The organism is Kitasatospora sp. NPDC089913 (genome assembly GCF_044748625.1).
GTDB lineage: Bacteria > Actinomycetota > Actinomycetes > Streptomycetales > Streptomycetaceae > Kitasatospora.
The window spans coordinates 466,585-507,059 of sequence record NZ_JBIVGI010000002.1; the positions used below are offsets into that span (position 1 = coordinate 466,585).

The 40,475-nt window shown below is 73.5% G+C and carries 34 protein-coding genes (1 of these 34 running past the window's edge); 26 read left to right on the forward strand and 8 right to left on the reverse strand.

The annotated features are described in order from the left end of the window. Together ACIPYS_RS06040 and ACIPYS_RS06045 are read right to left on the reverse strand one after the other, a co-directional pair. On the reverse strand, positions 1 to 316 hold the 5' portion of the coding sequence (locus ACIPYS_RS06040) for a discoidin domain-containing protein (RefSeq protein ID WP_400743685.1). It extends 2,153 nt beyond the left edge of the window; the window shows 316 of its 2,469 coding nt (coding positions 1-316); it begins with the start codon at positions 314 to 316; its stop codon lies off the left edge, out of view. Positions 317 to 694: 378 nt separating this feature from the next. Continuing rightward, a complete protein-coding gene (locus tag ACIPYS_RS06045) occupies positions 695 to 1,771 on the reverse strand; it encodes a LacI family DNA-binding transcriptional regulator (RefSeq protein WP_093863237.1) in 1,077 nt (358 codons plus the stop codon). Positions 1,772 to 1,942: 171 nt separating this feature from the next. Here ACIPYS_RS06045 and ACIPYS_RS06050 point away from each other — a divergent pair, with 171 nt between their 5' ends. The 7 genes from ACIPYS_RS06050 to manA all read left to right on the forward strand — a co-directional run bounded on the left by ACIPYS_RS06050 (position 1,943) and on the right by manA (position 11,913). Further along, positions 1,943 to 3,235, forward strand: coding sequence for an extracellular solute-binding protein (locus tag ACIPYS_RS06050; RefSeq protein ID WP_093863236.1), 1,293 nt, complete (start codon positions 1,943 to 1,945; stop codon positions 3,233 to 3,235). Positions 3,236 to 3,345: 110 nt separating this feature from the next. Continuing rightward, positions 3,346 to 4,218, forward strand: coding sequence for a carbohydrate ABC transporter permease (locus ACIPYS_RS06055; RefSeq protein WP_093863235.1), 873 nt, complete (start codon positions 3,346 to 3,348; stop codon positions 4,216 to 4,218). Between the two features lie 3 nt (positions 4,219 to 4,221). Then, the gene (locus tag ACIPYS_RS06060; RefSeq protein WP_400743690.1) at positions 4,222 to 5,070 is read left to right on the forward strand and encodes a carbohydrate ABC transporter permease; all 849 of its coding nucleotides are present in this window, start codon (positions 4,222 to 4,224) and stop codon (positions 5,068 to 5,070) included. Between the two features lie 115 nt (positions 5,071 to 5,185). Further along, complete coding sequence (locus ACIPYS_RS06065; protein WP_400743693.1) at positions 5,186 to 6,493, forward strand: glycosyl hydrolase; 1,308 nt, start codon at positions 5,186 to 5,188, stop codon at positions 6,491 to 6,493. Between the two features lies 1 nt (position 6,494). Beyond that, positions 6,495 to 9,539, forward strand: coding sequence for an alpha-mannosidase (locus tag ACIPYS_RS06070; protein WP_400743696.1), 3,045 nt, complete (start codon positions 6,495 to 6,497; stop codon positions 9,537 to 9,539). A gap of 113 nt (positions 9,540 to 9,652) precedes the next feature. Beyond that, positions 9,653 to 10,624: an ROK family protein gene (locus ACIPYS_RS06075; RefSeq protein ID WP_400743699.1), complete on the forward strand. Its 972-nt coding sequence runs from the start codon at positions 9,653 to 9,655 to the stop codon at positions 10,622 to 10,624. Positions 10,625 to 10,680: 56 nt separating this feature from the next. Further along, entirely contained in the window at positions 10,681 to 11,913 is a 1,233-nt protein-coding gene (gene manA, locus ACIPYS_RS06080; RefSeq protein WP_400743702.1) for a mannose-6-phosphate isomerase, class I, read from the forward strand. Positions 11,914 to 12,090: 177 nt separating this feature from the next. Here manA and ACIPYS_RS06085 read toward each other — a convergent pair whose 3' ends face one another. From ACIPYS_RS06085 to ACIPYS_RS06095, 3 genes are all read right to left on the reverse strand, one after another. Continuing rightward, the gene (locus ACIPYS_RS06085; protein ID WP_159425085.1) at positions 12,091 to 12,687 is read right to left on the reverse strand and encodes a thioesterase family protein; all 597 of its coding nucleotides are present in this window, start codon (positions 12,685 to 12,687) and stop codon (positions 12,091 to 12,093) included. Next, positions 12,684 to 12,989: a hypothetical protein gene (locus tag ACIPYS_RS06090; protein ID WP_159425084.1), complete on the reverse strand. Its 306-nt coding sequence runs from the start codon at positions 12,987 to 12,989 to the stop codon at positions 12,684 to 12,686. The genes ACIPYS_RS06085 and ACIPYS_RS06090 overlap by 4 nt, the downstream gene beginning before the upstream one ends. A 232-nt stretch (positions 12,990 to 13,221) precedes the next feature. Then, the gene (locus tag ACIPYS_RS06095) at positions 13,222 to 14,244 is read right to left on the reverse strand and encodes a DUF6528 family protein (protein WP_400743707.1); all 1,023 of its coding nucleotides are present in this window, start codon (positions 14,242 to 14,244) and stop codon (positions 13,222 to 13,224) included. 181 nt (positions 14,245 to 14,425) lie between these two features. On the opposite strand from ACIPYS_RS06095, the gene ACIPYS_RS06100 reads away from it, so the two are divergent. Then, positions 14,426 to 16,816: an ATP-binding cassette domain-containing protein gene (locus ACIPYS_RS06100; protein ID WP_400743710.1), complete on the forward strand. Its 2,391-nt coding sequence runs from the start codon at positions 14,426 to 14,428 to the stop codon at positions 16,814 to 16,816. Positions 16,817 to 16,965: 149 nt separating this feature from the next. On the opposite strand, the gene ACIPYS_RS06105 is transcribed toward ACIPYS_RS06100, so the two are convergent. The 3 genes from ACIPYS_RS06105 to ACIPYS_RS06115 all read right to left on the reverse strand — a co-directional run bounded on the left by ACIPYS_RS06105 (position 16,966) and on the right by ACIPYS_RS06115 (position 19,702). Continuing rightward, positions 16,966 to 18,339, reverse strand: a complete 1,374-nt coding sequence (locus ACIPYS_RS06105) for an NAD(P)/FAD-dependent oxidoreductase (protein WP_400743713.1) — start codon at positions 18,337 to 18,339, stop codon at positions 16,966 to 16,968. 130 nt (positions 18,340 to 18,469) lie between these two features. Then, the gene (locus tag ACIPYS_RS06110) at positions 18,470 to 19,063 is read right to left on the reverse strand and encodes a hypothetical protein (RefSeq protein ID WP_400743715.1); all 594 of its coding nucleotides are present in this window, start codon (positions 19,061 to 19,063) and stop codon (positions 18,470 to 18,472) included. 156 nt (positions 19,064 to 19,219) lie between these two features. After that, positions 19,220 to 19,702: a cysteine/serine endopeptidase inhibitor gene (locus ACIPYS_RS06115; protein WP_093863226.1), complete on the reverse strand. Its 483-nt coding sequence runs from the start codon at positions 19,700 to 19,702 to the stop codon at positions 19,220 to 19,222. A 130-nt stretch (positions 19,703 to 19,832) separates the two neighbouring features. Here ACIPYS_RS06115 and ACIPYS_RS06120 point away from each other — a divergent pair, with 130 nt between their 5' ends. The 18 genes from ACIPYS_RS06120 (at position 19,833) to ACIPYS_RS06205 (ending at position 40,311) form a co-directional block, all read left to right on the forward strand. Continuing rightward, positions 19,833 to 20,090, forward strand: a complete 258-nt coding sequence (locus ACIPYS_RS06120; RefSeq protein WP_159425083.1) for a hypothetical protein — start codon at positions 19,833 to 19,835, stop codon at positions 20,088 to 20,090. A gap of 232 nt (positions 20,091 to 20,322) precedes the next feature. Further along, positions 20,323 to 20,559, forward strand: a complete 237-nt coding sequence (locus ACIPYS_RS06125; protein ID WP_093863224.1) for a hypothetical protein — start codon at positions 20,323 to 20,325, stop codon at positions 20,557 to 20,559. 750 nt (positions 20,560 to 21,309) lie between these two features. Continuing rightward, positions 21,310 to 22,353 carry a TauD/TfdA dioxygenase family protein gene (locus ACIPYS_RS06130; protein WP_400743719.1) on the forward strand — a complete coding sequence of 348 codons (1,044 nt, stop codon included), beginning with the start codon at positions 21,310 to 21,312 and terminating at the stop codon, positions 22,351 to 22,353. Between the two features lie 51 nt (positions 22,354 to 22,404). Continuing rightward, a complete protein-coding gene (locus ACIPYS_RS06135) occupies positions 22,405 to 23,706 on the forward strand; it encodes an ROK family protein (protein ID WP_400743722.1) in 1,302 nt (433 codons plus the stop codon). Continuing rightward, positions 23,703 to 25,286: an ABC transporter substrate-binding protein gene (locus ACIPYS_RS06140; RefSeq protein ID WP_400743725.1), complete on the forward strand. Its 1,584-nt coding sequence runs from the start codon at positions 23,703 to 23,705 to the stop codon at positions 25,284 to 25,286. The genes ACIPYS_RS06135 and ACIPYS_RS06140 overlap by 4 nt, the downstream gene beginning before the upstream one ends. Before the next feature lie 18 nt (positions 25,287 to 25,304). Beyond that, entirely contained in the window at positions 25,305 to 26,249 is a 945-nt protein-coding gene (locus tag ACIPYS_RS06145; protein WP_400743728.1) for an ABC transporter permease, read from the forward strand. A gap of 3 nt (positions 26,250 to 26,252) precedes the next feature. Further along, complete coding sequence (locus ACIPYS_RS06150; RefSeq protein WP_093863220.1) at positions 26,253 to 27,107, forward strand: ABC transporter permease; 855 nt, start codon at positions 26,253 to 26,255, stop codon at positions 27,105 to 27,107. Then, complete coding sequence (locus ACIPYS_RS06155) at positions 27,104 to 28,786, forward strand: ABC transporter ATP-binding protein (RefSeq protein ID WP_400743732.1); 1,683 nt, start codon at positions 27,104 to 27,106, stop codon at positions 28,784 to 28,786. Before ACIPYS_RS06150 ends, ACIPYS_RS06155 begins: the two co-directional genes overlap by 4 nt. Continuing rightward, the gene (locus tag ACIPYS_RS06160) at positions 28,783 to 31,131 is read left to right on the forward strand and encodes an arylsulfatase (protein ID WP_400743735.1); all 2,349 of its coding nucleotides are present in this window, start codon (positions 28,783 to 28,785) and stop codon (positions 31,129 to 31,131) included. Before ACIPYS_RS06155 ends, ACIPYS_RS06160 begins: the two co-directional genes overlap by 4 nt. A 45-nt stretch (positions 31,132 to 31,176) precedes the next feature. Continuing rightward, positions 31,177 to 31,812 carry a 4'-phosphopantetheinyl transferase gene (locus ACIPYS_RS06165; protein WP_400743738.1) on the forward strand — a complete coding sequence of 212 codons (636 nt, stop codon included), beginning with the start codon at positions 31,177 to 31,179 and terminating at the stop codon, positions 31,810 to 31,812. A gap of 162 nt (positions 31,813 to 31,974) precedes the next feature. After that, complete coding sequence (locus tag ACIPYS_RS06170; RefSeq protein WP_400743740.1) at positions 31,975 to 32,841, forward strand: SAM-dependent methyltransferase; 867 nt, start codon at positions 31,975 to 31,977, stop codon at positions 32,839 to 32,841. 523 nt (positions 32,842 to 33,364) lie between these two features. Then, positions 33,365 to 33,835: an NUDIX hydrolase gene (locus ACIPYS_RS06175; RefSeq protein ID WP_400743743.1), complete on the forward strand. Its 471-nt coding sequence runs from the start codon at positions 33,365 to 33,367 to the stop codon at positions 33,833 to 33,835. 145 nt (positions 33,836 to 33,980) lie between these two features. Further along, positions 33,981 to 34,949 carry a Gfo/Idh/MocA family protein gene (locus ACIPYS_RS06180; protein WP_400743745.1) on the forward strand — a complete coding sequence of 323 codons (969 nt, stop codon included), beginning with the start codon at positions 33,981 to 33,983 and terminating at the stop codon, positions 34,947 to 34,949. A gap of 29 nt (positions 34,950 to 34,978) precedes the next feature. Further along, entirely contained in the window at positions 34,979 to 36,268 is a 1,290-nt protein-coding gene (locus tag ACIPYS_RS06185) for a DegT/DnrJ/EryC1/StrS family aminotransferase (RefSeq protein ID WP_400743748.1), read from the forward strand. A 67-nt stretch (positions 36,269 to 36,335) separates the two neighbouring features. Beyond that, complete coding sequence (locus ACIPYS_RS06190; RefSeq protein ID WP_400743750.1) at positions 36,336 to 37,025, forward strand: methyltransferase; 690 nt, start codon at positions 36,336 to 36,338, stop codon at positions 37,023 to 37,025. 4 nt (positions 37,026 to 37,029) lie between these two features. Beyond that, the gene (gene hisN / locus ACIPYS_RS06195) at positions 37,030 to 37,857 is read left to right on the forward strand and encodes a histidinol-phosphatase (RefSeq protein WP_400743753.1); all 828 of its coding nucleotides are present in this window, start codon (positions 37,030 to 37,032) and stop codon (positions 37,855 to 37,857) included. 48 nt (positions 37,858 to 37,905) lie between these two features. Further along, positions 37,906 to 39,471, forward strand: coding sequence for a carbamoyltransferase C-terminal domain-containing protein (locus ACIPYS_RS06200; protein ID WP_400743755.1), 1,566 nt, complete (start codon positions 37,906 to 37,908; stop codon positions 39,469 to 39,471). A 255-nt stretch (positions 39,472 to 39,726) separates the two neighbouring features. Further along, entirely contained in the window at positions 39,727 to 40,311 is a 585-nt protein-coding gene (locus ACIPYS_RS06205; RefSeq protein ID WP_159425082.1) for a hypothetical protein, read from the forward strand. Positions 40,312 to 40,475: the final 164 nt, after the last annotated feature.

Below are 40,475 nucleotides of genomic sequence, written 5' to 3' on the forward strand. Positions count from 1 at the left end.
AGGCGATCTTCCCCTCTCCCGCACGGGCGTTGGGGTTCGCCCTGAGCGCCGGGTCGGCGGTGCGGGGCTGGAGCGGCACGCGGGCGCGGTTGAACCGGGCGTCCGGGTCGGTGGCCGGGGCCCAGCCGAGGATGGTGTTCGGGTACCAGTAGGAGGCGTAGGGCTGGGTGCCGGTGGCGGCACTCACCGCGGCGGGGGCGGCCGCCGGGCCGGACGCGGCGGGGCCGGGGGCGGCCCCGGCGATCGTGGGGGTCAGGCCCAGGACGGCTGCGCCGAGGGCGGCGCCGAGGAGGCGGGGGATCCTTCGTCGTGACATGCGCTGGCTCCGTTCGCGCGGAAGGCGGAGGAGGGTGGGGGCGGGCCTCGCCCGGGGCGGGCGCGGCCCGGGGGTGCATGTGCGGGTACGGCGGGTGCGGGTGCGGGTGCGGGTGCGATGTGTACGGGTACGGGTACGGGTACGGGTGCGACGTGCACGGGTGCGTGCGCGGCGGGTACGGGGTGCGGCGGGTGGCTGCGGGACGGGGCCGGGTGCGCGGTGCCGGTGGTGCGGGCTCCGGGCGGGGTGCGGCGCGCGGGCGCGGTGGAACCGGCGCGGGCCCGGGTGCGAACGGGCCGGCCGGGCGGCCGTGGGCGCCCTCGCCGCGCTCCGGCCCACGGTGCTGCGCCGAGCGGGGCCCGCTCGGCGCCAGCGAGGCTAAACCGGTTCAGAGGCGCTGTCAACGGTGCCGGTGGAGTTCACACCCACCGGTGAACCGCCGGCCGGCGGCGAGGTGGACTCCCGCACGGTCAGCCGCGGGGTCGGCATCTGCAGGTCACGGTCCGGGCCGGTGCCGTCGATCACCGCGAGCAGGCTGCGCGCCACCTGCTCGCCGAGCGCGAAGGTGTCCCGGCTCAGCGCGGTGAGCGGCGGGTGCACGATCCGGGCGAGCACCGAGTCGTCGAAGGAGACGATGGACAGCTCCCCGGGCACCGCGACGCCCATCTCCCCCGCCACACCGAGGCCGGCCACCGCCATCACGTCGCTGTCGTAGACGATCGCGGTGGGCCGCCGGGGCCGCGAGAGCAGGGTGCGGGTGGCCGCGGCGCCCTCGGCGTCGCTGAAGTCGGTCGGCACCGAGAGCGCCTCCTCCAGCCCGAGCCGGCGGGAGGCGTCGCGCAGCGCCCGGATCCGCCGCTGGGTGTGCTGGAAGTGCGGCAGCCCGGCCAGGTGGGCGATCCGCCGGTGCCCGACGGCGGCCAGGTAGTCGACGATGGAGAGCATCGCCTCGCGGTCGTCGGCCCAGATCCGCAGCGGCCCGGCGCCCTTGCCCGGCCCGCCGAGCACGACGGCGGGCAGGCCGAGGGCGTCCAGTACGGCGAGCCTGGGGTCGCGCAGCTGGAGGTCGACCACGATGAAGCCGTCGACCCGGTGCTCGGACGTCCAGCGGCGGTAGACCTCGATCTCGGCCGCGGTGTCCTCGACCACCATCAGGTGCAGGGCGACGGAGTGCGCGGACAGCACCGCCTGGAGGCCGGAGAGCAGCTGGCTGAAGAACGGCTCGACCCCGATGGTCCTGGCCGGGCGGGCGATCACCAGTCCGACCGCGTCCGCCCTGGCCCCGCCGAGGGCCCGGGCCGCGCTGTGCGGCCGCCAGTTCATCTCCTCGGCGACCTGGAGGATCCGGGCCCTGGTCGCCTCGCTCACCCCCGGGCGGCCGTTGAGCGCGAAGGACACCGCGCCCTTGGAGACGCCCGCCCGACGGGCGATGTCGGCGATGGTCGGTCTGCCCACGCGTTCCGACTCCTCTCTTGACAGCCAAGTTTAGGCCGGAGCATAGTCCCTGCAACAGCTAGACCGGTTTAGTAAGACAGGTTCCAGAACCGCACGCAATCCCACCCGCGCAGTCCCACCCGCGTCATCCCCGATGCATCCCCCTCCCCCACCCACCACGGGAGAACCCTCATGCGTAGAATCCGGGCGGCAGTCACGACGGCGGTACTCACCGCGACCCTGGCCACCGGCTGCGGACTCGGCTCCGACGGCAGCTCCGGCAGCGGCGACAGTGCGGCGAGCGCCGCCGCCACCGGCGAGGTCAAGGGCAAGGTCTCGCTCCAGACCTGGGCGCTGAAGCCCAAGTTCACCGCCTATGTGCAGGGCGTGATCGACGGCTTCAAGCAGAAGTACCCGGGCGTCGAGGTCGACTGGCTGGACCAGCCCGGCGAGGGCTACTCCGACAAGGTGCTCAGCCAGGCCGCCGCCGGCACCCTGCCCGACGTGGTCAACCTCCCACCGGACTTCGCCCTTCCGCTGGCGAAGCAGGGCCTGCTGCTGGACGTCGCCAAGGCCGACCCGAAGGCCGCCGAGGAGTACGTGACCGGCGGCCTCGACGCCTACCGCTTCGCGGGCCAGGACGGCACCTTCGGCTATCCGTGGTACCTCAACACCGACGTCAACTACTGGAACGCCGAGCTGCTGACCAAGTACGGCCTGGACCCGAAGAAGCTCCCCACCACCCTGGACGAACTCATCGCCCAGGCCAGGACCTTCAAGGAGAAGGCCGGCGGCTCCGCCTACCTGATGAGCCGAAAGCCCGGCCTCGGCGACCTGGTCGACGCGGGCGTCAAGGTGATGGCCGAGGACGGCAGGTCGTTCACCTTCAACACCCCCGAGGCCGCGGCCGTACTGGACAAGTACCGCGCCGCGTTCAAGGAGGGGCTGCTGCCGAACGACGTCCTCACCGACACCTACGCCGGCAACTCCAAGCTCTTCACCGCCGGCACCGCGGCCTGGACCACCGCCGGGGCCAACTTCATCACCGCCGTCGCCACCGACAACCCCACCCTCGCCCCGAAGATCGTCTCCTCCCCGTCGATGGGCACCCCTCCGCTCTACGTCCAGGGCGTGTCCGTGCCCAGGAACACCAAGAACCCGGCCGCCGCCGTGGCCCTGGCCCGCTGGGTCACCAGCCCGGAGAACCAGGCCGCCTTCTCCCGGCTGACCAGCATCTTCCCCTCCACCAAGGCCTCCGCGAACGACCCGCTGTTCAGCAAGTCGGACGGCAGCAACGCCGGCGACGCCAAGGTCGTCGCCTTCACCTCGCTGGCCAGGGCCAAGATGCTCCAGCCAGTCCAGGTGGACGACGCCATGAGCACCATCGTCAAGCAGCAGTTCACCCTCGCGATCAGCGGCGACACCAGCTCCAAGCAGGCCCTGGACACCGCCGTCGAGCGGTGCAACCAGCTCCTCAAGGGCTAGGGGTCGCCTGACGGTTCCCCAGCCCTCCCGCCGGCGGGCGGCGGCCCTGCCCCCCGGGAGCCACCGCCCGCCGGGTACCACCCGCGACCCCCGCCCCAGGAAGGCACGGCATGACCCACCGGCGCTGGTTCACCCCCTGGCTGCTCGCCGGGCCCGCACTGATCTGGCTGGCCGTCTTCAACCTCTGGCCCGCCGCCAACACGGTGATCCTGTCGTTCACCAACGCCAAGCCCCTCGGCGGCGGGCGGTTCACCGGCCTCGACAACTACCAACGCGCCTTCAGCGACGACCAGTTGGCCGACGCCCTGCTCAACTCCGTGATCTACCTGCTGATCTGCCTGCCGCTGCTGACCCTGCTGCCGCTGCTGCTGGCCCTGCTGGTCCAGCGCCGGCTGCCCGGCATCACCTTCTTCCGCACCGCGTTCTACACCCCCGTCGTCGCCTCCGCCGTCGTGGTCGCCCTGATCTGGGGCTGGGCGCTGAACGACCGCGGGCTGATCAACGGCGTGCTCCAGCAGACCGGCCTCGCCGACTCACCGGTCCCCTTCCTCACCGACCGCTGGCTGCTGCTGCTCAGCGCGATCGCCCTGACCACCTGGAAGGGCCTCGGCTACTACATGGTCATCTACCTGTCGGCGCTGGCCAACGTCGGCCGGGAGCTGCACGAGGCCGCCGCCGTCGACGGCGCGGGAGCGCTGCGCCGCTTCCTGCACGTCACCCTGCCGGGGGTACGGCCCACGATGGTGCTGGTCTCGGTGCTGATCTCGGTGTCCTCGCTGCGGGTGTTCTCCGAGCTGTACGTGCTCTCCAACGGCACCGGCGGCCCGGGCGGCCGGGACATGTCGGTGGTGATGCTGATCCAGATGTACAGCCGCGGTTTCACCGGTCACCTCGGCTACGCCTCGGCGCTCAGCCTGCTGCTCTTCTTCATCACCCTCGGCCCGATGCTGCTGCTGACGCGCCTCAACCGGAAGGCGGCCTGACCCGTGCGGCGCTCCCGAAGCTTCAACACCCCTTCCCCCGCCGAGACCGCGCTGCGCTACCTGCTGCTCCTGCTCGTCCTGCTGCTGGTCGTCGGGCCGTTCCTGTGGCAGCTCTCCACCTCCCTCAAGGGTCCGACCGAGGACGTCTGGTCCGCCACCCCGCGCTTCCTCCCGGACCACCCCACCTTCGACAACTACCTCAAGGTCGCCGACACCGTCCCGGTCTGGACCTACGCCGCCAACTCGCTGATCGTCGCCGCCATCGCGATCATCGGCAACGTGGTCGGCTGCACCCTGGCCGGCTACGCGCTCGCCAAGCTGCGCTTCCGCGGCGCCCGGCTGGTGTTCGGCCTGCTGCTGGCCACCCTGATCCTGCCCGGCGAGGCCACCGTCGTGTCCCAGTACGTCACCGTGCGCAGCCTCGGCCTGGCCGACACCCTGACCGGGGTCGCCCTGCCCGGCGCGCTGGCCATGCTGAACGTGCTGCTGATGCGCACCGCCTTCGCCACCGTCCCGCCCGAGCTGGAGCAGGCCGCACTGGTGGACGGCGCCAACGTCCGCCAGCGGCTGTGGCACATCGGGCTGCCGAACGTGCGCGGCATGCTCAGCGTGATCGTGATCTTCACCTTCATCGGTGCCTGGGACGACTTCCTCTGGCCGCTGATCGTGCTCAACGACCCGCAGAAGTACACCCTCACCGTCGGTCTCCAGTACCTCAACGGCACCTTCAGCGCCAACCCCCGGCTGATCGCGGCCGGCACCATGATCGCCTTCCTGCCGATCGTGGTGGTGTTCGCGGTGTGCCAGCGCTTCTTCTTCAAGGGAGTGGAGGAGGGTGCCGTGAAGGGCTGAACTCCGCACCGGACGACCGCACCGCACCGGACCGCACCGGACCGCACCGCACCGGACGGCCCCGCCGGACCGCACCGGACGCACCGCCGTTCCTCCTCCCAGGGAGCCACCGACCATGACCACCGCTCCGCGGACCACCGCCCCGCGCTTCGGCGTCAACTACACGCCCGCCGCCGGCTGGTTCCACCACTGGCTCGACTTCGACCTCGACGCCGTCCGCGCCGACCTCGACTCGATCGCCGCGCTCGGCCTCGACCACGTCCGGGTGTTCCCGCTCTGGCCGCTGTTCCAGCCCAACCGCACCCTGATCCGCCCGCGCGCCGTCGAACAGCTCGTGGCGCTGGTGGACGCGGCCGGGGAGCGCGGGCTCGACGTCGCCGTGGACGGCCTCCAGGGGCACCTGTCCAGCTTCGACTTCGAACCGGCCTGGATCCGCACCTGGCACCGCCGGAACATGTTCACCGACCCGGACGTGGTCGACGGCCAGGCCGCCTATCTGCGCACCCTCGCCGCGGCCCTCGCCGAACGGCCCAACTTCCTCGGCATGACGGTCGGCAACGAGGTCAACCAGTTCTCCGGCGAGCCGCACCCCGACCCGCACCGGGCCACCCCCGAGCAGGCCGGGGCCTGGCTGCGCCGGATGGTCGACGCCTGCGAGCGGGGCGCCCCCGGCCGGCTGCACCTGCACGCCTCCTACGACGCGGCCTGGTACCTCGACGGGCACCCGTTCACGCCCTGGCACTCGGCCCGGATCGGCGCGGCCACAGCCGTGCACTCCTGGGTGTTCAACGGCACGGCGCAGCGCTACGGCGCCCGCTCCACCGCGAGCGACCAGCACGCCGCCTACCTGGTGGAGCTCTCCAAGGCCTGGGCCGAGGACCCGCACCGCCCGGTCTGGCTGCAGGAGGTCGGCGCCCCGGCCCCGCACATCACCGCCGCGGACGCCGCCCGGTTCACCGGCGCGACCGTCGCCGCCGTGCTGGACTGCCCCGACCTGTGGGGCGTCACCTGGTGGTGCTCGCACGATGTGGACCGTTCGCTGGCGGACTTCCCGGTGCTGGAGTACAGCCTCGGCCTGCTGACCAACGACCGGCGGGTCAAGCCGGCCGGCGAGCGGCTGGCCGAAGCCGTCGCCGCCGCGCGCGCCGGCTGGCGGGCGCCCGCGCCGCGCCGCACCGCCGTGGTGGTCGCCGCCGGGGACGAGGTGACCGCGCCGGGCCGCTCGGTCTGCGGTCCCGGCGGCGCCGTGTTCGAGACCTTCATGCGGCTGGCCGCGGACGGCGCCCGGCCGACCGCGGTCCTGGCCGAGCGCGCCGGGGACGCCGCCCACCTCGCCGCCCGCGGCATCACCGAACTTGTCCACCCGGACGACCTCCGCCGATCCTCCCTCCCCCTCGCCCAGTCGCCCAACGGAGCCCGCTGACATGCACGATGACCGCACCCTCGTCGAAGCCCGCCTCAAGCGCGTCCTGGAGGAGCGCATCCGCCCCGCGGTGTACCCGGAGTCCGTCCCGCTGACCGCCTCGGTCTGGACCGCGCCCGGCGAGCCCGTCCCGGTCGCCGAGGGCCTGGCCGCGCCGCGCTCGCCGATCGCGGTCGGGGACGCCTGGGGCGCGCCCTGGAGCACCAGTTGGCTCACGGTGGCCGGGACGGTGCCCGAAGCCTGGGCCGGGCGGACCGTCGAGGCGCTGATCGACCTCGGCTTCGACGCCAATATGCCCGGTTTCCAGTGCGAGGGCCTGGTGTACCGCCCCGACGGCACCCCGGTGAAGGGCCTCAACCCGCAGAACCAGTGGGTGCGGATCGCCGCCCCGGCGGCCGGCGGCGAGCCGGTGCTGCTGCACGTCGAGGCCGCCGCCAATCCGGTCATCCTCGACTACCACCCCTTCCTGCCCACCGAGCTGGGGGACAAGGAGACCGCGGGGGACGAGCCGCAGTACCGGCTGGCGCGGATGGACCTCGCGGTGTTCGACGAGACGGTCTGGCAGCTGGTGCTGGACCTGGAGGTGCTCGGCGAGCTGATGGCCGAGCTGCCGGCCGACGGCGCCCGCCGCTGGGAACTGCTGCGCGCGGTCGAGCGGGCCCTCGACGCGATCGATCTCCAGGACGTCAACGGTACCGCGGCGGCGGCTCGTTCGTGCCTGGTCGAGGTGCTGGCCGCGCCCGCCGCGCCGTCCGCGCACCGGATCGGCGCGATCGGCCACGCCCACATCGACTCGGCCTGGCTGTGGCCGCTGCGGGAGACGGTCCGCAAGGTCGCCCGGACCGCCGCCAACATGACCGCGCTGCTGGAGGACGAGCCGGACTTCCTCTACACCATGTCCCAGGCGCAGCAGTTCGCCTGGATCAAGGAGCACCGCCCGGAGGTGTACGCCCGGGTGAAGAAGGCGGTGGCGGACGGCCGCTTCGTCCCGGCCGGCGGCATGTGGGTGGAGTCGGACACCAACATGCCCTCCTCGGAGGCGATGGCCCGTCAGTTCGTGCACGGCAAGCGGTTCTTCCTGGAGGAGTTCGGGACCGAGAACGAGGAGGCCTGGCTGCCGGACACCTTCGGTTTCACCGGCGGCCTGCCGCAGATCATCCGCAACGCGGGCTCCAAGTGGCTGCTGACCCAGAAGATCTCGTGGAGCCAGATCAACAAGTTCCCGCACCACACCTTCCTGTGGGAGGGCATCGACGGCACCCGGATCTTCACCCACTTCCCGCCCGTGGACACCTACAACTGCTCCATGAAGGGCTCCGAGATCGCCCACGCGGCACGGAACTTCAAGGACAAGGGGGTGGCCCGGCACTCGCTGGCGCCGACCGGCTGGGGCGACGGCGGGGGCGGCACCACCCGCGAGATGGTCGGCAAGGCCGCCCGGCTGCGCGACCTGGAGGGCTCGGCCGCGGTGCGCTGGCAGCGGCCGGCCGAGTTCTTCGCCGAGGCCGAGGCCGAGTACCCGAAGCCGCCGGTCTGGGTCGGCGAGCTGTACCTGGAGCTGCACCGGGCCACCCTGACCAGCCAGGCCAGGACCAAGCAGGGCAACCGGCGCAGCGAGAACCTGCTGCGGGAGGCCGAACTCTGGTGCGCCACGGCCGCGTTGCGCACCGGCCTGGCGTACCCGTACGAGCGGCTGGACCGGATCTGGAAGACCGTGCTGCTGCACCAGTTCCACGACATCCTGCCGGGCTCCTCGATCGCCTGGGTGCACCGGGAGGCGGAGGCGACGTACGCGGGTCTGGCGGCCGAACTGGAGGAGCTGATCGGCGCCGCCCAGCAGGCCCTGGCGGGCGATCCGGCGGGCGGGCGCGAGCTGGTGTTCAACGGCGCCCCGCACGGGCGCTCGGCGGTGCCGGCGGGCGGCGCGGCGGTGGCGGTGGCCGGTCCGGGCGACTGCTCGGTGACCGGGCGCGAGGGCGGCGGCTTCGTCCTCGACAACGGCCTGCTGCGGGTCGTGGTGGACGGTGACGGCCTGGTGGTGTCGGCGGTCGACGCGGCGAGCGGCCGGGAGACGGTCGCCCCGGGCACCCGGGCGAACCTGCTCCAGCTGCACCCCGACTTCCCGAACATGTGGGACGCCTGGGACGTCGACCAGTTCTACCGGAACACGGTCACCGACCTGGTCGGGGCCGACGAGGTCGCCGTGCACACCGAGGGCCCGGCGGAGGTCGCGGTGCGGGTCGCCCGCTCGTTCGGCTCCTCCACGGTGACCCAGACGCTGACCCTGCGCGCGGGCTCGGGCCGGCTCGACATCGACACCGAGGTGGACTGGCACGAGGCGGAGAAGTTCCTGAAGCTCGCCTTCCCGCTGGACGTGCACACCGAGCGGTACGCGGCCGAGACGCAGTTCGGCCACCAGTTCCGGCCCACCCACACCAACACCAGCTGGGACGCGGCCAAGTTCGAGGCCTGCAACCACCGCTTCGTGCACCTGGCCGAACCGGGCTGGGGCGTCGCGCTGGTCACCCCCTCGACCTACGGGCACGACGTGACCCGGGCGGTGCGCGCGGACGACGGCGGCACCACCACCACGGTCCGGTTCTCGCTGCTGCGCGCGCCGCGCTTCCCCGACCCGCGCACCGACCAGGGCCGGCACCGGTTCCGGCACGCGCTGGTGCCCGGCGCGGAGATCGGCGACGCGGTCCGCGAGGGCTACGCGGTGGGCCTGCCCGAGCGCCGGGTGACCGGTTCGGCCGAATCGGTGCGGCCGCTGGTCGGGCTGGACCAGGACGCGCTGGTGGTGAGCGCCGTCAAGCTGGCCGACGACGGCAGCGGGGACCTGGTGGTGCGGGTCTACGAGTCCGCCGGCGGCCGGGCCCGGGGGCGGCTGGCGACCTCCTTCGCGCTGGCCGCCGCAGTGCCCTGCGACCTGCTGGAGCGGCCGTGGGACGGCACCCGCGGCGAGGTCGTGGCGGACGGCGACGGGGTGCGGCTGACGCTGCGGCCGTTCGAACTGGTGACCCTGCGGCTGACGCCGGCGCGCTGATCCTGTTTGCTGTCCCTGTCGTGCCGCTCGTCCGGCCCGCCGTCCTGGTCCCCCCGGGGCGGCGGGCCGGACGCCCGTCCACCCGTTCGTCCACCGCACCGGAGCCCTCCGCCATGACCGCGCCCTCGCCGTCCACCGCCCCGCTCCCCGCCGGCCCGCCCCTCACCGGCCCGGTCTGGGCCGCCGTCGACATCGGCGGCACCAAGATCGCCGGGGCGCTCGTCGACTCCGCCGGGACGCTCGCCCACCGCGTCCAGCTGCCGACCCCGGCGAAGGAGTCCGGCGCCGAGGTCCTGGCCGTGGTGCACCGGGTGCTGGACCACCTCGCCGCCACACCCGACTGGGCGGCGGTCACCGCCGTCGGCATCGGCAGCGCCGGACCGGTGGACCTCGTCGGCGGCACGGTCAGCCCGGTCAACATCCCCGGCTGGCGGGAGTTCCCCCTCACCGCCGAGGTCGCCGCCCACCCCGCAGTGGCCGGCCGCCCGGTGGCGCTGGCCGGGGACGGGGTCGCGATGGCCGCCGCGGAGCACTGGCGCGGCGCCGCCCGGGGCGCCGGGAACGCGCTCTGTCTGGTGGTCTCCACCGGGGTCGGCGCGGGCCTGGTGCTGAACGGCGCGGTGCACCCCGGGCCCAGCGGCAACGCCGGCCACCTCGGCCACATCAGCGTGGACCTGGACGGCGAGCGGTGCCCGTGCGGCTCGTACGGCTGCCTGGAGAACATCGCCAGCGGCACCGCGATCGCCCGGCGGGCGCTCGCCGGTGGCTGGGAGCCCCGGGACGGGGACCGCTCGGCGCGCGCGGTGGCCGAGGACGCACTGGCCGGGCACCCGGTGGCACTGGCCGCCTTCGACCGGGCGGCGCAGGCGCTGGCGGCCGGGATCGCCGCCACCGCCACCCTGGTCGACCTGCGGCGGGTGGTGGTCGGCGGCGGGGTGGCGGCGGCCGGACCGGTGCTGTTCGAGCCGCTGGCCCGGCACCTGGACCGCTACGCGGCACTGCCGTACGTGCACGGACTGGACGTGCGGCGGGCCGAGCTGGGGAACGACGCCGGGCTGATCGGCGCCGCCGCGCTCTGCCGCTGAACAACAGGCCCCGCCCCTCGCCCCTGCCCGTTCCACCGTCTCCGGGAGACCTCCGCATGGCGCTGTTCGCCCCGCTCACCAACCCGGTGCGCCCGTACGCCTGGGGATCCGTCACCGCGATCCCCGAGCTGACCGGCACCGCGCCCACCGGCGGGCCGCAGGCCGAACTGTGGCTGGGCGCCCACCCGTCCGCGCCGTCCCTGCTCGACGACGGACACGGGCCGCGCCCGCTCGACCGGCTGATCGCCGAGTCCCCGGAGGAACTGCTCGGTCCGGCCACCGTCCGGCGGTTCGGCCCCCGGCTGCCGTTCCTGTTCAAGGTGCTGGCCGCCGACCGGGCGCTGTCCCTCCAGGTCCACCCGACCCGGGCCCAGGCCGAGGCCGGGTTCGCCGCCGAGGAGGCGCTCGGGGTGCCGCCGGACGCCCCGGAGCGGGTCTACAGGGACCGCCAGCACAAGCCGGAACTCCTCTGCGCGCTCGGCGACTTCGAGGCCCTGTGCGGATTCCGCCCGACCGCGGCCACGGCCGGACTGCTGGAGCGGCTGGCCGTCCCGGCGCTGGCGGGCTGGGCCTCCGAGCTGCGCGCGCGGCCCGCCGCGGAGGTGCTGCCCGCCCTGCTCCGGCAGGCCCTCGGCGGCGGCGCGGGCGGTCCGGGCGCTCCGGGCAGCGCCGCCGTGCTCACGGAGGTCACCGCCGCACTGCACCGGGTCGCGGCGTCCGGCGGTCCCCACGCCGCCGCCTGCGCGGCCTACGCCCGGACCGCCCGGGACCACCCCGGCGACCCGGGCCTGCTGGCCGCGCTGCTGCTGAACCACGTCCGGCTGCGGGCCGGCCAGGCGCTGCACCTGGACGCCGGCGTGCCGCACGCCTACCTCCGCGGCCTGGGGGTCGAACTGATGGCCAACTCGGACAACGTGCTGCGCTGCGGTCTGACCCCCAAACACATCGATGTCCCGGGCCTGCTCGCGGTGACCGTCCCCGAGGCCGCCGAACCGTCCGTGCTGACCGCCGCACCGGTGGCCGGCGGCGATCCCTCGGAAGCCTGCTTCCCCTCCCTCGCGGCCGAGTTCCGCCTCTCCCGGCTCCGCCTCGCCGACACCGGCATGCGGATCGACCGTGCGGACTCCCCGCAGATCCTGCTGTGCACCGCCGGCGAGGCCCGGCTGTCCGCCCCCGACGGCACGGCCCTGCGCCTCGCCCGGGGCGGCTCCGCCTATCTGCCGCCCACCACCGTCCCGGTCCGGCTCGACGGCCCGGGCGCGGAGCTCCACCGCGCGACCGTCGGCTGACGCGGTCGCCCGGCCCTTCCGGCACTCCCGCCTCCTCGCCCCTCCGGCCCTCGGTCACGCCCGCCCCTCCGTCGGCCCGTCCGCCTGTCGGCCCGTCCGCCCGCCCGTCCGCCCCCGCACAGGAAGAAGCCCCAGTCGACTTCCTGTGCCGGGCGTCGGCCGGCCCGGCCTGGAGGGTCAGCGCGCGCGGTGCCGGTTCGAGCCCACGGGGACACCCCGGGCCAGCGCGCTCAGGCCGGGCAGGCGCCGGCGGGGCTGGTGGCGTCCGGCGGAGGCGGCGACCAGGGCCCCGCGCGGGGCGTTCACGCCCGGCCGGGACGGCACCGCGACGCCCGCCTCGTCGGCGAGGAAACCGGAGAGGAACCGCCGCTCCGACGGGCTGAGCGTGCGGGAACGGCCGGAGGCCCGGTCCCGGGCGACCACCACGGTCCGCGCCCGCATAAACGTGTGCGGGTCACGGCACACATTCACCACGACATGCGCGGAACTGCGTCCGAGCCGTTCCACCGTCAGCCGCACCAGCAATGGCTCCGGCCGGTGGTGCAGCTGCTCCAGATAATCGATCTCGTGCCGGGCGATCAGGAATCCCGCCGGAAATAGCGATTCCCGCACCGCGGTCGAGTGGTGGCAGAACAGGTCGTGAATTCCCTCCTGCACGTAGGAGACCAGCCGGGCGTTGTTGATGTGCCCGTTCTCGTCGACGTCGCTCCACCGGGTGGGACAGGCCAGGACGTGGGCGTTGGCGTCCGCCGCGTGGTTCCGTGCCGCGCTCACCGGTTCTCGGCCGCGGCACCGGTGGGCAGCAGCGCCCGCTGCAACCGCGCGTAGTAGACGGCGTGTTCGGAGGCCATCCGGGCGGCCGTCCAGCCCTCCTCGGCGGCCTCGGCGGCGGCCCGGACGACCAGGCTGTCGAGCACGCCGTCGACCGCCCGGCACAGCTCGGCCACCGCGGCCAGACGCTCGGGGACGTCCGCCCCGCCGGGCGCCCCGCCGGCCGGGAAGGCCGCGAGCGAGTCGACCGCGAGCCGCAGTTCGTCGACGTTCTCGGACCTGGATTCGGAAACGAAATTGCGCACAGTTCTCTCCCTAAACGGTTACGGCATTTCTGGATGTGAACCCGTCGAGCGGGTCCGTGTTCCCCCCGGCGCCATGGACGCTATCCCAGCCCGAGGCGCTACGGGGAGGTATTCGGAACAGGAGCGGAAACTGACCACCATTGGAGTAGTTTGACGGTGCATAAAATCAGCCGCATCCACCGAATGCCACCCCGTTCGGCCCCTCCCGTCACCCCGGCCCCCGGTCGGCCGTTCACGCCCCGCTCCCCCAACTGGTCCACCAGCGCGCCTTGTAGAGCTGGGCACCGGGCAGGTACCGGACCCCGTCCGGGCGGTGCAGGGTGAGCGCCGAGGTGCACCAGGCGCACGGGCCCGCGTGGTCCGGGGCAGCCGTGAGCAGCCGCCCGCTGCCGGGCTCGTCGCCCACGCTCTTGATGTCCCGCTCGGCCCGTTCGTCCGCCAGCCGGACCCGGGTGAAGCGGTCCGCCGCCGGGTCGAACCGCCACAGGTGCGCCGCCGTGCTCACCCAGAACCGGCCGGGCGCGGCGAGCACCGGGGCGAGGTCGTGGCCGCCGGGCTCGGGCAGCGGCACCGACCGCTCCGCGGTCAGCGTCGGCGCGGCCGCCGTGCCGCCCACCCGCAGTGCCGTCAGGGTGTCGTCGCCCAGCGCCCAGAGCAGCCGGGTGCGCGCGTCCCACTGGACGCCGTGCGCGCCCGGCAGCCGGTACTCGGCGTACGCGGTGCTGCGCGGGCCCAGCGAGGCCGCGTACAGCCGGACCCAGCCGCCGCCCGAGGCGGCCACGGCGGCATTGCCGTCCGGGAGCAGTTCCGCGCTGTGCGGGTTGGTGCCCGGACCGGTGTCGACGGCCCAGACGGCGGCGCCGGTCACGGTGTCGACCACGGCGGCCAGACCGCCGGAGGCGGTGGTGAGGAGGTATCTGCGACCGTGCCGCACCCGGCTCTTGGCCTCGTCCGGCAGGTTCCAGGTCCGGCTCGGCTCCAGGTCGCCCAGGCCGGGATCGGTGTCCGCGGACCAGGACCACACGACCGGGCGGAGCTCCGGCGCCCGGAGCGCGGCCGGGCGCTCGGCGCCCAGGACCAGCACCCGGCGGGAGGCCTGGTCGACCACGGCCACCGTCCAGGTGGGCCGCAGCCCGGCGGCCGCAGCCGGGGCCGCGCCGATCCCCAGCACCAGGGCGGCCGCGCCCGCCACCGCCCGCCACACCCGCCGTGCCCGCCACACCCGCCGCGCCCGCTCCGCCCGCCTCGCCCGCACCTGGCCGCCTCCCGCTGTCCGGCTCGCGCTGTCCGACTCCCGCTGTCCGACTCCCGCCACCACCGTGCGACGTGCCCCCGCCCGCCGCCAGCGCACGGGCGCCGACCGGCCTAAACACCGTTTGTCGTACCCGGGTGGTTGGATCGGAACCGAGGGCATCGCCAGAGGAACCGGAGACACCATGAGCACGGCCAGGAGCACCGGCGCGCAGGCACCCGAGCCGCACGCCGCCGACAGCCACGATCTGATCCGCGTCCACGGGGCGCGGGAGAACAACCTCAAGGACGTCAGCATCGAGATCCCGAAGCGCCGGCTCACGGTGTTCACGGGCGTCTCCGGCTCGGGCAAGAGCTCCCTGGTGTTCGACACCGTCGCCGCCGAGTCGCAGCGGCTGATCAACGAGACGTACAGCGCCTTCGTCCAGGGCTTCATGCCCTCCGTGGCGCGGCCCGACGTGGACGTTCTCGACGGTCTGACCACCGCGATCATCGTCGACCAGCAGCGGATGGGCGCCGATCCGCGCTCCACCGTCGGCACCGCCACCGACACCAACGCGATGCTGCGGATCCTGTTCAGCCGGCTGGGGCAGCCGCACATCGGCTCGGCGAAGGCCTTCTCCTTCAACGTCGCCTCGATCAGCGGGGCCGGCGCGGTCACGGTCGAGCGCGCCGGGAAGACCGTCAAGGAGAAGCGCAGCTTCAGCGTCACCGGCGGCATGTGCCCGCGCTGCGAGGGCCGGGGCTCGGTGTCGGACATCGACCTCACCCAGCTCTTCGACGACTCCAAGTCGCTCTCGGAGGGCGCGATCACCGTCCCCGGCTACACCGGTGACGGCTGGATGACCAGGATCTTCGCCGGTTCCGGCTTCCTCGACCCGGACAAGCCGATCCGCGACTACACGGAGCAGGAGCTGCGGGACTTCCTGCACCGCGAGCCGACCAAGGTGAAGGTCAACGGCATCAACCTCACCTACGAGGGGCTGATCCCCAAGGTCCAGAAGTCCGTGCTGGCCAAGGACCGGGAGGCGATGCAGCCGCACATCCGGGCGTTCGTGGACCGCGCGGTCACCTTCACCGCCTGCCCCGACTGCGGGGGCACCCGGCTCACGGCGGCCGCCCGCTCGTCGAAGATCGGCGGCATCAGCATCGCCGACGCCTGCGCGATGCAGATCAGCGACCTCGCGGAGTGGGTGCGCGGTCTGGACGAGCCCTCGGTGGCGCCGCTGCTGGCCGCGCTCCGGCAGACCCTGGACTCCTTCGTGGAGATCGGCCTCGGCTACCTCTCGCTGGAGCGGCCGGCCGGCACCCTGTCGGGGGGCGAGGCGCAGCGGGTCAAGATGATCCGCCACCTCGGCTCCTCGCTGACCGACGTGACCTATGTCTTCGACGAGCCCAGCACCGGTCTGCACCCGCACGACATCCAGCGGATGAACGGCCTGCTGCTCCAGCTGCGGGACAAGGGCAACACGGTGCTGGTGGTGGAGCACAAGCCCGAGGTGATCGCGATCGCCGACCACGTGGTGGACCTCGGCCCGGGCGCGGGCTCGGCCGGCGGCACGGTCTGCTACGAGGGCCCGCTGTCGGGCCTGCGCGCGGCGGGCACGGTGACCGGCCGTCACCTGGACGACCGGGCCGCGGTGAAGCCGGCCGTCCGCACCCCGACCGGCAAGCTGCCGATCCGCGGCGCCGCCGCCCACAACCTGCGCGACGTCGACGTGGACGTGCCGCTCGGCGTCCTGGTCGTCGTCACCGGGGTGGCCGGCTCCGGCAAGAGCTCCCTGGTGCACGGCTCCGTCCCGCCCGGGGAGGACGTGGTGTCGGTCGACCAGAGCCCGATCCGCGGCTCCCGGCGCAGCAACCCGGCCACCTACACCGGTCTGCTGGAGCCGATCCGGAAGGCCTTCGCCAAGGCCAACGGGGTGAAGCCGGCCCTGTTCAGCCCGAACTCCGAGGGCGCCTGCCCGACCTGCAACGGCGCCGGCGTCGTCTACACCGACCTCGCGATGATGGCCGGCGTGGCCACCACCTGCGAGGACTGCGAGGGGCGGCGCTTCGACGCCTCGGTGCTGGAGTACCGCTTCGGCGGCAAGGACATCAGCGAGGTCCTGGCGATGCCGGTGGCGGAGGCCGTCTCCTTCTTCGCCGAGGGCGAGGCCCGCACCCCCGCCGCGCACCGCATCCTCACCCGCCTGGCCGACGTCGGCCTGGGTTACGTCAGTCTCGGGCAGCCGCTCACCACCCTCTCCGGCGGGGAGCGCCAGCGCCTCAAGCTGGCCACCCACATGGGCGACAAGGGCGGCGTCTACGTCCTCGACGAGCCGACCACCGGCCTGCACCTCGCCGACGTCGAGCAGCTGCTCGGCCTGCTGGACCGCCTGGTCGACTCCGGCAAGTCCGTCATCGTGGTCGAGCACCACCAGGCCGTGATGGCCCACGCCGACTGGATCATCGACCTCGGTCCCGGCGCCGGCCACGACGGCGGCCGCATCGTCTTCGAGGGCACCCCGGCCGAGCTCGTGGCCGCCCGCAACACCCTCACCGCCCAGCACCTGGCGGACTACGTGGGCTCCTGAGCCGAGGCGTGGGGGCCCCCGCGCGCCCCCGGGCCCCCCCCCCCCCCCCCCCCCCCCCCCGGGGGGGCGCCGGGGGGGGGCGGGGCGGGGGGGGGGGGCCCCGGGGGCCCCCGGGGGGCCCCCCCCCCGCCCCGCCCCTCCCGCCCCCGTTACCGGCCGGCGATGGTGTCGGCGAGGCGGGCGAGGGGCGAGGTGGTGGGGCGGCGGGTGGTGGCCTCGCGGCGGTCGGCGAGGTGGTAGGCGGCGTAGAGGGCGTGGACGCCGAGCCAGCGGAAGGGTTCGGGCTCCCAGCGGCGGACGGTGTGGCCGACCCAGGGCAGCCGGGTGAGTTCGGTGTCGTGGCCGAGCACGAGGTCGCGCAGGGTCCGGCCGGCCAGGTTGGTGGTGGTGACGCCGCTGCCGACGTAGCCGCCGGCCCAGCCGAGGCCGGTGCGGCGGTCCAGGTCGACGGTGGCGCACCAGTCGCGGGGCACGCCGAGGACCCCGGCCCAGGCGTGCTCGATCCTGGCGGTGCGGGCGGCGGGGAAGAACTCGTGCAGGATCTCGCGCAGCTGGCGGACGGTCGCGGGCTGGGTGGCGCCGTCGGTGTCGGTGCGGGAGCCGAAGCGGTAGGGGACGCCGCGGCCGCCGAGGGCGATCCGGTCGTCGGCGGTGCGCTGCGCGTACATGTAGGCGTGGGCGAAGTCACCGAGCACCTCCCGGCCCTCCCAGCCGGTCTCCTCCCAGAACGAGGCCGGGAGGGGCTCGGTGGCGATCATCGCCGAGTTCATCGGCAGCCAGGTGCGGCGTTCGCCCGCGAGGCCCGAGGTGAAGCCCTCGGTGGCGCGCAGCACGTAGCGGGCGGTGACGGTGCCGTGCGGGGTGACGGCCCGGGGTTTGCGGCCGCCGCGGATCTCGGTCACCGGGGTGCCCTCGTACAGGTCGACGCCGAGCCGTTCGACCACGTCGGCGAGGCCGGCGGCGAGTTTGGCGGGCTGGAGGCGTGCGCCGTGGGGGCTCCAGACCGCGCCGAGGGCACCGGCGACGTTCAGGCGGCGCGCGGCCTCGGTGGCGTCGAGCTCCTGGACGCGGTCGGCCCCGTAGGCGCGTTCGGTCGCGGTGAAGTCTCGCAGCCGGGCCAGTTGTGCGGGGGTGCGGGCGACCTCCAGGACGCCGCCGCGCACCAGGTCGGCGTCAATGTTCTCGGCGTCCAGGGTGTCGGCGACCTCGCCGACCGCCCGGTCCATCACCCGCTGCATCGCGGCGGCGCGCTCCTGCCCGTACCGGCGGGCGAAGGCACCGCGGCCGGCGAAGCCGTTGTAGAGCCAGCCGCCGTTGCGGCCGGAGGCGCCGTAGCCGCAGAAGCGCTGTTCCAGCACCGCGATCCGCAGGTCCGGGTCGGCCTTCTTGAGGTAGTAGGCCGTCCAGAGGCCGGTGTAGCCGCCGCCGACCACGCAGATGTCGACCTCCCGGTTGCCAGGCAGGGCCGGCCGGGCGTCGGGAATCCCGAGCCGCCCCCACCAGAAGGACACTCCGCCGTTCACACCCGTGCCACCGGATCCCACGGAACCCGACCTCGCTCTCACGCCGACAGTTTCCCGGACGCTATGCCCGGCGGACGGGGTCGAACCACCGCCAGCTTGGAAGAATCCGGCGCCCGTGCGCTGCACCCTGTCAGGTCAGGAGTTGTTCCAGGAGCTCGGCCACCGACGTGTCGTCGTGCTTCTCCGGGACGGCGCAGCGCACGTCGAAGGCGGCGTCGCGGGCACGGGCGAGCGCGGCGGCGTCGCGGGCCGGGTCGAGGAAGGCGGAGCGTCGTGGTGACAGGAGCATCGGCACGCTGCCGGCGGTCCAGTCGGGGGTGAGTTCGACGAGTCCGCCCTCGCCGTCCGCCAGTACCGCCGCCAGGCCGCGCAGGACGGTGAACGCCCAGATCATGCCGGGGAGTTCGAAGTCGACCCGGGTGTCGAGGTCGAGCACGAGGGCATCGCCGGCGCCGTCGTGGCGCAGTCCCAGGTCGTCGTGCTCGGCCAGTTCGAGGAGGTGGTCGGCGTGGTCTCCGTCGAGCCAGCTGTCGCACTCGGCGACGGCGGCCGGGAGTTCGGCGAGGTACCGGCTGCGGAGGGCCCGGTCGGGCCAGGGGGTGCAGAGGCCGGTCCAGTCGGGCTCGGGCCAGGCGGAGGCCGGGGCGAGCGGCGAGCGCAGATAGGCCCGCAGCCGGGGTTCGGCGACGGTGACCGCCGCCGTGACCGTGATGTACCGCGCCATGTCCGCCGTTCCTCCGTCGTCGCTCCGGCCCCACCGGTCTGGTCCCACTGGCACCCCCCGGACGCGCCGGACGCGCCCGGTCGGGGTGGTGCCGATTGTGCCCGCACCCGCCGACAGTGGGGGCCGCGGCGGGGGCGGGCGACAGGGGTGGCCGGATCAGCCGATGGTCGATCCGGTGATCGGCCCGGAGATCGGGATGCTCTCACCGGCGAGTCCGGCCTTGACGAACTGCCAGGTCAAGCCGTTGATCACACCCTGGCCGAGGGGTGCGAACCGGGCGAAGGCGGGCTGACTGAGGTCGAGGTGGGTGGAGTCGCAGGACGGACACTTGTCCCGGACCGGGACGGTGACGGTCTTGCCCTGGTAACTCACCTTGACCGAGATGCCCTTGCAGAGCGGGTCGTTGTTGGGGTTGGCGCTGGTCCACCAGGTGTGCGAGACGGCGACCAGCATCTGGTTCCCGGCGTTGATCTGGGTGCCGCACGCGCCGTAGCCGGCGTCGTTGTAGTAGGTGGCCTTGCCGTTCATGGGCTTGTTGATCGGTATCGCGGCGCTCGCGGTGCCGGCGGTGAGCGCGACCAGCGCGGCGGCGGCCAGCGGGACGCCCGCCAGGATCCGGAGGTTCGGGACAACTCGCATGTGTACCCTCCCAGTTCGGTGACTGGAAAGGACAGTAGGCAGAGCATCCAGCATTGGTACAGACATCTGACATGTTGTCATGAACACAAGTCAGGATGCTTTACTCACTCGGCCGACAGGGGGACGATGCGTGACCGCACGACCGCGCCGCGCGTTCAGCAGGGCGCCCGATCCCGCGTCCTCGGAGGCCCCGTTGCGCACCTTCGCCCTGCTCGCCACCCTCACCGCCGTGCTCACCGGCACCCTCGCCGGCCCGGCCGCCGCCGCACCGGAGCCCCGGGAGGTCAACCAGGGCTACAGCATCCCGGTCGGCGCCGTCACCGACCTCGGCGCACTCCCCGTGCTCGGCAGCCTCGGCCTGGACTTCGCCCGACTGCTGGGGGCGTAGCGACCCGGGGCGCCCGCGACCGCCTGTCAGGTGCCGGACAGTGCAAGAACTGTCCGGAAGATGATCGTCAGCCTGTCAGGCGGGCCCCTGACCTGCACCGTCACAGGAACACCACATCGATTCCGGTCGGAATTGGTCTCGACCATTGCTCGGCGTTCACATTCGGAGGAGGCTCCTCGGCGAAGCGCAGGGGTACCGACCCCCGCGCTCACCAATGGGAGGAAGACCACTCATGTCGCTTCGCAAGGCCTTCTCCAGCGTTGCCGTGGCCGGAATCATGGCGGGCGGCGCCCTGATCGCGGCCCCGAGCGCTCAGGCGGCCACCTACACCTACATCGGCATCTACCCGACCGCGGCCTCCTGCCACGCGGCCGGCCAGGCGTACGTGAGCAGCCACCGGGCCATCGTCTACTTCTGCGACACCACCACCGAGACCGGCCCGGCGCGACTCTCCGTCGTCCTCGCCTGAACCACCGGAACACACTGACGGTGGGCCGCACGACCGTGCGGCCCACCCCCGGGATCCGCCCCGGCACCGCGCGGACACCCCGGACCGAGCGACTCGGTCCTCCCCCGGATCCGATCCCCGAAGGCGATCTCCGGGGGCACCCCTCGCGGCACACGGGCCCGTCCGGACACCCTCCGGGCGGGCCCTTCGACTGCCCACGGTTGTTTCCGCTGCGAAAGTTAGTCCTGCCGACACGCCCGCGACAGGCGGGAACACGCCCTCGCAGCGGCCGCGTCATCACCCGAAAGCCTCCCGCAACGCGGCGTCACGCGGCCGCAACACCCGTTCCCAGCAGGCAGAACGGGTGATTGACAGGGAACCGCGGGCTTCAGCACGATGAGCGCCGAGCCCGGTCGCAGCACCTCGCAGCACCGGCCGCAGCACCCGTCGCAGCACCCGTCGCACCACGCGTCGCACCACCCCGAGACAGCGGAAGGAGGGCCGATGATCACCCGCACCGTTCACCGTGTCGCCCCGGCCCGCCGCCGCTGTTGTTGTCGCGGGGCGCTCGCCCGCTGATCCCCGGCCGGACCCCGGCCGTCCTTCCTCCCCACGGCACCCGTGCGCCCTCCGTCGCGCCCCGCCGTGTCGCACCCCGCCGCACCCCGCCCGTGCGCCGCCCGCGTCCGCGCCGTCGTCCGCGGCGGCCGGGCCCTGCCCGCACACCCGCCTGCACCGCACCCACCTCCGTACGAGAGTCGAGGATCCGCCATGTCCACCGCCACCACCACCGCACTCCGCCTCACCCCGGCCGCCGGCCGGATCGGCGCGATCGTCCACGACGTGCGCCTCGGCGGCGAGCTGCCCGCCGAGACCGTCGCCGCGATCGAGGCCGCCCTGTACGAGCACAAGGTGCTGTTCTTCCGCGGCCAGCAGCACCTGGACGACGCCGAGCACGAGGCCTTCGCCCGCCTGCTGGGCCACCCGGTCGGCCACCCCACCGTCCCCAGCGCGGACGGCCGCTACGTCTTCGAGCTGGACGCCACCAAGGGTGTGCGGGCCAACAACTGGCACACCGACGTCACCTTCGTCCCCTCCTACCCCAAGGCCTCGATCCTCCGCTCCCTCGAGCTGCCGCCGGCCGGCGGCTCGACCGTGTGGGCCAACACCGCCGCCGCGTACCAGGACCTGCCGGAGCCCTTGAAGGTGCTGGCCGAGTCGCTGCGCGCCGTGCACACCAACGACTACGACTACGCGGCCAGCCTGGCCCTGCGCCCGGAGCTCGCCGACAATGCCGAGATCGCGAACCTGTTCCGGCAGGTCTTCGTCTCCACCGCCTTCAAGACCGAGCACCCGGTGGTCCGGGTCCACCCGGTGACCGGCGAGAAGAACCTGCTGCTCGGCGCCTTCGCCCAGCGGATCCAGGGCGTCTCCGGCGCCGACAGCCGCGCCCTGCTCGCGCTCTTCCAGCGCTACGTGGAGCGGCTGGAGAACACCGTGCGCTGGGACTGGCAGGTCGGCGACGTCGCGATCTGGGACAACCGCGCCACCCAGCACTACGCCGTCAACGACTACGGCGACGAGCCGCGCCTGGTCCGCCGGATCACCCTGGACGGCGACCTGCCGGTGGGTGCGGACGGCGCGCCGAGCCGGCTGCTCGAGCCCGCCGAGCCGCCGCGGGTGGCCGGGCTGGTGCCGGCCGAGGAACTGGAGACCGCCGCCGCCGAGGCCGCCAAGGTCGCCGCCGCCGAGGCGGCCGGGGCCGGGGCCAAGGTGGCCCCGAGTCCGGTGACCCCGGCCGCCGACCGGGGCTGAGCGGAACCGGAACGGAAGCGGATCGGCAAACGGAACCGAGGAAGGCGAAGCATGGTCACCGAGACCGCCCCCGCCACGCCCGTCGGCGGGCCGCGCACCGGGGACGCCCGGCGGGACGTCAACGCGGCCGCCGTCCTGCGGGCGGTGCTGGACCACGGCCCGGTGGCCCGCGGCCGGGTGGCCGCGCTCACCGGCCTGAGCCCGGCCGCGGTCTCCCGCCAGGTGGTCGACCTGGTCCGGCTCGGACTGCTGCGCGAGCGGCCCGAGTTGACCGCACCCGGCACCGGGGCGGTGGGCCGGCCGCAGCTCCCGGTCGACGTGGATACCGGCCGGATCGCCGTGGCCGGTCTGCACATCGGCCTGCCGTACACCACCTTCGCCTTCCTCGATCCGCGCGGCAACGTGCTGCACCGCAGGGAGTTGAGCAATCGCGGCCGCACCGGCCGGGCCGTGCTGCGGCCGCTGCTGGAGCGGCTGCCCCGGCTGCTGGCCGCGGCGCCCGACGGACGGACCGTGGTCGGTCTGGGCGCGGTCGCCGGCGGATCGGTCGACCGGGAGCGCGGGCTGATCGTCCGTCACGACCCGTTGCGCTGGCGGGACCTGCCGCTCGCCGCGCTGCTCTCGGACGCCTCCGGGCTGCCCGTGCAGGTCGACAACCACGCCCGGGCGCTGGCCCAGGCGGAGATCCTGTTCGGACACCCGGCGGCCCGGCGCTCGATGGTGCACCTGTTCGTCGGCCACGTGGTGGACGCGGCCCTGGCGGTCGCCGGCACCGTGCACGTCGGCCCGGCGTCGCCGACCGGGGACGTCGCCCATCTGCCGGTACCGGACAGCGACCTGCTCTGCCACTGCGGCCGCACCGGCTGTCTGGCGGTCGCCGCCTCGGACACCACGCTGTTCGAGGCGGCGGCCGCCGAGGGGATCACCGAACGGCCGGACCGGGCGGCCTTCCTGGCCGCCGTCCAGGCCGGCGACCCGCGCGCCGACCGACTGGTGCGGCGACGCGCGGAGACCATCGGCCGCGCGCTCGCCCTGCTGGCCGACGTGGTCAACCCCGACCTGCTCGTCCTGACCGAGACCTTCGCCCTGCTCGACCCGGCCTACCTGGACGTGGTGCGCACCGAGTTCGCCCGCCGCTCGCACCTGCGGCGGGACGCCGATCTGCTGATCGCCCAGCAGCGCGGCGCCGATGTGCTCGCCGTGGCCGCCGGAGCCGCCGCGCTCACCGCCCTGCACGCCCGTCCGGTGCACGCCCTGACCGCCGCCCCCCGGCCGCAGCGACCGACCCCGCAGCCGCCGACCGCTCACCCGCCGACCCCGCACGCCCCTTCCCGCAGAGGACCCCACTCGTGACCAGCTTCCCCACCGCCCCCGCCCTGTCCCGCCGGGCACTGCTGCGCGGCGGCCTCGCCGGCGCCGGCCTGCTCTCCCTGGCCGCCTGCCGCTCGGCCGCCGACACCGCCGCGGGGCAGGCCACCGGCGACGCGGCGGGCCCGCGCCGCGGCGGCGTCCTCACGGTCGGCACCGGCGTCGACTTCACCCCGGCCCTGCTGTTCGCCCAGAGCGCCAACACCCTCGTCCAGCGCCTGGTCTTCAACACCCTCACCCGCTACGACGACAAGCTCCAGCCGCAGCCCGAGCTGGCCACCTCCTGGCAGGTCGCCCCGGACGGCGCGAGCGTCACCCTCAGGCTGCGCGAGGACGTGACCTTCCACAGCGGCCGCCGGTTCACCGCGGACGACGTGGTGTTCGCGGTCAAGAACCTCCAGAACCCGGCCCGTTCGGCCCAGTTGAGGTCGACCGCGGCCGCCGTCACCGACTTCCGCAAGAACGGCGACTTCGAACTCACCCTCGTCCTCGCCCATCCGGTGAGCAACCTCTTCGACCTGTTCGAGTTCATGATCGTCCCGGACTCGGCCACCGTCGAGGAGGCCTTCGCCGGGACGAAGCTGATCGGCACCGGCCCCTACACCTTCACCGAGCGCAAGCCCGGCAGCTCGATCACCTTCGCCCGCAACGAGAAGTACTGGAACCCGGGCCGCCCCTACCTGGACGGCGTCGAGATCCGCGTGATCCCGCAGGCGGAGTCGCTGCTCTCCTCCCTGAAGACCGGACAGACCCACCTCTCCTACGGCATCCGCGGCAAGGACATCGCCACCCTCCGCAGCGACCCGCAGTTCCGCATCACGCCCTACGACACCGGCTCCGGCGCCTACTACATCGGCGCCAACCTCACCGCCGAACACGTCTCCGACAAGCGGGTGCGGCAGGCCATCGCCTGGGCGGTCGACCGCGACCGGCTGGTCGAGCAGGCGCTCGGCGGCTACGGCACCGTCTCCGCCACCCCGTGGCCCAAGTCCTCCCCCGCCTACAGCGCGGACGCCGCCGGCCACTACCGCCACGACCCGGAGCGGGCGAAGCAGCTGCTCAAGGACGCCGGACTCACCGGCATCAGCCTGCCGTTCGCCCACAGCAACGACCCCGGCAACACCGCCGTCGCCCAGATCCTCCAGTACGACCTGAAGCAGGTCGGCATCGAAACCGTCCTCCAGCCCACCGACTCGCCCACCATGCAGAAGCAGCTGATCGCGCAGAGCATGCCCGCGCTGTGGACCCTGAGCCACGGCTTCGCCCAACTCCACCCCGCCACCCTGGCGGTGAGCGCCTACCCGTTCAACGAGGCGAAGAACAGCTCGCGCTTCAGCTCGCCCGCCTACACCGACATCGTCCAGCGCGCCTGGCAGCGGCCCGACAGCGACAGCCCCGAGGCCAGGGCGCTCTACGGACGGATCACCGACGTCCTGCTGGACGAGCAGTTCGTGATCGACCTCGCCATCGCCGGCCTCACCGAGGTCGCCGTCGGCAAGGCACGCGGCGCCACCCTCAACAAGTTCGGCTACCTCAACCTCGACGACGCCTACCTCACGGCCTGACCGGAGGACCCGGACCCGATGCGCACCTTCCTCCTCAAGCGGCTCCCCTCCGCCCTGCTCGTCCTCCTGCTCGCCTCCTTCCTGGTCTTCCTGATCCTCCGCCTCATCCCCGGCGACCCGGCCACCACACTGGCCGGACCGGACGCCGGACCGGACGCCGTGGCCGCGATCCGAGCCCGACTCGGCCTCGACCGGCCGCTGCTCGGCCAGTACCTGCACTGGCTCGGCCAGCTGCTCACCGGGGACCTCGGACCCAGCTACGCGATCGGCGGCCAAGTCGCCGACCTGATCACCGACGGACTCGGCGCGACCGCCCAACTCACCGCCGCCGCCCTGCTGCTGGTGGTGCTGATCGCCCTGCCGCTCGGCGTCCTCGGCGCCACCGCCCGGCGCCGTCCGGCCGGCGCCGCCGTCCGCGCCCTCACCACCGCCGTGCTCGCCGTACCGCCGTTCGTCACCGGAGTGCTGCTGGTCCTGCTGTTCGCGGTCACCCTCGGCCTGCTGCCCGCCGGCGGCCACGAGTCCCTGCTCGACGCCCCCGACCTCGCCCTGCAGTACCTGCTGCTGCCCGCCGTCTGCCTCGCCCTGCCCAGCGCCGCCGTCCTCGCCCGCTACCTCACCGACGGCATCGAACGCGCCCTCGCCGAGGACTACGTGCGCACCGCCACCGCCGTCGGCGTCTCCCGCCGCCGGATCGTCTGGCGGCACGCCCTGCCCAACGCGCTGCCCTCCGCCGTCACCGTGCTCGGCCTGCAGATCGGCCACCTGGTGGCCGGGGCCGTCCTGGTCGAGCGGATCTTCGCCTGGCCCGGGCTCGGCCAGCTCGTCGAACAGGGCGTACTGCGCCGCGACTACCCCGTGGTGCAGGACCTCCTGCTGCTGATCGTCGCCGTCTACGTCATCGTCCAGCTGCTCACCGACCTGGTGTACGCCTGGCTGGACCCCCGGATCCGGTGGGAGTAACCCATGACCGCCCTCGCCGCCCCCGCGCGTGCCCTCCCGGCCCGCGCCCGCAACCGCTACCTCGCCGGACTGCTCACCGGACGCGGCCTGACCGGGCTCGCCCTGGTCGGCACCGTCGCCCTGGCCGGACTGCTCGCCCCGCTGCTCACCGGCCAGGACCCCGACGCCCAGGGCCCGCTGGCGCTGGCCGGGCCGAGCGCCGCGCACCCGTTCGGCACCGACGACCTCGGCCGGGACCTCTTCAGCCGGGTCCTGCACGGCATCACCACCGACCTCGCGCTGATCCTCCCCGCCGTGCCGGTCGGCGCGCTGGCCGGCTGCTCGCTCGCCCTGCTCGCGGCCACCCACCGCTGGGCCGACACCGCCGTCCAGCGGGCCTTCGACCTGGTGCTCGCCTTCCCCGGACTGATCCTGGCACTGGCCGTCACCGCCGTGCTCGGGCCCGGCCGCTGGCCGGTGTTCATCGTCGTCGCCCTGGCCGAGATCCCGCTGTTCGGACGCCAGCTGCGGTCCGGGATCCTGGTCCAGCGGGAGCGCGAGTACGCGCTCGCGGCCCGGGTCGGCGGTGCCTCCCGGCGCCGGGTGCTGCTGCGGCACGTGCTGCCGAACGCGGTCGATCCGCTGATCGTGCAGGCGGCGGTGGCGCTGTCCGTCGGCGTCTTCATCGAGGGTGCGATGAGCTTCCTCGGGCTCGGTGTCCGGCCCCCGGAGCCGACCCTCGGCTCGATCCTCAGCCAGTCCGTCGGCTACCTCGCCACCCGTCCGACCTTCGCGGCCGCCCCGCTGGCCGCCACCACCGCGCTGGTGCTCGGCTTCACGCTGATCGCCGAGGCCCTGAACCGGGGGATCCGCCGATGACCGCCAGCACCCCGCACCGCACCGCCGGGACTCTCCCGTCGGCCGCCGCCGGAGCCCCCGCCCGCACCGTCCTGAAGGTCACCGACCTCACCGTCGAGTTCGACGGCACCACCGCCGTCGACGGTGTCGGCTTCGACCTCGCCGCCGGGGACACCCTCGGCCTGGTCGGCGAGTCCGGCTCCGGCAAGTCCACCACCGCGCTCGCCCTGCTGCGGATGCTCCCGCCCGGCGGCCGGATCACCGGCGGTTCGGTGGAACTCGACGGCCAGGACCTCGCCGCCCTCCCCGAACCGGCCCTGCGCGCCCTGCGCGGCCGGCGGATCGCCATGGTCTTCCAGGACCCGATGTCCTCGCTCAACCCGGTGCTGACCGTCGGCCGCCAGCTCGACGAGGCCCTGCGCGCCCACGGCGCCCACCCCGACCGCCGCGAACGCGCGGCCCGGGCGGTCGAGTTGCTCGAACTGGTCGGCATCCCGGACGCCGCCGGGCGGCTGCGCGACCACCCGCACCGGTTCTCCGGCGGACAGCGCCAGCGCATCATGATCGCCCTCGCGCTCGCCAACGACGCCGAGGTCCTGGTCGCCGACGAACCCACCACCGCCCTCGACCCGACCGTGCAGCGGCAGATCCTGGACCTCCTCACCCGGATCAACCGGCGGACCGGCACCGCGCTCGTGGTGATCAGCCACGACCTCGGGGTGATCGCCCGGACCTGCCGCCGGCTGCTGGTCATGCGCCACGGCAAGGTGGTCGAGTCCGGCACCACCGCCGAACTCCTCGGCGCGCCCCGGCACCCCTACACCCGGCAGCTGCTGGCCGCCGTCCCGCGCCTGGAGACCCCCTCCGGCGCGGCCGCCAACAGCGTGCCCGGACCGGAACCGCTGCTCACCGTCACCGGCCTGCGCAAGACCTACGGCTCGCGCCGGCGCGCCGTCACCGCGCTGGACGGCGTCGACCTGGAGCTGCACCCCGGCGAGACCCTCGGCCTGGTCGGCGAGTCCGGCTCCGGCAAGTCCACCCTGGCCCGCGCCCTGGTCCAGGTCCACGCGCCGAACGGCGGCCGGATCCGGTTCCGGGGCGAGGAGTTCGGCCGGGGCGGCGAGCGCACCGCCCGGCGCGAGGTGCAACTCGTGTTCCAGGACCCGTACTCCTCGCTCAACCCCCGGATGACCGCCGGGCAGATCGTCGCCGAGCCGCTGATCGCCCACGGCCTGGGCGACCGGGCCGCGCGGGCGAAGCGGGTCGCCGAACTCCTGGAGCAGGTCGGCCTCGACCCGGCGAGCGCCGACCGGCACCCCCGGGCGTTCTCCGGCGGCCAGCGCCAACGCATCGGCATCGCCCGGGCGCTGGCCCCCGAACCGAGCGTCCTGATCTGCGACGAACCGGTCTCCGCACTCGACGTCTCGGTCCAGGCCCAGGTGCTCGACCTGCTGGCCCGGCTCCAGCGCGACCTCGGCCTCGCCATCCTCTTCATCGCGCACGACCTCGCGGTGGTCCGGCAGGTGAGCCACCGGATCGCCGTGCTGCACGGCGGCCGGATCGTCGAGACCGGCCCCGCCGACCGGGTCGTCACCGCCCCCGAGCACCCGTACACCGCCGAACTCCTCGCCGCCGTCCCCCGCCTGGACGCGGTCGCCGCGCCGCCCGCCCCCGCCCTGACCCTCCGGAGCACCGCATGAGCACCGACCCCCGCCGGGACCCGCAGCCCGCCACCCGCCGCGACCCCTACCAGGGCTTCCCCGGCACCGTCGGCCGCACCTTCGCCGAATCCACGCCCGCCTGGCCCGAACGGGTCCGCCCGCGCGAGGGCGCACCCAACATCGTCGTCGTCCTGGTCGACGACCTCGGCTACAGCGACATCGGCCCGTTCGGCGCCGAGGTCCCCACCCCCGTCCTGGACGGCCTGGCCGAGCGCGGCGTCAAACTCGCCAACTACCACACCATGCCGCTCTGCTCGCCCGCCCGGGCGGCGCTGCTCACCGGCCTCAACCCGCACCGGGTCGGCTACTCCTTCGTCGCCAACGCCGACCCCGGCTTCCCCGGCTACGGCATGGAGGTCGCCGGGGACATCCCCACCCTCGCCGAACTGCTGCACGACAGCGGCTACGCGACCTGGGCCGTCGGCAAGTGGCACCTCACCCGCGACTCCGCCTCCAGCGCCGCCGACAACCGCGCCAACTGGCCGCTGCAGAAGGGCTTCGACCAGTACTACGGCGTGCTGGAGGGCCTGACCAGCCTCTTCCACCCGCACCAACTCGTGCGCGACAACAGTCCGCTGGACATCGACGAGTTCCCCGACGACTACTACTACACCGACGACATCACCGACCGCGCCATCGACATGGTCAAGTCGCTGCGCGCCCACGACGCCGACAAGCCGTTCTTCCTCTACCTGGCCCACAACGCCGTGCACGGCCCGCTGCAGGCCAAGCCCGCCGACCTGGCCCGCCACCGGGGCCGCTACGACGGCGGCTGGGACGAACTGCGGGCCGCCCGCTTCGCCCGCCAGCTGGCCGCCGGCCACTTCCCGCCCGGCACCGAACTGCCCGACCGCAACTCCGAGTCCGGCCACGAGGTCGGGCCCTGGAGCGGACTCACCGAACCCGAGCGGCGGTTGTACGCCCGGTACATGGAGGTCTACGCGGCGATGGTCGACAACGTCGACCAGAACCTCGGGCGACTGCTCGACACCCTCACCGAGCTCGGCGAACTCGACAACACCATCGTGGTGTTCACCTCCGACAACGGCGGCACCGGCGAGGGCGGCGCCGAGGGCACCCGCAGCTACTTCAGCCGCTTCGTCCACCACCCGAACCTGCCCGCCGACTGGAACCCCGACGTCGAGCGCGAGGTCGAACTCGTCGGCGGCCCGCGCTCGCTGGTCCACTACCCGCGCGGCTGGGGGATGGCCTCCAACACGCCGTTCCGCCTCTACAAGGGCCAGACCCACGCCGGCGGGGTGCGGGTCCCGTTCGTGCTGTCCTGGCCGGCCGGCCTCCCGCGCGCCGAGGGCGACCCCGGCGTCCGCACCCAGTACCAGTACGTCACCGACCTGCTGCCCACCCTGCTGGACCTGGCCGGCGTCGAACGGCCCGCCCACCGCGCCGGGCAGCCCGTGCAGTCCCTCGACGGCTTCCCCTTCACCGATGTGCTGCGCGACCCCGCCGCGGACTCCACCCACCTCGAGCAGTACTGCGAGATGACCGGCAACCGCAGCTACTACCGCGACGGCTGGAAGCTGGTCACCCTGCACCGCCCCGGCACCCCGTACGACGACGGCGAGTGGGCCCTGTACGACCTGCGCACCGACCCCACCGAGATCCACGACCTGGCCGCCGAACACCCTGCCCTGGTCAAGGAGTTGTCCGGAGCCTGGGAGGTCGCCGCCCGGCAGAACGGGGTCTTCCCGCTCGCCGACGGCAGCGGCGCGCTCGCCCGCCGCCACCCGGACGACGCCCGGCTCCGCCGCCCGGTCCGGCTGCTGGCCGGCACCCCCGAACTCGAACGCTACCGCTCCTCCCGGCTGATCTCCTTCCGTTCCTTCACGATCGAGGCCGAACTCTCCCAGCACGCCGACGGGGACGCCGGCGTGCTGGTCTCGCACGGCGACCAGGGCGGCGGCTACAGCCTCTACGTCGAGGACGGCCGGCTGCGCCTCGCCTACAACCAGTACGGCGAACTCGTCGAGGCCGACGCCGGACCGCTCGCCCCCGGCGCCCACCTGGTCACCGTCGAGGCCACCGCCGTCCCGGGCCTGCGCTGGGAGTTCCGGGTGCTGGTCGACGGCGTCGCGAGCGGGCGGCTGGGCCCCGTCCACCAGCTCATCGGGATGGCCCCGTTCCAGGGCATCAGCGTCGGCGTCGACCGCAAGTCCCCGGTCTCCTGGCCGGTGTACGAGCGCCACCGCTCCTTCCGCTACACCGGCGGCCTGCGCGCCGTCACCTACCGGCCCGGCGACCCGGCCCCCGACGACCCGGAGACCGTCGCCCGGGCCCTTCGGGAGGCCGCCGCCGCGTTCGAATAACCTGTCCCCGCAAGGCCCTGCCGTCCGTCCTGTCCCGGGGGAACAGTGATCAGCGCACTCCTGCCCGCGTCCGTCGTCGTCGAGACCGCCTACTCCGACCCGCCCCAGGCCCGCCTGGAGCCCGAGGAGGAGGCGGTCGTCGCCCGCGCCGTCGAGTCCCGGCGCCGCGAGTTCACCACCGTGCGCCACTGCGCCCGGATCGCCCTCGGCCGCCTCGGCGTCCCCTACCGGCCGCTGGTCCCGGGCCTGCGGGGCGCCCCGGGGTGGCCGGAGGGCGTCGTCGGCTCCCTCACCCACTGCGCCGGCTTCCGCGCCGCCGCCGTGGCCCGCGCCGAGGACGTGCTCTCCCTCGGCATCGACGCCGAACCCGCCCTCCCCCTGCCCGAGGGCGTGCTCGACGCCATCGCCCTCCCCGCCGAGCAGCAGCGGAACACCACCCTCTCCGCCGTCCACCCCGGCACCCCCTGGGACCGCATCCTCTTCAGCGCCAAGGAGTCCGTCTACAAGACGTGGTTCCCGCTCACCCGCACCTTCCTCGACTTCTCCGAGGCCGACCTCACCCTCCGCCCGGACGGCACCTTCACCGCCACCCTCCTCGTCCCCTCCCCGCTCCCCACCCTGGACGGCCACTGGCGCGTCCACGACGGCCACCTCGCCACCGCCATCACCGTCCTGCGGTAACGCCCCACGGACAAACGGTTCCCACCACCGGTCGTACGGGAAGTCCTTCAGGAGGAGCGGAACAGCGGCGCGTTCGTCCGGGAGTCCATTGCCCGCTCCCGGCGAACGTCGCCACCGGCCCTCGTCACGCGCCGACTCACCCCACGCAACCGGGAGATCGCGATGACCGACAACCAGACCGCGCAGCACGGCGTCCCGTCCGGACCCGACCCCGACCCCGACCCCGGCCCCGACCCCGACCCGCCCCGTGACGAGCACACCGGGACCGTGGACGGCGCGGCCGTCGACGGGAACATCCATGTCGGCTACTGGGACGGCCCGGCGGACGGACGGTCGCTCGACCGGGCCACCGACCGGCTCACCGACCTCGTGGCGGGGCGGCTGGCCGCCGCACCCGGCCGCACGCTGCTGGACGTCGGCTGCGGAACGGGGCGGCCCGCGCTGCGCATCGCCCGGGCCACCGGTGGCCGTGTGTCGGGAATCTCGGTCAGCGCCGAGGACATCGCGCTGGCACGGACCCGGGCGGACGCCGCCGGGCTCGCCGACCGGGTGGACTTCCGGTACGCGGACGCCTGCGCGCTGCCGTTCGAGTCCGAGTCCTTCGACGGGGCCTGGGCGATCGAGTCCATGATGCACATTCCCGACCGGACCGCCGCCCTCACCGAGATCGCCCGGACCCTGCGGCCCGGCAGCACGCTGGTCGTCACCGACGTGCTGCTCCGGTCGCCGGTGACCGGTGACGCCGCGGAAACAGTCCGCCGGACCTGCCGGGCGTTCGGGTCCCCCGCGCTCCCCGAGCCGACGGAGCTCCGCGCGGCCCTCGACCGCGCCGGTCTGGAGGTTCTGGAGTTCCAGGACATCGGAGAGCACGTCCGACCCACCTACCAGGCGTTCGCCGACGCCTTCGCGCATGTCACCCCCTCCGTGGACGATCCGCACTACGAGTTCTTCGACTTCGCCCGTTCCCTGCCCCGGTTCGGCGCGCTCCCGGAGGTCGGCTACGCCTTCGTGGTCGCACGCCGCCGCTGAACGCGGGCACCGGCCGGATCGGCGGGGCCGAAGAACGGCCTCGCCGGAGCTCGGCGGGCAACCGATCCGGCCAATGAAGTTCCACCACGATCCATCGGTGGTGGCAGGAAATATTCGCTCAGAAATCCGTGGCCGACGACCCGTCACCATGGAGCAGGCGGACCGGGCCGGTACCGGACCGTGCACGGACGGGGCCCGGCCCGGCGATTCCGCCGGGCCGGATCCACGGCACCCCTCGGCGGGAAATCCCGCAGCGCGCGACCGTTCACCGTGTCAAGTGGAACTCGGGGCGCCTCGAAGAGATTCGTCCCCGCACTTGCCCTCCGGGATTCCGGTAGCCTCACCGAGTGGAGACGAAAGCTTCAGATCGTCCATTCCCCAGTTCGAATTCAGGCCGCCTCCTCCCGCCCCGACTGCGCCGTTCGGTCTGTTCGGGCCGTTCGGTCCCGCATTCTTCCGACCGTCTGTACGGAAACACCGATTCCCCGCCCCCGCACCCGTCCGAGCGCGACGGGGCCCCCTCATGACCGGGCCGGCCGAGCCCCGACCGGTGGTGGGCGCGCTGATCCGCGACCCGGCCGGCCGGATCTTCGTCCAACGCCGCTCGGCGGACCGCTCCCTCTTCCCCGGTTGCTGGGACGTGGTCGGCGGAGCCGTGGAACCAGGGGAGTCCCTCCTGGAAGCACTTCGCAGGGAGATCTCGGAAGAGACGGGGTGGCGGTTGCGCCGCGTGCTCGCCCGGGTGGCACACACCGAGTGGACCGGGAACGGCACACGGCACATCGAGTCGGACTACCTCGTCGAGGTGGACGGGGACCTCTCCTCGCCCGCACTCGAAGCGGACAAACACACCGAGTTCGCGTGGCTGGCCGCCGAGGACGTCACGCTGCTCGACGAGAACACACTGCGCAGCGGAAGCACCTTCGTCAAGGACGTCGTGACCGCGGCACACGCCTGGCGCACCGATCCTCCGGGGACCCGCACGGCTCCCTGAACCGTCTGCGGACACCTGAGTCCGATCCGGGCCGCACCACCCTTTCCCGACTTCCCACGTCATCGTCGAGCGGTGTTCTGCGAGGGGAATATTCTGCATGCCCGGCGACAGGCTGAAGGACCTCCGTCCGCGACCACGAGTCCTGATGATCGGATTTGCCGGGCATCAAGGAAAAGAGTACCTGCCGATCATGCGGGAGAGTGCCGATATCGTCGGCGGCGTCGACTCCGCCCCGCCCGCCCTGCCGCTCGCCGGCGAATGGGGATTCCCGTACTACGAGAACCTCGACGACGCCCTGAAATCGGTCGACTTCGACGCCGCGGTGGTCACCGTGCCGCACGGCGAGCACTTCCCGGTCTGCGCGAGGCTGCTCGCGCACGGCAGGCACGTCATCAAGGAGAAGCCGTTCGCGGTCACCGAGCCGGAAGCGCGCCACCTGATCCGTCTCGCGCAGCAGGCCGACCGCAGCGTCTTCACACTGCTGCAGCGCAACTTCGACCCGGTGTTCCGGTTCGCCCGGGAGAACCTCGCGCGGATCGGGGAGCCCTACTGGTTCTCCTACGACTACCACTTCAACCTGGCGCGTCCGACCACGGGTTGGCGCGCCAGCTGGGAGCAGGCGCGGGGTGGCGTGCTCCTCGACATGGGCTACCACCTCGTCGATGTGCTCAGCGGAATGTTCCCCGAAGCCCCCCGGGTGCACTCCGCCTTCGTGCACCAGTACCGGGAGACCCGGGACCGCGGGCTGGAGGATCTGGTCGGTCTCATGTGCAGCTACCCCTCGAGGGGGCTGGAGGGCTCACTGCGCATCTCGCGCCACAGCCTCGCGAAGACCGAACACCTCTGTGTGCTCGGTTCGGAGGGCGCGTTGAACGTCGCCCCCGGAGCCGCCACCCTGCACGCCGTCGGAGGGGCGCAGCTGGAACGCTGCGCCCCGGAAGGATCCAGGACCGACATCACGCGCTCCATGATCGCCCACTACCTGGAACGCCTGGAGGACCGCGACTACCGCCGGGACCACCTCCTGCGTCAACTCGCCACCGTCCGCACGATCGACGGAATCTACCGGGACCGATCGGGCGGTTCGAGCGAACTCGCCCACCGATGCGCCTGACCCACCCCGCGAAGACCGGAGGAGAACACATGAGCGCCGACGAACGGCTCGCCCTTCTCGGAGGCACACCCGCCGTCCCGCAGCCACGGCCGCACGAGGTGTGGCCGCCCCCCGCGGACGCGGCGGAGCTGTCCGAACTGGCCGCGCAGCGCAACACCGACATCTCCATCAAGGGCAACAGCGGCCCCATCGGCCGGCTCGAGGCCGACTTCCTCGCCTTCCTCGACGGCGGCGCCCGCTACGCGGTCACCTTCAACTCCGGTACCAGCGCGCTCCTCGCCGCCTACTTCGCCCTCGGTGTGCGCGAGGGGGTGGACGTCGTGGGACCGGCGCTCACCTACCACGCCGCACTGAGCCCCGTCTTCGCGCTCCGCGGCGACGTGGTTCTCGCCGACATCGACCCCGACACCCGCGGCCTGGACCCCGAGGCGCTCCGGTCCGCGCTGACCGAGCACACCAAGGTCGTCACCGTGGTCCACCAGTGGGGCCACCCCTGCGAGATGGACGCGATCCTGTCGATCGCCGAGCAGTACGGGCTGCGCGTCCTGGAGGACTGCTCGCACGCGCACGGCAGCCGCTACAAGGGCCGGCCCGTCGGCACCTTCGGCGACGCCGCCGTCTTCTCCCTCCAGGCCAACAAGGCCGTCTACGCCGGGGAGGGCGGCATCCTCGTCACCAGCGACCCCGGGGTCCAGGACCGCGCCACCCTGCTCGGGCACTACCGGGACCGCTCCCGGGACTCCGTCCTCGACGAGGACCTGCGGGCCCACTGGGTCACGGGCTTCGGACTCAAGCTGCGGATGTCACCGTTCAACGCCATCGTCGCCCGGCACGCCCTCGCCGCCTTCCCCGCACGCAAGGAGGCCCGGCACCGGTGCCTGCGGCACCTCGGCGAGCAACTCGCCGACGTGGCGTACCTGGAGCGGGTCCAGGTCGCCGACCACGTCGACATGGGCGCCTGGTACGGCTACAAGCCGCTCTACCGGCCCCAGGCGCTGGGGGGCGTTCCGCGTGCCGTGCTCATCGAGGCGCTGCGCGCCGAGGGCATGGAGGTCGGCGCCCCCTCCGGCCCCCGGCTGTCGACCCTGCCGCTCTACGCCCGCCCCGAGAACCCCCTCTTCCCGGGAGTCCCGAAGAAGGCCGCCGCGCCGGGGGCCGGCTCGCGGGCCGAGCACGTCGAGCGGCACGCGCTCTCGCTGCCGACCTTCACCTCCTGGCCCGACGACAAGGTGCTGATCGACCAGTACGCCGAGGCGTTCCGCAAGATCGGCCGTCACCGCGAGGCGCTGGTCCGGTACGCCGCCGAGCTGCCCCGATGACCGGGACCGCCCCGACGACCCGGACCGCCCCGACGACCGGGACCGCAGCACCGAAGAGGGAGTGCGCATGACCGTCGAGGAGTCGCCGGAGGACGTGGCGAGGGCGCTGCAGCACGCTCTCGCCGGTGACGACCTGCCGGACACCTTCACCCTGCTGGGACGGGAATGGAGCCTGCACCGGGGTGTCTGGCCCAGCACGCTGAGCGCGGCCACCGAGGTGATGGCCTCGGTGGTGCCCTATCCCCGGGACGGCTCGTTCCTGGAGGTCGGCTGCGGCACGGGCGTCATCGCCGTCACCGCCGCACTCAGCGGCTGTGCCTCCGTCACCGCGCTGGACATCAACGAGAAGGCCGTGGCCAATACCGTCGCCAACGCCGAGCGGCACGGTGTGGGCGACCGGGTCCGTGCCCTCCACAGCGACCTGTACGCGGCGCTCGACCCCCTGAGCCGCTTCGACACGATCTTCTGGAACGTGCCCTGGACCTATGTGGAGGACGGCTTCGCCCTCTCCAGCGACATCCACTCCGCCGTCTTCGACCCGGGCTACCGGGGCCAGGCCCGCTACCTCGCCGGGGCGCACCGGCACCTGACCGACGGCGGCCGGCTGCTGCTGGGCACCGCCCACCTCGGGGACCGCGAACGGCTCGACGTGCTCGCCGGCGGAGCCGGCCTGCGGATCGACCTGCTGCGCAAGGTCCGCCGGATCGAGGAAGTGGGCGTCATGGAGTACCACCTGCTCGAACTGCGAACGAGGTGATCCGGTGACGCCGCCCGTGCCGCCGAAGGACGACCTCGAGCTGGCCCTCCGTCTGGGCGACCTCGCCGACGGGCTCACCGTCCGCCGCTTCCACGCGCTCGACCTGCGGGTCCGGGAGAAGCCGGACCGCACACCCGTGACCGACGCGGACACCGCCGTCGAGAGGGCCGTCCGCGAGGAGCTGCGATCCGCCCGCCCCGACGACGCCTTCGCCGGGGAGGAGACCGGCGGCTCCGTCTCGTCCGGGCGCACCTGGCTGGTCGACCCCATCGACGGCACCAAGAACTTCCTGCGCGGCGTACCGGTCTGGGCCACACTGATCGCGCTCCTGGAGGACGGCCGGCCCATCGTGGGCGTGATCAGCGCGCCCGCCCTGCACAGCCGCTGGTGGGCGGCGGCGGACCGGGGCGCCTGGCTGCGCCGGGGACCGGCCGGCACCGCCCCCGCGCGTCTGGGGGTCTCCGGGCGCTCCCGCCTCGACCAGGCGTACCTCTCCACCACCAGCACCCGCACCTGGGACGTCTTCCACTCGCGGGCGGCCTATCTGCGCCTGGCCGAGTCCTGCTGGGAGGACCGTGCCTTCGGCGACTTCCTCCAGCACTGCATGGTCGCCGAGGGAACGCTCGACATCGCGGCCGAACCGGTCGTCAACCCCTGGGACATCGCCGCGGTACAGGTGCTCGTGGAGGAGGCCGGCGGCCTCTGCACCGATCTCCTGGGCGCCTCGCCCCGGAGCGGCACCGGCGCCCTGTCCGCCAACCCGCGGTTGCACCGGCTCGCCCTGGCGGCCCTCTCGGCGCCGCCCGCGGCACCCGGGCCGCCCGGACCCTGAGCCCGCCCCGAACCGTCGGACGCGGCACCCACCGAGAAACGGACCATCATGCTGATTCTTTCCCTCAAGGAAGGCCATGACGGGGCGATCGCGGCCGTCGAGGACGGCAGGCTGCTCTTCTCCCTGGAGGCGGAGAAGGACTCGTTCCTCCGCTACAGCAATCCGACCGCCGAACTGTTCGCGACGGCGGCGGAGCGGCTGGACCGGCAGCCCGACGTCGTCGCCGTGAGCGGCTGGATCAAGGGCACCCAGTGCACCGACCAGCCCTCGCGCGCCGGGTACTTCGGTGTGGGCGCGTCCGCGATCACGGACGAGCCCGGCCGGTTCTTCGGCAAGGCCGTGCGGGTCTTCTCGTCCACCCATGAGCGCTCCCACATCATGACGTCCTACGGCATGTCGGCGCTCCGCCGGGACCAGCCGTTCTACAGCCTGGTGTGGGAGGGGAACATCGGCTCGTTCTACCGGATCGACGAGCACGGGAAGGTGACCCACCTCAAGGAGGTGCTCAACTACCCGGGCAACAAGTACTCCTACGGCTTCGCGCTCGCCGACCCGAGGTTCAGCCCGCACCAGGAGTTCGTCCGGTTCCAGGACGCGGGCAAGCAGATGGCCCTGGCCGGATTCGCCGAGAACCGGCCGCCGACCCGGGCGGAGCAGGAGGTCGTCGACTTCGTCCTCGGCCAGAAGGAGGTCATCACCGGGAGCCTGAAGGACCGGATGACCGATTCCCCCTTCCACAACGTCGGGGTGGAGTCGAGCGCGTACAAGAACCTGGCGGCCCGGCTCTCGGACGCCATCTTCGACCGCTTCCACGCGTACGCCCGGGAGCACCTGACCGAGGGATTCCCGCTGCTCGTCTCCGGCGGCTGCGGGCTCAACTGCGAGTGGAACCGACGCTGGCGCGAGTGCGGGCTCTTCCCGGCGGTCTTCGTGCCGCCGTGTCCCAACGACAGCGGCTCCGCGATCGGCACCGCCATCGACGCCCAGCACTTCTACACCGGGTCGGCCGGCCTGGAGTGGGACGTCTACGCGGGCGGCGAATTCGTGGAGGACGTCGGGTTCGACCCGCGGCGCTACGAGATCCGCCCGCTGGACCACGGCGAGGTCGCCCGCCACCTCCGCGACGGGAGCATCATCGGCTGGGCGCGGGGCCGCTGGGAGATCGGCCCCCGCGCGCTCGGGAACCGGTCCATCCTGGCCGCCCCCTTCACCGCGGAGACCACGGCCAGGCTCAACAGGATCAAACAGCGCGAGAGCTACCGCCCGATCGCCCCGATCTGCCTGGAGCAGGACGCGGGCCGCTGGTTCGGCGGGGGGCTCCCCGACCCCTACATGCTGTACTTCAGCCAGGTCGAGTCCGCCGACCTGCGTGCGGTCACCCACGTCGACGGAACGGCCCGCACCCAGACCGTCGACCCGGCCGCGAACCCGGCCATGGGTGAACTGCTGACCGCGTTCGGCGCACTGACCGGATTCAGCGTCCTCTGCAACACCTCGCTCAACTACTCGGGACGCGGGTTCATCAACCGGAGCAGCGACCTGATCGCCTACGGCGAGCTGCACGGACTGGACGGGTACGTCGTGAACGACGTCTTCGTCACACCGCGACGCTAGGGGTCGCGTCCGCGAAGCCGCAGCGGCCCCGGTCGGGGCCAGGAGCGGGCGAGGAACGAGCGAGGAACGAGCGAGGAACGAGCGAGGAGCGGGCAAGGAGCGGGCAAGGAGCGGGCGAACGGGCCGGACAGGGCCCGGCGAGGTCGGGGCGCGGGTGGGGCCGGAGACTCATGTTCCTGGGACAGGGGCGGGAGGAGGGTGGAGGTACAGCGCCCGCCGGATCGGAGCGGGCCAGGACGGTCACGAGGTGTCACCATGAGTAGTGATTCCGTTACCAACGCGCCCGCTCTGCTCGTCGCCGTGCACGCCCAGGTGAGTGACGGCGTTCCCGGCGAGCTGCTGGCCCACGGGTTCATGACCAGCCGGGCGACCGTGCTGGTCCCGGATCCGCCCCGGGAGCTGGCGAGCCCGTGGCACAGATACATCCTCCGAATATCCCGGTCACCGGGGCACGACGGCACCACCGAGGTGCTGCCCGTCGCCGGCATCAGCCTGGCGGCGGTCCACGGGGACGGGATCAGCACGGCGGCCGCCATGCTGACACTGATCTGGCCGACCCGGTTCGAGGTCCCCACCGTGACCTCCACACCGGAGCGGGTCGCCGGGCTCCTGGTCCGCCACCACGGCGACCAGTGGGCGGTCTACGCCGAACTCGGCCTCCGGGTGGTGCGTCCGGCGCGGAAGGCCGGCCCCGCCGACGAGTGGTGGCTCGGCCCGGACTTCGCCAAGGACGTCCACGGCTCGGTCGAGGACTACAGCTGCGGCACCTGCGGCAGCAGCCCCAACTGCTGCCGACGCCCCGGCCCGGAGTCCGCGGCCCCGGCCACCGAAGCGGCCTGACCCGACCGTGGGGTGGTCCCGATGATCACAACCGCAGCACAGGAGCGGCGGGGGGGGGGGGGCGGGCCCCCCCCCCCCCCCCCCCCCCCCCCCCCCGGGCGGGGGGCCGGGGGGGGGGGGGCCCGGGCCCCGCCCCCCCGCCGGGGATTTAAGGGCGCGCGCGC

Coding starts and splice junctions, on each gene's coding strand:
- ACIPYS_RS06050 (WP_093863236.1), top strand. CDS start 1,943: ATGCGTAGAATCCGGGCGGCAGTCACGACGGCGGTACTCACCGCGACC.
- ACIPYS_RS06055 (WP_093863235.1), top strand. CDS start 3,346: ATGACCCACCGGCGCTGGTTCACCCCCTGGCTGCTCGCCGGGCCCGCA.
- ACIPYS_RS06065 (WP_400743693.1), top strand. CDS start 5,186: ATGACCACCGCTCCGCGGACCACCGCCCCGCGCTTCGGCGTCAACTAC.
- ACIPYS_RS06070 (WP_400743696.1), top strand. CDS start 6,495: ATGCACGATGACCGCACCCTCGTCGAAGCCCGCCTCAAGCGCGTCCTG.
- ACIPYS_RS06075 (WP_400743699.1), top strand. CDS start 9,653: ATGACCGCGCCCTCGCCGTCCACCGCCCCGCTCCCCGCCGGCCCGCCC.
- manA (WP_400743702.1), top strand. CDS start 10,681: ATGGCGCTGTTCGCCCCGCTCACCAACCCGGTGCGCCCGTACGCCTGG.
- ACIPYS_RS06100 (WP_400743710.1), top strand. CDS start 14,426: ATGAGCACGGCCAGGAGCACCGGCGCGCAGGCACCCGAGCCGCACGCC.
- ACIPYS_RS06110 (WP_400743715.1), bottom strand. CDS start 19,063: ATGGCGCGGTACATCACGGTCACGGCGGCGGTCACCGTCGCCGAACCC.
- ACIPYS_RS06115 (WP_093863226.1), bottom strand. CDS start 19,702: ATGCGAGTTGTCCCGAACCTCCGGATCCTGGCGGGCGTCCCGCTGGCC.
- ACIPYS_RS06125 (WP_093863224.1), top strand. CDS start 20,323: ATGTCGCTTCGCAAGGCCTTCTCCAGCGTTGCCGTGGCCGGAATCATG.
- ACIPYS_RS06130 (WP_400743719.1), top strand. CDS start 21,310: ATGTCCACCGCCACCACCACCGCACTCCGCCTCACCCCGGCCGCCGGC.
- ACIPYS_RS06135 (WP_400743722.1), top strand. CDS start 22,405: ATGGTCACCGAGACCGCCCCCGCCACGCCCGTCGGCGGGCCGCGCACC.
- ACIPYS_RS06145 (WP_400743728.1), top strand. CDS start 25,305: ATGCGCACCTTCCTCCTCAAGCGGCTCCCCTCCGCCCTGCTCGTCCTC.
- ACIPYS_RS06150 (WP_093863220.1), top strand. CDS start 26,253: ATGACCGCCCTCGCCGCCCCCGCGCGTGCCCTCCCGGCCCGCGCCCGC.
- ACIPYS_RS06155 (WP_400743732.1), top strand. CDS start 27,104: ATGACCGCCAGCACCCCGCACCGCACCGCCGGGACTCTCCCGTCGGCC.
- ACIPYS_RS06160 (WP_400743735.1), top strand. CDS start 28,783: ATGAGCACCGACCCCCGCCGGGACCCGCAGCCCGCCACCCGCCGCGAC.
- ACIPYS_RS06170 (WP_400743740.1), top strand. CDS start 31,975: ATGACCGACAACCAGACCGCGCAGCACGGCGTCCCGTCCGGACCCGAC.
- ACIPYS_RS06175 (WP_400743743.1), top strand. CDS start 33,365: ATGACCGGGCCGGCCGAGCCCCGACCGGTGGTGGGCGCGCTGATCCGC.
- ACIPYS_RS06180 (WP_400743745.1), top strand. CDS start 33,981: ATGATCGGATTTGCCGGGCATCAAGGAAAAGAGTACCTGCCGATCATG.
- ACIPYS_RS06185 (WP_400743748.1), top strand. CDS start 34,979: ATGAGCGCCGACGAACGGCTCGCCCTTCTCGGAGGCACACCCGCCGTC.
- ACIPYS_RS06190 (WP_400743750.1), top strand. CDS start 36,336: ATGACCGTCGAGGAGTCGCCGGAGGACGTGGCGAGGGCGCTGCAGCAC.
- ACIPYS_RS06200 (WP_400743755.1), top strand. CDS start 37,906: ATGCTGATTCTTTCCCTCAAGGAAGGCCATGACGGGGCGATCGCGGCC.
- ACIPYS_RS06205 (WP_159425082.1), top strand. CDS start 39,727: ATGAGTAGTGATTCCGTTACCAACGCGCCCGCTCTGCTCGTCGCCGTG.